This is a genomic window from Variovorax fucosicus (assembly GCF_030316825.1).
GTDB classification, from domain to species: Bacteria; Pseudomonadota; Gammaproteobacteria; order Burkholderiales; family Burkholderiaceae_C; genus Variovorax; species Variovorax fucosicus.
This window is the reverse complement of the sequence record NZ_JASZYU010000001.1, coordinates 674,901-732,571: the sequence shown is the minus strand read 5'-3', so window position 1 is coordinate 732,571 and position 57,671 is coordinate 674,901. Positions and strand designations below refer to the sequence as shown.

Here is a 57,671-nt window from a genome sequence, read left to right as displayed (position 1 = left end):
GACCCATGCCGGTATCGACCGCATCGAGGAGCGCACGGCGAAGAAGGTGGTGACCACCGGCTGCGGCCAGGGCAGCGTGTTCGGTGACCTCATGGCCGGCATCGACGAATTGAAACTGCCCGGAACGCGCTTCAGCCAGGCGCAGCTCTACGCATTGGTCAATGCGATCCGGCTCCAGGAGAGCACCTACAAGTCGGCTGGCTCGGTGCATGGCTGCGCGCTGTTCACGCTCGAGCCCGACGACGGCGTGCGCATGCAGTGCTTCGTCGAGGACGTGGGCCGCCACAACGCGATCGACACCATTGCGGGATGGATCGCGATGCAGCCCGCCGCGTCCTTCGCCGGCGGCCGCGTGTTCTACACCACCGGCCGGCTCACCAGCGAGATGGTCATCAAGTCGGCGCAGATGGGCGTGCCGATCGTGGTCTCGCGCAGCGGCATCACGCAGATGGGGCACGAGGTGGCGCAGCGGGTCGGCCTGTGCGCGATCGGGCGCGCCACCAACCGGCATTTCGTCTGCTACGCCGGGGCCGAACGGATCGTGTTCCAACCGGAACTTGCGGTGCCGGCGCGCGCCTGAAAAGTCCCTGTCCGCCGCCGGCGCGTCCGCGTCGGCTATCTTCGAGCCATGAACGCTTCCCTCCGCCTTGGCTGGCGCACGCTCTGGCGCGATCTGCGTGCGGGCGAGTTGCGCCTCCTGATCGTCGCCGTCCTGCTGGCCGTGGCCGCGCTCACCGCCGTCGGCTTCTTCGCAGACCGGCTCAAGGGCGGGCTGCAGCGCGACGCGCGCCAGCTGCTCGGCGGCGACGCGGTGCTCGCCAGCGACAACCCCACGCCGCCGGCTTTTGTCGAGCGGGCGCGTGCATTGGGGCTCCAGGCCACTACCAACTATGGCTTTCCGACCATGGCGCGGGCCGACGATGCGCAGGGCGGCGCGACCAAGCTGGTGGCGCTGAAGGCCGTCACCACGGGCTATCCGCTGCGCGGCAGCGTGCAGACTGCCACCGCGCCCGACGTGCCCGGCCAGGCCACGCGCGACGTGCCGGCGCCGGGCGATGTCTGGGTCGACGCCTCGCTGCTCGAATCGCTGGCGCTCAAGCTCGGCGACAAGCTGCTGCTCGGCGACACCGGCCTGCGCATCGCGCGCATCATCACGCTCGAACCCGATCGCGGCGCCGGCTTCATGAGCTTTGCGCCGCGCGTGATGCTGAACCAGGCCGACGTGGCGCGCACTGGCCTCGTGCAGCCGGCCAGCCGCGTGAGCTACCGCTTCGCGGTCGCGGGCTCCGCGGGTGCGGTCAAGCAGTTCGGCGATGCGGTCGAGGCCGGCATCAAGAAGGGTGAGCTGCGCGGCGCGCGGCTCGAATCCTTCGAGAGCGGCCGGCCGGAAATGCGCCAGACGCTCGACCGGGCCGAGAAATTCCTGAACCTCGTGGCGCTGCTCGCGGCCCTGCTCAGCGCCGTGGCGGTCGCCCTGGCCGCGCGCGGATTCGCCGCGAGCCACCTCGACGACTGCGCGATGCTGCGCGTGCTGGGCCAGAGCCAGCGCACCATCGCAGGCGCCTATGCCTTCGAGTTTGCGATCGTCGGCCTCGTGGCCAGCGGGCTCGGCGTGGCGGTGGGCTTCGGCGTGCACTACGCGTTCGTCGTGCTGCTGGCCGGGCTGGTCGAGTCGGCGCTGCCTGCGCCCACGCTGTGGCCGGTCGCGTTCGGGCTCGGCATGGGGCTCACGCTGTTGTTCGCATTCGGCCTGCCGCCGGTGCTGCAGCTGGCCAGGGTGCCGCCGCTGCGCGTGATCAGGCGCGATGTCGGTGGCCTCAAGCCGGCCTCGGTGGCGGTGCTCGGCATCGGTGTGCTGGGCTTCGCGGCCTTGCTGGTCGCGGCCAGCAGCGACCTCAAGCTCGGCCTGATCGCGGTCGGCGGCTTCGGCGCGGCGGTGGCGGTGTTCGCGCTGCTGAGCTGGCTGGCCGTGAAGGTGCTGCGCCGCAGCGTCAACGAGAGCACCGCGCCGCGCTGGCTGGTGCTGGCCACACGCCAGATCTCGGCGCGGCCGGCCTATGCGGTGGTACAGGTGAGCGCGTTGGCGGTCGGCCTGCTGGCGCTGATCCTGCTGGTGCTGCTGCGCACCGACCTGGTGGCCAGCTGGCGCCGCGCGACGCCGCCCGACGCGCCGAACCGCTTCGTCATCAACGTGATGCCGGACCAGAGCGAGGCGTTCCAGAAAACGCTGCGCGATGGTGGCGTCAACAAGTTCGACTGGTACCCGATGATCCGCGGCCGGCTGATCTCGGTCAACGACAAGCCGGTGTCGCCCGACGACTACGCCGACGACCGCGCCAAGCGCCTGGTCGACCGCGAGTTCAACCTGAGCAACAGCGCCGCGGCGCCGCCGCACAACATCGTGACGGCCGGCGCCTGGAAGCCCGATGCGCCCGGCGAGATCAGCGTGGAGGAGGGCCTGGCCGAAACGCTGGGCCTGAAGCTCGGCGATAGCCTCCGCTTCGACATCGGCGGCATCCCGAGCGACGCGCGCATCACCTCGCTGCGCAAGGTCGACTGGGGCTCGATGCACGCCAACTTCTTCGTGATGTACACGGTCGCCAACCTGGTCGATGTGCCGGCCACCTACATGGGCGCGTTCCGCGCGCCCGAGACCAAAGGCTTCGACAACGCCCTCGTGCGCGCCTTTCCGAACGTCACCAATGTCGACATGAGCGCCACCATCGGGCAGGTGCAGCGCGTGCTGGACCAGGTGGTCCGCGCGGTCGAGTTCCTGTTCGGCTTCACGCTGGCGGCGGGGTTGCTGGTGCTGTTTGCCACCGTCACCGCCACGCGCGAGGAACGCGCGCGTGAATTCGCCGTAATGCGCGCGGTCGGCGCGCGTGCCAGCCTGCTGCGGCAGGTGCAGCGCGCCGAACTGGTCGGGGTCGGCCTGCTGGCCGGTTTTCTCGCGAGCATCGTGGCCTCGGTGATCGGCTGGGGCCTGGCGCGCTACGTGTTCGACTTCACCTGGACGGCGTCGCCGCTGGTGCCGGTCGGCGGCGCGCTGGCCGGTGCGGTGCTGGCGCTGGCCGCCGGCTGGTGGGGCTTGCGCGAGGTGTTGCGCCGGCCGGTGGTCGAGACACTGCGCCGCGCCGCGGAATAGGGGCGGCCGTGGCCGCGATCGAATTCCAGACTGCGCGGCTGCGCTTGCGCCAGTGGTGCGATGCCGACCGCGCACCTTTTGCCGCGATGAACGCGGATCCGCGCGTGCGTGAATTTTTCTACCCGACGATCCTTCCGCGTGCCGACAGCGACCGCATGGTCGACGTCTGCCAGGCGCACATCGAACAGCGCGGCTGGAGCTTCTGGGCGGTCGAGACGCTCGCCACGCGCCAATTTATCGGCTTTGTCGGGCTCGGCGTGCCGAGCCATGCGTTGCCGTTCCTGCCGTGCGTCGAGATCGGCTGGCGTCTGGCGCAGGCGCACTGGGGGCGGGGCTATGCGACCGAGGCGGCGCGCGCCGCGCTCCAGGTCGGCTTCGAACAACTCGCGCTCGACGAGATCGTCGCGTTCACTGCGGCGCCCAACCTGCGCTCCAGCGCCGTGATGGCGAAGCTCGGCATGCAGCCCGACGGGCGCTTCGAGCACCCGGCCATGCCGGTGGGGCACGCGCTGCGCGAGCACCTGCTGTACCGGCTGTCGCGGGAGCGCTGGCAGGCACTGTCGGCGCAGCAGGGACAATGACGCCATGCAGATCCAGGAAAAACCCGAGTTCGCCACGCCCTTCGAATGGATCGGCGGCGAAGACAAAGTCCATGCGCTGGTCGAGCGCTTCTACGACCTGATGGAGCTCGATCCGGCCTACGCGCACCTGCGCGCCGTGCACGGCAACACGCTCGACAACGCGCGTCAGCGCCTGTTCTGGTTCCTGTGCGGCTGGCTTGGCGGGCCGCAGCATTACACCGACCGCTTCGGCCATCCGATGCTGCGTGCGCGCCATCTGCCACAGAGCATCGGCGGCCACAGCATCGGCATCAAGGAGCGCGACCAGTGGCTGGCCTGCATGGACCAGGCGATGGGCGAAACCGGCGTGCCCGAGGCGCTGCGTGCGCGCCTGCGCGACTCCTTCTTCCAGACTGCCGACTGGATGCGCAATCGCGGCGAATGAGCCGCAGCAACCCGAACACTCCTCACCATGAATTCGATCGTCATCATCGGCGGCGGCCACGCCGCTGCCCAACTCTGTGCCGGCCTGGCGGAAGCGGGGCAGGGCACCCGCGTGCACCTGGTCTGCGAAGAGGCTTGCGAGCCCTATCACCGGCCACCGCTGTCCAAGGCCTTTCTCAAGAATGCCGAAGAAGTGACGCAGCCGCACAAGGCGCTCGACTGGTACCGCGAGGCCGGCATCACGCTCCACCTCGGTGACGCGGCGGTATCGATCGACCGCGCTGCACACACCGTCACGCTGCGCTCGGGCGCGCTGCTGCCCTACCAGCGGCTGGTGCTGGCCACCGGCACGCGCGCACGCCGGCTGCCGGGCCTGCCCGACGGGCTCGACAACGTCGCGATGCTGCGCGCTGCCGACGAGGCGCATCGCCTGCGCGCGCGGCTCGCGGCGGCGCAGCAGGTGACGGTGCTGGGCGGCGGCTTCATCGGCCTCGAAGTCGCGGCCACCGCGCAGGCACTGGGCAAGACCGTGCGTGTGATCGAAGCCGCGCCGCGCCTGCTGGGCCGGGCCGTGTCGCCCGAGCTGTCGGCGCACGTGCTGGCCACGCACCGCGCGGCGGGCATCGAGGTCGTGCTGGGCGCGCAGGTCGGCGGCTTAGAAGTGGCGGACGACCGGCTGGTGTCGATCGAGGTCGATGGTGTGCGCCAGCCGGTCGACCTGCTGCTGCTCGGCATCGGCGCCGTGCCCGAGACCGCGCTCGCACAGGCCACGGGGCTCGAATGCGCCGACGGCATCGTGGTCGACGCCCACATGCAGACCAGCGACCCGGGCGTGCTCGCGGTTGGTGACTGCACGCGCTTTCCGGATCGGCGCGCCGGCCGGCCGCTGCGGCTCGAGTCGGTGCAGAACGCCAATGACCAGGCGCGCACCGCGGTCGCCACGCTCACCGGCGCGCCGATGCCGCACGACGTGCTGCCCTGGTTCTGGTCGGAGCAGGGTGGCATGCGGCTGCAGATGGCCGGGCTGATGCCGGCCGAAGGCACGCCAGGCCTGAACACGGTGCGCCGCCCGGGCCCGGGCGCCAACCCGAACGCGTTCTCGCTGTTCCATTACGTCGATGGCCAGCTCGTGTGCGTGGAGTCGGTCAGCGCGCCGGTCGATCACATGATGAGCCGCAAGCTGCTGGAGGCCGGACGCAGCCCCGAGCCTTCGGCTGTGGCCGATCCGGCGGTGCCGTTGAAGAGCCTTTTGCTTTAGTACGGTCTTGCGTCCCCAGAGTCCGGCGTTGATCTGAGCGCTGAGGTTCTGGGGCGGGCTCAGGGCGGCGGGGCACGCTGCTCCGCGAATGTCCCCCGGCCTGCGGCCTCCTCCTTTATTTCGCTGCGCAGCGTGCCCCACCGCCCTGATCCTGGACGCGGCCTGCCCCGAAATGTGATCCGGTCTAAACCTCAGCGCCCGACGGGCGCCAGCAGCACCACGAGCGCCCCCGCGCCACCCTCGGCCGGCTTGGCCTGCACGAAGGCCAGCACCTCGTTCTTCTGGATCAGCCAGCGCTGCGCCTTCGTCTTCAGCACCGGCTGCTTGCCGGGGGAGCCAAGGCCCTTGCCATGCACCACCCGCACACAGCGCACGCCCTGACGGTGCGCCGTGCGGATGAAGGCGCCCAACGCCTCGCGTGCCGCGTCGCTGCGCAGGCCGTGCAGATCGACCTGGCGCTGGATCGCCCACTCGCCGGCGCGCAGCTTGCGCGTCACGTCGGTGCCGATGCCGGGACGGCGAAAGCTCATCGCGTCGTCGACATCGAGCAGCGTCGTCACGTCGAACTCGTCGCTGATCGATTCGCGCAGCACGCGCTGCTCGTCGAGCTGGTGCTGAAAAGGAATCGGCGCGGGCGGTTCGGGCGCGAGCGGCACCGCCGCCTGGCGGCGCAGCGGCTGCGTGGCGCCGATCGCGCGCGAAAACAGATCCTGCTCGGCCAGCCGCTTCTTCTCGGCGGCCGCACGCGCCGCGGCTTGCGCCGCTTCGCGCTCGCGCGTTTCGGCCAGCGTGCGCTGCACCGATTTCAGATCGGCAAGGCTCTTGAGACCAGGAGGCTTGGAAGGCATGCCCACATCCTCTCACGGCGCTCGGCCGCCCGGTTCAGACCAGGCCGCGTTCTGCCATCGACAGTGTGCGGCCGGCGGCCACGATGACGTGGTCGAGCACCCGCACATCGACCAGCGCCAGCGCGGCCTTGAGCGCCTGCGTGAGCGCCTCGTCGGCCCGCGAGGGCTCGACGCCGCCGCTCGGATGGTTGTGCGCCAGCACCACGGCGGCGGCATGGTGGTGCAGCGCGCGAACCACCACCTCCCGCGGGTAGACGCTGGTCTGCGTGAGCGTGCCGCGGAACAGTTCCTCCATGGCGATGAGGCGGTGCTGCGCGTCGAGGAACAGCGCCGCAAACACCTCGTACGGCCGCGAGGCGATGTGCAACTGGAGGTATTGGCCGACCGCGTCCGGGGAGTCGAACACCGCGCGCTCCTTCAGCCGCTCGGCCAGTGCGCGGCGCGCCAGTTCCAGCACCGCGATCAGTTCGGCGCGCTTGGCGGTACCGCCGAGGCCCTTGATCTTCTTCAGCTCATCCAGGCCGGTGTGCAGCAGGCCGGCGATGCCGCCGAAGGTGTCGAGCAGCTCCTGCGACATCTGCAGCACGTTCTTGCCCGCCATGCCGGTGCGCAGCAGCAGGGCGAGCAATTCGGCATCGCCGAGCGCGGCGGGGCCCCGCGCGATGAGCTTTTCGCGCGGGCGCATGTCGGCCGGCAGATCCTTGAATGCCATTGCAGCCGCGGGCGCATGCCCGCCTCCCTAAAATGGGGCGAGTTTATCGGGACGCCCACTTTGTCTTTGCCTACTTCCGCCGCCGTCGTTTCGGCCGGCTCCTTTCTCACGCTGCACTACCGGCTGGCCGGCCCTGCGGGCGACATCATCAACACCTTTGCCGACAAGCCGGCCACGCTGTCGCTCGGCACCGGCGAGCTTTCGCCTGCGATGGAGCAGCGCCTGATCGGCCTGGCCGAGGGCACGCACGCCACCTTCGAGCTGCCGGCCGGCGAGGCCTTTGGGGAGCGCAATGCCGAAATGCAGCAGTGGGTTGCGAAGACGCTCCTCGCGCGGATGGGCGACCCCGACGAAAAATACGCGGTCGGCGACGTGGTGCAGTTCCCAACGCCCGACGGCACCGGCAGCTACGCCGGGGCGGTGATCGAATCGAACGACACCGCGGTGCGCTTCGACTTCAACCATCCGCTCGCAGGCCAGCCCGTGACCTTCGAAGTGCAACTGATCGGCGTGCTGTGAGTGCGCCTGACGTCATCCCCAGCCCGCAGGAAATCCTGCTGGCCGAGCCGCGCGGTTTTTGCGCCGGCGTGGATCGCGCGATCGAGATCGTCGAGCGCGCCATCGCCAAGTTCGGCGCGCCGATCTATGTGCGCCACGAGATCGTGCACAACACCTACGTGGTGAACGAGCTCAAGTCCAAGGGCGCGGTCTTCATCGAAGACCTGGCCGACGTGCCGCCCGGCTCCACGCTGGTGTTCAGCGCGCACGGCGTCAGCAAGGCGGTGCAGCTCGAGGCGCAGCAGCGCGGCTTCGACGTTTTCGACGCCACCTGCCCGCTGGTGAGCAAGGTGCACGTCGAGGTGGCCAAGCTTGCCAAGGAAGGCTACGAGTTCATCATGATCGGCCACAAGGGGCACCCCGAAGTCGAGGGCACCATGGGCCAGCTCACCAGTGGCATCCACCTGGTCGAAGACGTGGAAGACGTGGCCCGTGTGCAGCCCGGCCAGACCGACCGGCTGGCCGTCGTCACGCAGACCACGCTGAGCGTGGACGACGCGGCCGAAATCGCGGCTGCCGTGCGCGCCCGTTTTCCGAAGGTGCGCGAGCCCAAGCAGCAGGACATCTGCTATGCCACGCAGAACCGGCAGGATGCGATCAAGATCATGAGCCCGCAGGTCGACCTGGTGATCGTGGTCGGCAGCCCTACCAGCTCCAACAGCAACCGGTTGCGCGAGCTTGCGCAGCGGCTCGGCACCGAAAGCTACATGGTCGACTCGGCCGACGAGCTCAAGCCGGAGTGGTTCGAAGGCAAAAGCCGCATCGGCCTCACGGCCGGTGCCTCGGCGCCCGAGGTGCTGGTGCACGAGGTGATCGACCGTGTCAAGGCGCTCGGCGCGGTGTCGGTGCGCAAGATGGACGGCATCGAGGAAACCATCAAGTTCCCGCTGCCCAAGGGCCTCAAGCTCGACGACATTCCGCCGCCAGGGCACATATCGTGAGCGCGCCCAGCAGGGCAGCCGTGGTGCCGGATACCGACTGGCGCCGCGAAATCGATGCTGCGTCGCACAGGCTGCATGGGCGCGCAAGCCACTTTGTGCGTGAAACCCCGCTGTGGAAGTTGCCTGCTTCCGCGCTGGGGCTCAAGCTGGCCGACGGCGTCGAGTGCTGGCTCAAGCTCGAGCACCTGCAGACCGGCGGCAGCTTCAAGGCGCGCGGCATGATGAACCGCCTGCTGGCCAACGAGATCCCCGCCAGCGGCGTGATCGTGGCCTCCGGCGGCAACGCCGGCATCGCGACCGCGGCTGCGGCACGCGCCCTCGGCGTTCGCTGTGAGGTGTTCCTGCCCGGCGTGTCGCCTGAAGCCAAGCGCGCAAGGTTGCGCGCGTTGGGCGCCACGGTGATCGTCGTCGGCGAGCTTTATTCCGATGCGCTCGCCGCCTGCCTGGCGCGCCAGCGCGAGACGGGTGCGCTGCTCACGCACGCCTACGACCAGCCCGAAGTGGTGGCCGGCGCCGGCACGCTGGGTCATGAAATCGAGCGGCAGGGAGGCTTGCCCGATTCGGTGCTGGTGAGCGTCGGCGGCGGCGGACTGATCGGTGGGCTGGCCGCGTGGTTCGGCCAGCGCAGCCGCGTGGTGGCGCTGGAGCCCGAGCGTGCGCCAACGCTGTTTCGCGCGCGCGAGGCCGGCGAGCCGGTCGATGTCGAGGTCGGTGGCGTGGCAGCGGATTCGCTTGGGGCACGGCGCATCGGCGCCATCTCGTGGGAGATCACGCAGCGCCAGGTGCGCGATGCACGGCTGCTGCCCGACGAGGCGATCCGCGCCGCGCAGTTGTGGCTCTGGAAGGAGCTCAAGCTCGCGGTGGAGCCGGCGGCGGCCCTGCCGCTGGCCGCACTGCAGACCGGCGCCTACGTGCCGCGCGCGGGCGAGCGGGTGTGCCTGATCGTCTGCGGGGCGAACGTCGACCCTGCGACGCTGGCCTGAGGCGCGTTCAGCCGGCTGCGGGCGGCTGCTCGCAATTCACCATCCACGGCACGCCGAACTTGTCTTCGAGCATGCCGAACCCGGTCGACCAGAACTGCGGGCCGTAGGGCATCGTGACCTTGCCGCCGGCCGCGAGCGCGTCGAACAGCTTTTGGCCCTCGTCCGCGGTCTTGGACTGCACCGACAGCGAGAAGCCCTTGTAGCCCTCGAAGGCCATGCCCGGCGGCATGTCAGAGCCCATGATCTTCTGGCCGCGCGCCTCGAAAGTCGCGTGCATGATTTTTCCTTTGAGCGCGTCCGGCGTCTGGGCACCCATCGGGCTCTCCCCGAAGGTCATGCTGAACAGCGTCTTGCCGCCAAGGCACTGCCCGTAGAACGCAAAGGCCTCGGCGCAATTGCCGTCGAAGGACAGATAGGCTTCCATGGTGTCTCCTGGAGAGTGACGGGTGAAGCGCCATGGTAGCCCCGCCTAAAATCGCCGCATGCTCGATATCACTCTGTTACGCAAGGACCTGGCTTCGGCCGTGGCGCGCCTTGAAACACGCAAGAAAAATCAACCCTACCTCGATGTCCAGGCCTTCACGGCGCTCGAAGCCGAGCGCAAGGTGCTGCAGACCCGCAGCGAGGAACTGCAGGCGCGTCGCAACACGCTGAACAAGCAGATCGGCCCGCTGAAGGCCAAGGGGGAGCCGGTCGATGCGCTGATGGCCGAGGTCAATGCCCTCAAGGATGAGCAGGCGTCGCAGGTCAGCCGGCTCGATGCGATCCAGCCCGAGTTGCAGGCGCTGCTGCTCGCCGTGCCCAACCTGCCGCACGCCAGCGTGCCGGTCGGTGAAGATGAGCATGCCAACGTCGAAGTCCGGCGCTGGAGCCCGCAGGGCGGCGCGGGCGCGGCAGCCAGGCCGCTCGCGTTTGCGGCCAGGGATCACGTCGATCTCGGCGCGCCGCTGGGCCTCGATTTCGAGATGGGCGCCAAGCTCGCGGGCTCGCGCTTCAGCGTGATGAAGGGGCCGATTGCGCGGCTGCACCGTGCCCTTGCGCAGTTCATGCTCGACCTGCAGACGCAGCAGCATGGCTACACCGAGTGCTATGTGCCCTACATCGTCAACGCCGAAACGCTGCGCGGTACCGGCCAGCTGCCCAAGTTCGAAGGCGACCTGTTCGCCGCGAAAAAGGGCGGGCAGGAGGGCGAGGCGGCGCCCGACAACGCGGCGCTCTACCTGATCCCCACGAGCGAAGTGCCACTCACCAACTTCATGCGCGACGAAGTCGTGGCCGAGTCGGCGCTGCCGATCCGGCTCACCGCCCACACGCCGTGTTTCCGGTCCGAGGCCGGCAGCGCCGGGCGCGACACGCGCGGCATGATCCGCCAGCACCAGTTCGACAAGGTCGAGATGGTGCAGATCACGCACCCCGAAAAGAGCTACGAGGCGCTGGAAGCCATGACCGGCCATGCCGAGGCCGTGCTGCAGGCGCTCGAGCTGCCGTACCGCGTGGTGCTGCTGTGCACGGGCGACATGGGCTTCGGCGCGACCAAGACCTACGACCTCGAAGTCTGGCTGCCGGCGCAGGACACCTACCGCGAGATCAGCTCGGTATCGAACTGCGAGGCCTTCCAGGCACGCCGGCTGCAAGCACGCTTTAAGAACGCGCAGGGCAAGAACGAACTGGTGCACACGCTCAACGGCTCTGGCCTCGCGGTCGGCCGCACGCTGGTTGCAGTGCTCGAAAACCACCAGAACGAAGACGGCTCGATCCAGCTGCCGGCGGCGCTGCGGCCCTATCTGGGCGGGCTCGAAGTCCTGCGCCCCTGAGCGGCTGAAAAGGCGCCCAAAAATGCCTGCTAGAATCGCAGGCTCGACAGACACCGGAGAGGTGGCAGAGTGGTCGAATGTACCTGACTCGAAATCAGGCGTACTAGCGATAGTACCGAGGGTTCGAATCCCTCCCTCTCCTCCAGGAATGGCTTCCAGATCACTTCACGGTGAATCGAAAACGCCCCGAAAGCCCCGCCAGCCGGGGCTTTTTTGCGTTTGGGCGCTTCACATCGCGTTTTGATATTTCGCAGCCACAAGCAAGCAAGCGCGGATCTGTTGCGAATCCGAATGGTACTAGGCCAGAACGGGGCGAGTACCAGCGGAGGGGGTGGCCCCGGCCACCCTTCGGGTTGGAAAGAGAAACTTGGCAAAGCGAATTGCTGGCGTGTCGATGACCTTCTCGAACGCCCATGCAACCACGATGATGACTGCCGACGTGGCCACGAAAGCTGCGCTTGCGGCGGCGCTGCGCGAGGCCAGACGTTCTTGCAGTAGCCAGTTGAATGTGCCGCATCCGACAGTGAAGAGGATCGGAAGGTGGACGAGGTAGAACGGGAAGGAAATTCGGCCCAGGAACTGGGCGAAGGGGCTCCCCAGCAACAAGGAGAACGCACCTCCGCGCACGCCGTACACCACCAAGGCGCCGCCAAGGACGCAGTAGAGCTGGAATCGAGTCTCGAGCTCAAGCGGCAGCGCGTTCATCCAGGAAAACATCGGGGATGCATCGACGCTGGCGAGCGCGAGGCCCGCGATTGCGGTGAACCACGCCACAACCTTGCGCTGAGGCCGGGGCCACTCTCCGATATGGCTCCCCAACAAGAAGGCCAGGTAGAAAGGCCAAAACTGCGGAACCAAGAAGAAGATCAAGGCCACGTAGATGGTGGCGGCCAAGATGGATCGCCTGCCCGGCCAAGCAATGAGCCGGTAGGCGAAGATCAGCATCGAGCCGATGAACTCCATGCGCATCGTCCAGAGTGCGGGGTTGTAATAGTGCTGATCGGTGACCATGGATCCATACAAGCCTTCGCGCAAGGCGGCCCAAACGTCCGGGCCACTGGGGAGTTTCTGACTCAACAGCCACGCCGAACTGGTGAGAGCAAGAGTGCCATCGATCTTGTACCCCACCGTGGTCATCAGGACGAATGCAAGGGCGACGCTGAAGAAAACCGGGATGCCGAGCCTGAGGTAGCGCTGAGCGGCCATCGCCCGCAGGATCTCGGGGTCGCCGCGCTCCACGAAGGCCTTCGTGAGCACGTAGCCACTGAGCACGAAGAACACGCTAACCGAGAAGCGGCCGTTCCACAAAAGGGAAAGGAAGGGGGTATTGATCACCTGCTCGACTTTCCCGACGAGTGCGCCTTCTCCGGCTACGCCGGGAAAGAGCAGAACCAAGCCAGCCGGAAAGAACGCCAAGAGAAAGTGCGAAATGAAAACGGTAAAGGCTGCTATGCCTCTTAGGCCGTCTGCGTGCTTGTCCTTGTCCAAAAAGTTTCCCCACCCATACAGTGGGTGCGCAAGGATACCGCGCTCGGCCTGGCACAAGGTCTGCGGGTGTGTTGTCGAAGGGGGATGAGGACGATCGAGACGGTGCAGGAAAAGGGGCGGAAGTGATCATGCTCACCGGCAAGTGCCGAAGCTCGGTATCCCCTTCCGGGGCATTTTTTGTTTGGGTTGCCCGGCGGCTCGTCCGGTGTTCACGTGGGAGTCGACTCCGGAAACGTTGCCATCTGGCAATTGTTGCGACCCACCCCCTTGGCCTGGTAGAGCATCTCGTCCGCCTTCTGCGTGAGTTGTTTCGGGGTTGACCCTTCGCCTTCGTAGTACGCAACCCCGATGCTTGCGCTGATGTTCAGCGTGCGGTCGTCGAGCACGAAGGGATCGCTCATCTCCTTCAGGATCTTCTCCGCGACGGCGCGCGCGTCGTCCGGCGTGCGCAGGGCCTGCAGGATCACGGTGAACTCGTCACCGCCCAGGCGCGCAACGAAATCCGCAGCGCGGGTCGCGCGCAAGAGGCGCACGGCCACGGCGCGCAGCAGCGCGTCGCCGCAGAGGTGCCCCCAGCGGTCGTTGATCTGCTTGAAATGGTCGATGTCGATGTACATGAGTGCCATGGGCGCAGCTTTCGCCGGGCCCGCGGTCATCGACTCGGCAAGGCGTTTCTCGAAGGCGCTCCGGTTGCCCAGCCCGGTGAGCGGGTCCTGGTTCGCCAGTTGAACCAGCCGCCGTTCTTCGCGCTTCTGGCGGGTGATGTCGGTGGTGACCGCATGAAAGCCGATGATCGTGTTCCCGTCGGCGCCTCTCTGGGGAATGTAGTTGGCTTCGTAGAAGACATGGTCTGTCGCCGTGACGACCTCGTTCTGGAAGGTCACGGGTTCGCCCGCCAAGACCGTCTTCAGGTGCGGCTCGATCCCGCGATAGGCCGTTTCACCGAGGAGTTCCTCGACGGTGCGCCCCGGTATGGCATCGCGGCTGAAGCCGAACGTCCCGTCGTAGGCTTGGTTGACGAACTGGTAGCGCTGCGATGCATCGACGTAGGCCACTCGCATCGGCAATGCGTCTGCCATCGTGCGCAGGCGCGCTTCGCTTTCCGAGAGCGCCCGCTCCGTGGCCTTGGCCGCCGAGATGTCCCGCATGATGCCGGAGAAGCGCTCGAGCTTCCCGTTCTTGTCACGGTGGGCAATGACCAGGTGGCTCACCGGGAACACCTGGTGGTCGGCATTCCAGATGTTCGACTCGCCGATCCACAGGCCCGTCTTCACGGCCGTGGGAACCACTTCGTTGTAGAGGCGCGCCAGCGTTTCGGGCGGATTGAAATCGGCCATCTGGAGATGCGTGATCGACGCATCGAGCGGTATGCCCGTGCACCGGCGTGCCGCGGGGTTCATGTAGGTCAGCTTCCCGGCGGTGTCCAGCTGGACGACGTAGTCCGGCGTCGCTTCGAAGATGGCAGTGAGCGTGCGCAACGCCTGTTCCGCGTGGGTTCTCTCCGTGATGTCCGATAACGTGCCTACCTGTCCGACGACACGGCCGTCAGCGACGACCGGGCGCATCTGCAGGGATATCAGCACCGCGGCGCCGTCGCTGCGCTGCAGTCGCTGTGTGAGCCGATATGGCTGGTTCTTCGTGACGAGTTCCTGCCAGTCTCTCCATACCTGCGGCCGGATGTCTTCCGGGATCAGGCTCAACCAGCCTTTGGATGCCTCGCTCCGATCCAGCCCGTGGATCTGCAGGTAGGCGTCGTTGACGTACACCATCGTGCCTTCAGCGTCGGCACGGAAAAGCCCCAGGGGGGACGCATCCATCACGGCCGCCATCTCGGAGCGCTTGTCGCGCAGATCCCGCATCAGTGCGTCGAATTCGCGCGCGAGGTCTCCTCGCTCATCGCCCGCCCGGATATCGAGCGCGACATCGCCGTCCGGCGACTGACGCAACTTCTTGATGGCCTTGTGCAGCTTGCCCATCGGGTGCATCAGCCAGACCGTGCCCGCCCACACCAGCACGCTGCAGACCAGCGCCAGTAGAAGCATCTGACTCAGCAATGTGCTGCGGGCCGCAACCAGCGGCGCGTACGCTGCCTGGGCGGGCAGCACCAGGCGCAATGTCCAGCCGGTGGTCGGCAGGGAGGCGCTGGTGACCAGGCCACCGAAACCATCCGCCGCCTCGACCGAGGCGGGCTGCAGTACCTGCGTCGGGTCCGGATGAACGATGTAGACCGGATCGGGCCCGGCCGTTTCGATGACATAGTGGCCACCGCCCCCGACCTGAGCCCGTGCGAGGTCGCCCAGCACGTTCGGCCGCGTGAGCTCGAGGCCCGCGCCGAGAAAGCCTACGACGTGCGCGTGGCCGTCTTTCACGGGCACGACGATCACGATCGCGGGTTGGTCGGTGGTACGCGCGCGCAAGGGTGGAGAGATGGCGGTGATCCCGCCATTGCGAGCCCGCTGAAAATAAGCCCGATCCGCGATGCTCACCGCCTTCGCGTTCGGCGGATCGCTGGCGACCATGTTGCCGTCGAGCGCGATCAGGGCAACGCCGTCGAATGTCGTTCGCAACCTGCTCTCCTGAAGAAAGCGTTGCTGCGCTTGCGCCGTACTGAAGGTTTCTGCATTGGCGCCGCGGGCTTCGCGCGCCAGCAGATTGAGGTGCGTCCCGATCTTGTAGTCAATGCCATCGGCAGCCAGTTGTGTCATGGCTTGCTGCTGCTCCTGCATCAAGCTCACATACTTGTTGGAGAGGCTTCGGTACTGCCATGCCGCCGCTGCGCCCACGAGCGCAAGCACGAGCGAGGTCGTCAGCATTGCCGTCTTGATCGGCAAGGTCAGCCGCATTGGCACCTTTCGGGGCGACCCTTGCGCAGAGGCCGGAGGGCCGCTGGCGTGATCGAACACTTTCGACCTAAGTCTTTGATCCACGCGAGTGAACAGTGCATTCACGCAAATCTATCCGCAATCGGAATGTCGTGCGAGATCCTGTCCAATCGGCAAGGGCGGATCGTGCACAAGTAGCGGCGATGCGATGCGCGCTTCAGTGGATGAGCCTGTGCTTTAGCGCATAGCGGGTCAGATCGCTGTTGGACGCGAGGCCCAGCTTCAGCATCAGGCGCCTTCGGTAGGTGCTCACGGTCTTTTGCGAAAGCGAAAGCCGGTCGGCGATCCGTTCGGATCTGTCACCGGTCGCCAGCGCTAGAAACACCTCGGCCTCACGTTTGGACAACTCCTCATGCGGGGCGTGGGTTTCCTCGGAATCGAGTGCGCGCGCGAGCAGCTTGGAGACACTCGCAGGCAAGGGTCGCTGCCCCATTGAAACGAGCCGGACGGCTCTGACGATCTCCAGCGGTTCACATCGCATGTCGAGATAGCCGCGCGCGCCTTCGCGAACCAGGGTTGCCGCACCTTCGTCGTCGTAGCTGGCGCTCAGCACCAGCACGCGCGTGCGGGGGCTCCGGGCGTGTATGGCCTTTATCGCGTCTGCGCCGTTCGGGCCGGGCCCGCGCAAGTCGAGTATGAGGACGTCGATCTCGACGGTGCCCACGAGCTGGACAGCCGCCTCCAGGCCGGCAGCCTCGCCGACCACCCACAGATCGATGAATCGTGCGAACAGGTCGCGCAGGCCGGAACGGACGATGCCGAATTCGTCAGCGACGCCGATCCTGATCATGGTTCAAAGTGGTAAGCGCATCGCATTGGGTCATTGGTCCAGGTCAATCTATGCGGGTTCGGTCAGTGGCGCCGCAAGGGCTTGCGTATCCCCGGATCGCGAGAGGGATGCTCGAGGCCGTCTCGATCTCACCTTCCTCGAAGACGGTTGCCGAATCTTCGTGCTCAATGGCCGGTCTGATATTGAGCTGGATCAACTGCGATCGAACTCTGCAGGCCGTTCGGCGACGCCGCCCGGCGCCTGTTGAGAGGCAGAATCGAGCACGTCAACGTTTGGAGCCACCGAACATGCCAGCGCGTTTCCAGCGGCCAACCATCATTTTTCGAACGATTGCTTTCGTGGCCATCGTCTGCGTCAGTCTCGTCGCGATCGATGCCTGGAACAGCTGGAGTGCGCGCTCGGTCCAACTCCGACAAATGGGTGTCGCCACTTCGAACCTTGCGCGCGCAATGGCGCAGCAGGCCGACGACACGATCAAGGCGGCCGACACGGCGCTGATCGGCATCGTGGAGCGCGTCGAATACGACGGAACCGGCCCGGTCGCCATCGCGCGCTTGCGCAGGCTCATGGCGATGCGCTTGGCTGAGCTTTCGCAACTCGATGGCTTGCACGTCTACGACGCGAACGGCGACTGGGTTGCGAACACGCGGCCGGCCACGGTGCCGAACCTGAACAATGCGGATCGGGAGTATTTCGTTTTCCATCGCACCCACGAGGACCGAGGTCCTCACATCGGTGTTCCGGTCAAGAGTCGAACCACCGGCAAGTTGCTCATTCCGGTTTCTCGACGCATCAATCATGGTGATGGCAGTTTTGCCGGGGTCGCGCTCGCCACGATCGACATCGATTTCCTGATGAATTTCTACAACAGCCTCGAGATCGGCCAGGCCGGCGCGGTGGTGCTGGTGACGGAGAGCGGGGTCATGATGACGCGCCGACCGTACACCACCGCCATGGTTGGGAAAAGCATGCTGGACACCGAGCTTTTCCGTCAGTATTCGTCGCGTGGGCCGGTTGGAGAGGCCTACATCACATCAGCGCAGGATGGCGTGACGCGGTTGAACAGTTTTCGCCGCCTTGCGCACTACCCCCTGTTCGTCGCCGCGGCGTTGTCCAAGGACGAAATCCTCGCCACCTGGTGGCGCGATACGCTCTGGCATTCGGGCGGGGTGATCTTTCTCGTGATGGTGGTGGCGTTCGTCGGCTGGCGGCTGATCAAGCAGATCGAACTGCGAACCCGGACCGAGGCCGAACTCGTGCGCGCCCGGGACGCATTGGAGAGCCTCAACAAGACACTGAACAAGCTCGCCATGCAGGATGGTCTCACGGGGCTGGCGAACCGTCGGCAATTCGACCTGACACTCGACAGCGAATTCAGCCGGGCGATGCGCAATGCGAGCACGCTGGCCCTGATCCTGATCGATGTCGATCGCTTCAAGCAATACAACGATGTCTACGGCCATGCTGCCGGCGACGAGTGTTTGCAGACGATCTGTCGCACGATCAGGGAACTCACTCCGAGCCGTCCCGGGGATCTTGCTGCGCGCTACGGCGGTGAAGAAATCGCGGTGCTGCTGCCGAACACCGATGTCGCGGGCGCCGTCGCCGTTGCGGAAAAGATCCGCAACGCCATTCGCGAACTGGAGATCGTGCACAGCGGCAATGCGGGTGGCTTTGTCACCTTGAGCGCCGGGGTGGATGCGCTCATTCCCGTTTCCGGATTCGATCAGCCCACGGAGTTGATTCAGGCGGCGGACAAGGCGCTGTACACCGCCAAGGCGGGGGGGCGCAACCGCGTATGCGCCAGCAGGGAGACGGCGCCTTTGTGAGCGGGGCCGGTGCAGGTTCTGCGGTGAGTTCCAAAGTATTAGTTGGATCGACGGATCATCGATGGCTTCTGTCCCGGCAGAGGCTGGATCAGTTGCAGATGCAGCACAGGTTGGACCCATAACCATGCCCGACGTGAAAAAAACACGCTGTCTACCCCCAATCGTTGAGCCACGCACCCCATGGTGCGCCCATGATCGGGACAATGAAATTCTCTAGTCCATTCCGTCTGGCCTGGGTTGCCTTGCTTCTCGCATGGTTCACCACGGTTTGCGCAGCGCAGCCCGCACCGGAACGCAGGCTTCGAATTGTTGGTGGGCTCGCGACAGTCAGCCAATACACCCTGCACGAAGAGCCATTCTGGTCTCGGGAACTGGCGCGGTTGAGTGAAGGAAAGTACGCCGCGAGCATCGTGCCCTTCAACCGGGCTGGCGTGCCCGGACCCGAGATGCTCCATCTCATGAAACTGGGTGTCGTTCCATTCGGCACTGCGCTGCTGAGCCAGGTGGCCAGCAACGAACCCGAGTTGGGCGCCGCTGACCTCGCTGGCCTCAATCCGGACATGGCGACGATGCGGCGCGTGATTGCCGCCTTCCGTCCCACGCTCGAAAAACGGCTGGGCGACCAGTTCAACGTCGAGTTGCTCGCGGTCTACGTCTACCCGGCCCAAGTGGTCTTTTGCAAGCAGGCCGTCACCCAGTTGTCCGATCTTGCAGGCCGACGGATCCGTGTTTCCGGAGTGAGCCAGGCCGATTTCGTGAGCGCACTGAAGGCGACACCCGTGCTCACCGAGTTCTCCGAGTTGATGTCCAACATGAACTCCGACAACACGGAATGTGCAATCACCGGCGCCATGTCCGGCAATACGCTCGGACTCCACAAGATCACGCGCGGGCTCTACTCGATGCCTCTCGGTTGGGGGCTCGCGGTGTTCGGGGCCAACCGGAACACCTGGAACACGCTTCCCGCCGACCTGAAGACGCTGCTGAAAACCGAGCTGCCCAAACTCGAAGCCGCGATCTGGGAAGAGTCGGAACGCGAAACCGGCAACGGCGTTGCCTGCAACACGGGCGCCGACACATGCACCCGGGGAACCAAGGGCGCGATGGTCGAGGCACGCCCCTCCGCTGCAGATGAGCGTCGACGTCGGGACATCTTCGCCAAGGACGTGCTCGCGCCATGGGCCAAGCGGTGCGGAGCAGGATGCGTCAAGCTCTGGGAGCAGACGATCGGCCCGGCAGTGGGTATCAAGGCACCGGGTCCCTGATGAACAAGCTGCTGCCACGACGGATCACCGCCACCATCTATGGCGTGGCGGCGGTGTTTCTCGTGGCGGTTCTGGGCAGCGCAGTCGTTCTGACCTCGGCGACGCGCGACAAGGCCATCGCCGACAGCCAGGACCAGGCCACACGGTTCGTGAGTGGCTCGGAAGCGGCGCTCAATCGCAGCCTCCTGGGCGTGGACCTGTTGCTGGCCGACCTGAGCGAGGGGCTGCAGGCTTCTTCGGAGGCCACGATCGTGGCCGATGCGACGCGCAACCAGCTGGCGCAGCAGATGCAAGGGGTGGTTCGGCAGAACCTGCTGGTGCGGTACGTTGCGGTTCTGGACGCACGCGATGAAGTGGTTGTGTCATCTGACCGGCAAGGTGCCAAGGCGGCGATTCGACTGCCTGCCGGTTTTTTGCGGCAGGTGCTGGAACAGCCCGCGTCGACGCTCGCGATCAGCGCGCCATTCGTCAGTGCGCTGACGTCGCAGCGCGTCGTGTACTTCGCGCGGGATCTGCGACTGAAGGACGGCAGCCACATCGTGGCAATTGCAGAAGTGCAGCTCTCCTTGCTGACCACCATCCTGATGCAGGGCGCCGACATCGAGGGACTGGAAGTCACCCTGGAGCACGAAGCAGGGCCGGTCCTGGTGAGCATGCCCCGCCGTGACGATCTTTCGGGGCAGGCCATCACGCCTGCGCTGAGCGAACAAGTCCTCGATGGGAGCCCGCGATATTTGCCTGCACGCCTGAGCGGTGCGCCGGCGATCGTCGTGGCGCGGCCGACGCTTCACAGAAACCTGCTGATCGTGGCCAGTATTCCCTTGCAATCTGCCCTGCGGGATTGGCGCACGCAACAAGCTTTCATCTGGAGCGCGGCCGGCACTTTCATGCTGATGATCCTCGGCGTGGTCTATCTCACGCGCATGCATTTGCGCCGGCAATGGCAATCCAAGGCCACCTTGAACCAGGCTCTCGAATCGATGGTGGATGGCTTCGTGCTGCTGGATTCGAAGGATCGCGTGCTCACATGGAACCGCCGTTTCGGGGAAATATTTCCCTGGTCACGGGACATGATCCGCCCGCTCCAGCCATTCCAGGAAATTGTCGAGCGAGGCGAGGACCACGTTGTTGCAGCAGTGGTCGATGGCGAGCAGACAGCGTCATTCGATCCACATCAGAAGCAGCAAGTGCAGGGCGAGCGGGAACTCACCCTTGCAGGGGGGGGCGTCATTCTCGCGGTCACAAGACGCACGCCGGACGGTGGCTCGATGTGCGTGTACCGGGACATCACGGAAAAGCGACGACACATCGCGGACATCCTCGAGGGCAAGGTGCAATTGCAGGCCACGCTCGACGCGCTGCCGGACGTCTTGCTCGAACTGGGGCTGGACGGTCAATGCCATCGTTTCCACTCGCCGCGCACGCCTGGGGCCGCCATCGATGATGTCCGGAATCCGGTGGGCCGGACGATCGGTGACCTGCTGCCGCCGGACGCCGTGGCCGAGGTCATGGCGGCGCTGCAGGAGTCCTATGTGTCCGGCTTTTCCGCGGGCCGCCAGTTCGAACGCCGCGCTGCACAGGGAACCACCTGGTTCGAAATATCCGTGTCCCGCATGCCGGTCGGCGAAGGGGTCGATGCGCGATTCATCGTCATCCTGCGCAATATCACCGACCGCAAGTCCGCTGCGCGCCAGATCGAGCATCTGGCGTTCTACGACGGCCTCACGGGCCTGCCCAACCGCCGGATGCTTCTGCACCGGTTGACCGCGGCAATCGTCAGCAACAGCCGGGGTTCACGACACGGCGGGCTGTTGTTTCTCGACCTGGACAAGTTCAAGACGCTCAATGATGCGCACGGCCATGCGATGGGTGATCTGCTGCTCAAGCAGGTGGCAGCGCGAATCTCGCGCATCATGCGCGACGGCGATACGGTTGCCCGGTTGGGAGGCGACGAATTTGTCGTGCTGCTGGAGAACCTGAGCGAGGACAGCGCGGTTGCAACCACGCAAACCAGGGCACTCGGAGAGGCCATCCTGGCCGAGATGCACCAGCCGTTCGATATTGCCACCCATCCTTACTTCAGCACCTGCAGCATCGGTGCCACGCTTTTTCGCGACAACCAACTTTCGCTCGATGGCCTGCTCAAGCAGGCCGACATCGCGATGTACTACGCCAAGATCGCCGGCGGAAGGGCGATGCAGTTCTTCGAGCCGGCGATGCAGACCGTCATCACCGCTCGCGCCACCCTGGAGACCGAGCTGCATACCGCGATGGCGGCCAACCAGTTCGTCCTGCATTACCAGCCCCAGGTGACTGACGGCGGCGGGCTCGTCGGCGCCGAGGTGCTGGTTCGCTGGCAACATCCTCATCGCGGCATGGTGCCTCCCGCCGGCTTCATCGAAGTGGCAGAAGAGACCGGGCTGATCGTTCCCATCGGCCTGTGGGTGCTCGAGCAAGCCTGCATCCAGCTGGAACGCTGGAGCCACCATCCCAGAAGATCGAACTTGCAGATCGCGGTGAATGTGAGTGCGCGGCAGTTCCGCAGCGACGACTTCGCGGACCAGGTGCGAGACGTGCTGATTCGAACCGGGGCCGATCCCTCGAAGCTCAAGCTCGAACTCACGGAAAGCCTGCTGCAGGACAAGGTGACCGAGACCATCCGGAAGATGAAATCGCTCGCCGCCATCGGCATCCAGTTCTCCATGGACGACTTCGGCACGGGCTTCTCGTCGCTCTCCTACATGACCCAGCTTCCGCTGCACCAGGTCAAGATCGACAAGTCTTTCGTGCAGGGCATCGGCATCGATCGGAAAGTCGAATTGATCATCCAGACCATCATCGGCATGGCGCGCAGCCTCGATCTGGCGATCGTTGCGGAGGGCGTCGAAACAGAGCAGCAACTTGCCTTTCTGGAAAAGCATGGCTGTACGCTGTACCAGGGATACCTGTTCGGCAAACCCGTGGCTCTTGCCGAATTCGATTCGGAATTGAACGCGGAAACGACTGGCTGAACGCCGCCCCATGCAATCAGCATCGACGCCGATCGAAGAAGCCCGCAGGGCGCAGGCCTTGCTCGTTCTGCGTCCGATGGTCGACGGGCTCGACGCGCTCGGTGTGGCGGTGTGCGCTTTCGACGAGGCCGATGGAGCGCTGCTCTGGAATCGGAGTTTTCTCAGGTTCTTCCCCGAGCATGCGGTGCACATTCATGCCGGGGAGCCCTATGCAGACAATCTGCGGCGGTTCTACCTCGAGCGCCTCGGGCCCGAGGAACTGCCGTTGCTCGAGCAATACGTGCGGGAAGCCATGGCGCGCCATCGCACGCTGCAGCGTCCGTATTCCTTCGAGCATCGGGGCGTGCGTCTGCATGTGAACGCAATCCAGGTGCCCGGCGCCGGCCGCGTCCGGATCTGGCGCTCCGACGAGCATGCGGCGTCGGCTGGCGAAGAAGGGGCCGAGGCCGCCGCCACAAGGCAGTCCAGCATGCCGGCCGTCGTCGAGTCGACACTGCTCGACCATGTTGCCGATGGCGTCATGGTCACGGATTCCGCCGACAGGATTCTTTGGGTCAACGAGCCATTTGTGACGATGCTGGGGCTGAGCGGGCGGGCATCGGCCATTGGCATGGGTTTCGTCGAGACCTACCGCCTGGCCTGGCGCGACCACGCGCCCGGCGAACGTGCTCTGTTCGAGCACGCGCTGCTCAATCTGGCCGAGAACATGCGGTTCGCCGGCGCCCCGTTCGAACTGCCTTTGCCCGGTGATCGCTGGAGTCGCGTCGCCGCACAGCTCAGTCCGGACGACAGGCGGTTCTATGTGCACGTGGACATCACGTTGCTCAAGCGCCAGCAGCATCAACTGCAGGCGGCGGAGGCGCGTGCGCGCGAGAGCGAGGCGCTCTTGAAAAGCAAGTCGATGCTGCTCGAGGCCACGCTCGACCGGATGGAGCAGGGCATCATGATGGTGAATCCGGATCGCGTGGTCGAGGTCTGCAACAGACGCGCCCGGGAACTGCTTGAACTGCCGCATTCGCTGATGGCGCGGCGACCAGGCTTTGGCGAGGTGCTTGCCTACCAGTGGGCGACCGACGAGTTCAGGCACACCTCGCAGGACGTGCTGGAATTCATTCGCGCCGGCGGCATACTCGACAAGCCACACAGCTACAGCCGCAAGCGCCCCGACGGGCGGGTGATCGAGGTCCAGAGCGTGCCGATCGAAGGCGGCGGCGTCGTGAGAACCTACACAGACATCACGGAACGCAGGCAGAACGAGGAGCGCATCGAATATCTGGCGCGCCACGATGGCCTCACGTCGCTTGCCAGCCGCGACGTATTCCTGGAGGCGTTGCAGAGCGCAACCGCCGAGTCCAGGGGCACCGGCGAGGTGTTTGCGGTCTACTTCATCGATCTGGACAAGTTCAAGCTGATCAACGATCGCTTCGGTCACGCCGTCGGCGATCTGGTGCTGGTTCAGGCGGCCGATCGACTGCGGCTGCAGGCCGCTGAATTCGAAGTGGCGGCACGGCTCGGCGGTGACGAGTTCGCGATTCTCAAGCGCCGTGTGGACGGTGCTCCTGCTGCGATGGCGTTCGCCGAGCGGCTGCTAGATTCTTTTCGTCCGCTGATGGCGATCGAGCACCACACGCTCCGGCTCGGCGCATCCATCGGGGTGGCGCTGTACCCTGGCAGCGGTGACGATCCCGACCTGTTGTTGCGCACGGCGGACTCCGCCATGTACCTTGCCAAGGCCAGCGGCGCCGGTCACGCGCGCCTGCTCAATCGCGGAGTCGAACCCGTCGGTGAGACATCGCCGGGCTGATGCAAAAAGCCACCGGACACGTTCCTGTGTGTGGGCTGGCGAACCGACGTAATGCACGAGAACCGCTAGAAAGCGGTTGGAGGTTCCCGATTCCTGTGCCCGAAATGCTGGCGAGGCAGCTTGCTGCCGCCGTCTTTCTCTCCGCCTGTTGCTGGTCGTCCTTGGCGAGCGCAGACACCGTGGACCAGGTGTCTGTCACGCAGGCGCTCCGGGTCGTTTCCGAGGCGGCCAAGCACGGCGCGTCCTGGACAGGCCCGCAATCGGGCCCGGCTGCGCCCGCCGGCAAGACCATCGTGTTCGTCGCCGAAGATCTGCGCAACGGCGGTATCGTCGGCGTCGCGCAGGGCGCACGCGAGGCGGCGCGCATCCTCGGCTGGACAGTCAAGATCGTCGACGCGGGTGGAACTGCGGCCGGTCGGTCGAAGGCGCTGGCTGCTGCGCTGGCCGCGTCGCCGCATGGCGTCGTGCTGGGTGGACTCGATGCGGTCGAGAACAGCCCGGCGCTCGCCCGGCTTTCCCGAAGCGGCGTGCCGATCGTGGGCTGGCATGCCGGTTCGCTGCCGGGCCCGATCGGGGGGACGCCGGTGGCCATGAACGTGACGACGGATCCGCTGGAAGTGGCGCGCGTGACCGCGATGGCGGCGGTGGCGCAATCCGGTGGACGCGCCGGTGTCGTGATCTTCACCGACTCCCGATACCGCATCGCAATGGCCAAGGCCGATGCAATGGCTGCAGTCGTGCGCACCTGCAAGGGCTGCACGGTGCTGGAAGTGCGCGACGTTCCCTTGTCCGAGAGCGACGCGCGGATGCCGGCGATCACGCTGGAACTCCTGCAGCGCTACGGCAGACGATGGACCCATGCGCTGGCGATCAACGACATCGTGTTCGATTACGCGATTCCCACCCTCACGAAGGCCGGCCTGTCCGGCGATGGATTGAGCCTGCTTTCGGCCGGCGACGGCAGCGCGCCCGCGTTCCTGCGCATTCAGGCCAGGACATTCCAGACAGGCACTGTTGCCGAGCCGCTGAACCAGCAAGGCTGGCAGGCACTCGATGAACTGAATCGCCTGATGGCGCGCGAGCCCGTGAGTGGCTTTGTCGCGCCAGTGCACCTGGTCACTGCAGAGAACATCGCGTTCGACGGCGGCCCGACTCTGCGGTATGACCCCGACAACGGCTACCGGGCGATCTACAAACGCATCTGGCGGCGTTGATGCCCGCCGCGACGTCGGCCATATCGCACAGCCGGGCACCGCCGGCCTGGCGCCATGTCGCCTGGCTGCCGCGCTCGCTTCGTGCCCAGTTCGCGCTGGCGCTGTCCGTTCTTTCGCTGTTGATGCTGGCGGGTGGACTCGCTGCTGCCCATGCCTTGCGAACCGCCAGCCACGCCACTCAGCAGCTCACGCAGGAGCGGTTCGTGCGCATGCAGGACGCGCAGGACATGGTGGAGCGCACCTTGCTGATCGAACGGGAAGCCGAACGATTGCTGTCGACCGATTCGTTGCCGGCAGTGCACCTGAGCTACGCCGCCCTCGTCGACCAGACGGCGGTACTGGATCGCGTGGTCGCCGAACTCGCGGTCGCCAAGGAAGACGTCGGCGTGCTCGAGCTGTACCAGGCAAGCCAGCTGTTCCGCAATACCGCCAATGTCGTTGCGCAGCTGCGGGAAAACCTGCTGCAGACGGAGCAGGCCTTCGCCCGCCTGCCGGCCGACCTGGGCGGCGATCCGGCCACCGCCCCGACGGTGGACTCGCAGTTGAAGTCGTTGCTGCTCTATCGGCTTCAGAACGCCGCCAGCACGGCCGCCGTTGAGATGATTCGCACCGAGTTCGCGCGCGCCTGGCCCATTCGAGCCGGCACAGACCCGCGCGACCCGTTCGCCCTTCGCATTGCGCTCATCAACCAGCGCGTGGCGCTCGGTCGCTTCCATGGGCAGCTGTCGACCCAGGCCGAGGAGATGGTGGCGGCCGCGCGCACCCGGGCGGAATTTTTCGATGGCGACTATCGCGCGGCCGTACAGCAGCTGGCCGAGGCATCCCGCCGCGAAGCGCGCTGGGTGCTGGTCCTGCTGGCGATCAGCCTGGTGTTCGCATGGCTGGTGGCTGGCGTGTTCCTGGGGCAGCACGTGCTGGGGCGCCTGCGGCTGGTGAGCCGGCATCTGCAGCAGCGCGGCACGGCCGGCACGCCGCTCGGCATGCGGGTCGGAGGGCGCGACGAGATCGCGGACATGGCGCGTGCCGTCGATCGCTTCCTGGCCGACCGGGCGCAACTTGAACTGCGAACCGCCGAGTTGTTTCTCACCAAGGAGCATCTGGTCGAACAGGGCCGCGTCCTTGAAATGATTGCAGTGGGCGCGCCGCTGCCGGATATTCTCGACCGGCTGACCCGTTCGATCGAGTCCCAGCTGGACGGCATCAAGGGTTCCATTCTGTTGCTCGACCCGGATGGGCTGCACCTGCACAACGGCGCCGGGCCCAACCTGCCTGCGGCCTACATGGACGCCATCGAAGGCGTCCGCATCGGCCCGAACGTCGGATCGTGCGGCACTGCCGCCTATCGCGCAGAGGCGGTCATCACAACGGACGTCCAGACCGATCCGCTGTGGGCGGACTACCGCGAGCTGGCCGAGTTGCACGGGCTGCGATCCTGCTGGTCGGCGCCGATCCTGTCTCAAGAAGGCGCGGTACTCGGAACCTTCGCGATGTATTCAGGCACGGTGCGAGCCCCGAGTGCTGGCGAGCAGAAGCTGGTCGAGCTCGCGACCCGGATCGCCGGCATTGCGATCGAGCGCCGTCGCTCGGAAGAGCGCATTCGCCACATGGCGCATCACGACGAGCTGACGGGACTACCCAACCGCCTGCTGCTGAACGATCGGATGGCGCTGGCCCTGGCACAAGCGGATCGGACCGGACGTCCGATGGCGCTGCTGTTCCTGGACCTGGACGGCTTCAAGTTCATCAACGACAGCTTCGGCCACCTGGCGGGCGACGCGGTGCTGGTCGCGGTCGCCGGCCGCATCTCGCATGCGATCGGGGCCGGCGACATCGTGGCCCGCCTGGGCGGCGACGAGTTCGTGATGGTGCTGACGGGGCTGGAGCGTGCGGCCGATGCTGCGCGCGTGGCGCAGCGGATACTGGCCGCCCTGGCGCCGCCGGTGCAGTTCGAATCCCGCAGCCTGCACATCGGCGCGAGCATCGGCATCAGCGTGTACCCGGAAAACGGAACCGACAGCGAGCTGCTGCTCAAGCACGCAGATCTCGCGCTCTACTGCGCAAAGCAGCAGGGGCGCAACGGCTACCGCTACTACGCCGACGACATGGGCCGGCAAGCCCGGCAGCACACCGAACTGCGCTCGGCGCTCGAGGGCGCGCTGCCGGGTCGCCAGTTCGAACTCCACTACCAGCCCCAGGTGGATCTGCGCACCGGCCGCATCAACTCGATGGAGGCGCTGATCCGCTGGCGGCATCCGGATCTCGGGATGGTCTCTCCGGCCCGCTTCATTCCGTTGGCGGAGGAAACCGGCTTGATCGTGCCCATTGGGGAATGGGTATTGCGCACCGCATGTGCACAGTTGAAGGCGTGGCACAAAGAAGGGCACGCGGGCCTGCCGGTGGCGGTGAACCTGTCGGCCCACCAGTTCCGGGGGCATGACGTTGCGCAACTGGTCGCGCGCGTCCTCCGGGAGTGCGACCTGCCCGCACGATTCCTGGAGCTGGAACTGACGGAGAGCGCGCTGATGCTCGACACGGGGGCGGTTCTGAAGTCGCTCCTCGCGCTCAAGGGCATGGGGACGCGGCTGGCCCTGGACGACTTTGGAACGGGCTATTCGAGCCTCAGCCATCTGAATGGCTTCCCGATCGACGTGATCAAGATCGACAAGTCTTTCACCCTCGAGGTGACCCGCAGCAAGAGCACGGCGGCGATCACGCGCGCGATCATCGTCATGGCCAAGGCGCTTGGCATGAAGACCGTCGCGGAAGGCGTGGAAACCGAGGATCAGTTGCGCTTCATGGCGGCTCATCAGTGCGACAGCATGCAAGGCTACTACTACAGTCGCCCGCTGTCGGTTGCGGACATGGGCGCCCTCCTTGCGGAAAACCGGCGGATCCCCCTGGACCTGATCGGGCCGGGCGCTGCAGTCGACGAGGAAAGCGCGCAGGCAATCTGAGCGCAGGCAGCGGGCGCGCTGCGTTCAAGCGTTGCTCGTCGCGCGCACTTCTTCGATCGTCGTCAGGCCGGCGAGCACCTTGTCGATGCCGTCCTGGCGCAAGGTGCGCATTCCCTGTTCGAGTGCCGTCCCCTGCAACGCCTCGGCCCGCGCGCCGGTCTGGATCAGGCGACGCAGATCCTTCGAGATGACCATGAGTTCATGCAAGCCGACGCGACCCTTGAAGCCGGTCTGCTCGCAATGCGCGCAGCCGGTGCAGCTGTAGACCTGCAGCGCGCCATTTCGCCCGTGTCGCTGCACCCAGTCGGCCGTGACCGACTCGCGCGCACCGGGCTTCTCGTCGGAACCGTAGACACCCATGTAGTCGGAGAGCAGCTCGAGTGTTTCGTCCGCGGTGGCGGGACGGCTCGTCAGGCACTTCGGGCACAGGCGGCGCACCAGGCGCTGCGCAAGCACGGCAAGCAGCGAGTCGGCAAAGTTGAACGGATCCATGCCCATGTCCAGCAGCCGCGTGACCGTCTCCGGCGCGCTGTTGGTGTGCAGGGTGGACAGCACAAGGTGGCCAGTGAGAGAGGCCTCGACCGCCATCTCCGCGGTGGCCTCGTCCCGGATCTCGCCCACCATGATGACGTCCGGATCGGCACGCAGAAAGGCGCGCAGCGCCTTCGCGAAGGTCCAGTCGATGCGCGGATTGACCTGCACCTGGCGCAGCCCGCTTTGCGTGATCTCGATCGGATCCTCGGCTGTCCAGATTTTTCGCTCCGGCACGTTGATATGGCTCAGCGCCGAATGAAGGGTGGTGGTCTTGCCGGAGCCCGTGGGCCCCACGCAAAGCACCATGCCGTAGGGGCGCTCGATCGCGTGCTTGAGCCAGGCGAGATTGTTCGGCGAGAGGCCAAGGGCGTCGAGCGGAATCGGCTTGGCCGAGGTCAGGATGCGCATCACCACATCCTCGAGCCCGTTGTTGGTCGGGATCGTGGCCACGCGCAGCTCGATGCGGTGCTCTGGCGAGAACTTGGCGAAATTGATCTTGCCGTCCTGCGGCCTGCGCTTTTCGCTGATGTCGAGGTCGCACATGATCTTGATGCGCGCGATCATCGCGTTGCGGTAATTCGGCGGCAGATCCAGGTACGTGCGCAGCCGGCCATCCTTGCGGAACCGGATCCTGATCTTTTCTCGGCCTGGATAGCTCTCGATGTGGATGTCCGACACGCCCTCCTTGTGTGCTTCCAGGATCATCCGGTTGATCATGCGAACGAGCGAGTTGTCCGACTGCTCGATCGGCGCCTCTTCATCTTCAGGCTGCCGGCCTTCCTTTTCGAGCGTTTCGATCAGGTCGCTGGTGTCGACCGGCTGGTAGTCGATCGGCCGCATCGGATCGTCCGCGGCGGGACGCCGATCCGACGTCGCGCCGATCTTGTCATAGGCCGCATGAAGCACGGCATCCTGGTCGCGGGCATGCGACTGCACCGCGAACACTTTCATCTGCGCGTTGAATTCCAGTTCGGCAAGCGCCGCGCGCCGGCTGGCCGGATCGTCCATCGCCACGATGAGCCGGCCATCGCGGATGATCAGCGGCATCACCCCCAGCCGCTGTGCAACGCTGTAGCTGATCTTTCGCAGCGCATCGGCCTCCACCGGAAAGACGGCCAGATCGACGACCGGAAGGCCCATCTTGCGGGCGAGCGCGGCGTGCAGATCCGCGCGTGTCACCACACCCATGCGCACCAGAACTTCCCCAAGCGGAACGCTGCGATCTCCCCCTTGCTGCGCGAGCGCATCGCGCAGCTGCGCTTCATTGACCATGCCGAGCGAGGTCAGCACCTCGCCGATGCGCATCATCGGCATCCGGGCCTGGCGCTCGATGGCTGCGAGCAGTTCTTCCGGCGAAGTTGCCCGTACTGCGTCGCGTCCGATCTGCGGTTGAGGCGGCTTGACTCCCTCGGGCTTCCCGGAAGAGCCGGCCCCGGCGAGTTCGAACGCGTCGAACACCGCGCGCGGTACGAACTTTCGCATGACACGCCCGCTGGTCGTATCGACCGGCACGAACAGGAAGAGCCCGAAGGTGTCCTCGATGTACCCCACGGTCTCGCCCTTGAGTTCTCCGCCGTTGCTCAGCTGGACGGTGAACTCCTGGGCCCGCAGTTCCCCGGGCGCCGGCGGCAACAGGGGCTCCAGCGGCGTGGTCAGCGTCAGGAGGCGGAACTGATCAAAGCGCAGCCGCAAGGCGTTGCTGCCCAGGGACAGCTGCACGTGCAGCGACGCTTCTTCCGGGACGAAACGGATCAGCTGACCGGTCGCGCGCTTGTCGTTCAACCCCACGATCTCCAGAGGCTGCAAGCTCTTCTGCACCGAGGCAGGCGGATAGCTGGGGTGCGGCGGATTCGGCCAGAGAAAGAGCGGCCGATCGCTTCTGCTTTCCTTGGCTGTTGCCGGCGTGGGCTCGAGAGAAAGGGGACGCTCAAGTTTGTTCAGGGTCATTGCGATTCCTTACTTCCAACAGCATACAGGCAGCCTTGGCAGGAGGCTTGGCCACGGCCACCGAAGGATACGTGGAGGCACGTCTTTCGAAGAGGGACAATTGCGCGTGGGCGATCTGTTGCCGTCTTAGAAAGGATCTCATGCAGTCAATCGATGATCTCGACGCGATGTTCGATCTTGCGCCCGTCTCGCTCTGGCTCGAGGACTACAGCGGCGTGAAGCGTCTGTTCGATACATGGCGCTCGGAGGGTGTGGTGGATCTTGTCGAGCACCTGTCCAGCCGGCCGGAGCGGGTGCGCCAATGCATGGCGCAGTTGCGGGTTCTGCGCGTGAACCAGGCCACCCTCGCGCTGTTTTGCGCGCAGAGCCAGGCGGAACTCCTGGCCAGGCTCGACGAAGTGTTCCGGGATGACATGGGCGCGCCCGTGATCCACGAGCTGGATCAGCTGTGGTCGGGCCATCACACTTTCGACAACCAGTCCTTCAACTACGCCCTGGACGGGCGCAGGCTCGACATCCGTCTTCGCGGCCGTGTCCTGCCGGGCCACGAGCAGTCGTGGGATCGCGTCCTCGTGTCGCTCGACGACATCACGGCGCGGGTGCAGGCCGAACGCAAGCGCGCGGAGAGCGAGGCGTACGCGCAAGGTCTGTTCGAGCATTCGCCGGTGTCGCTGTGGGTGGAGGACTTCAGTGCCATCAGGAGGCTGCTCGACGACATCCGCTCGAAGGGCATCCGCGACTTCGCCACCTTCGTCAAGGTGCATCCCGAGTTCGTGACGCGCTGCATGCAGGAGATCCGGGTCGTCGACGTCAACCGCGAAACCCTGCGGATGTTCGATGCGCCGGACAAGGCCACGCTCCTGCGCAACCTGTCCCATGTGTTCCGCGACGAGATGCATGAGTCGTTCACGGACCAGCTGCAGGATCTCTGGAACGGCAAGACCCTGCAGCACCGGGAGGTTCTGAACTACTCCCTCAACGGGGATCCGGTGAACATCCACATGCAGTTCGACGTGCTGCAGGATCGTCTGGAGACCTGGGATCTCGTGCTCGTTTCGCTGGTCGACATCACCGCGCGGAAGAAGGCCGAGGCCTACCTCGAGTACCTGGGCAAGCACGATGTCCTGACACAGCTGCGCAACCGCACCTTCTACACGGAGGAGCTCAACCGGCTGTCGCGCAAAGGGCCGTGGCCGGTGTCCGTGCTGGTCGTCGACCTGAACGGCCTCAAGGAGATCAACGACGGCGAAGGCCACGCTGCCGGGGACGCCCTGTTGAGGCGGGCCGGCGAAGTGCTGGGCAAGGCGGTCGACGCGCCGGCCACGGCAGCGCGGATCGGCGGCGACGAGTTCGCCGTGCTTCTTCCTTCCACCGACGAGCGCGGCGTTCAGGCATTTCGTGCGCGCGTGGAATCGATGATCGAACTCAACAACCAGTTCTATGCGGGGCAGAGCGGCCACACCCTCGCACTGGCCATGGGAGAAGCCACCTGCGAGGAGGGCGAGCTGCTCGATGTGGCGCTTCTGCGCGCCGACAAGGCGATGTACGCCGACAAGGCGCGCCACTATCTGGCTGCGGGCGGGGTGCGAGGGCGCGGGGCCTAGATGTCGAATTTCGCAGTTCCGGGGCGGGTTCGCGACCACAATAGCGGTACGGGCCGTGCGTGCAGTGCCCTTGTCCACGAGCATCGACGCGCACAGCGTCCCACCCTGATGTCCAGCGCATGCCCCATCCGTTACTCCTTGATCCGCTGACCGGGCTTGCCGGCGAGATTCCTTCGGACGACACGCTTCGCGGTGCACTCGAAACCTGGGCGCGCGCCGGATTCCCGCTGGTCGCGATGTGCTGTGTCGATCTCGATGAGTTTCGCGAGATCGGGGAGCAGTTGGGCCACGACGGTGGCGACGCCATGCTCCAGGAGGCGGCCCGCCGTCTCAGGGCGGCGGCGCCAGCGGACGCATTCGTCGTTCGCACCGGCGGCGACGAATTCTCCATCGTTATGGGCACTGCGGACGAGCGCCATTGCCGCGATCTGCTGGACCATCTGGTGGCGCAGCTCACGCAGCCGTGTTCCTTCGAGGGTCAAACCATCCGGCTCGAGGCCACTGTCGGCGTGTCGCTGGCAGGCGGTGCAGAGCAGCCGCTCGAGCTGATGTTGCGCCAGGCACGGCATGCGGTGTTTTTCGGCAAGCGCGAAGGCGGCGGGCGTGTGCGCTTCTTCGATGCGCAGGCCGCGCGCGTCGATCAGCAGGTGCTGTGGGAAAGGCGGCGTATTGAAGGCGGCCTGCTGCACAGCGAGTTCTTCCTGCTCTACCAGCCCAAGGTCGACATGCGAAGCGGCACGGTCGTGGGCGTCGAGGCGCTGGTTCGGTGGCAGCACCCGCACCGGGGCGTTCTTCAGCCGTGGGAGTTCGTCCCGTTGATCGAGGACCACGAACTGGTGGAGCACCTGGGCGACTGGGCCATCGGTGCTGCGCTGCACCAGGCCAACGATTGGGCCGAGGCCGGCAGGGACATCTCCATCAGCGTCAATATCGGCCCCCGCCACATGGCCCGCCTGGACTTTCTCGAGCGGCTTGCGTTCCATCTGTCGCAGTGGCCCTTGTTGCACGCAGGCTCGCTGGAACTCGAAATCCTGGAGAGCACGGCGATCAACGAGCTGGCCAAGATCGCCGACTTGGTCGCCGGCTGCCAACTGCTCGGCGTGCCCGTCACGATGGACGACTTCGGCACCGGGTACGCATCGCTTGCCTACATGCGCCAGCTGCCGGTTCATGCGCTCAAGCTGGATCAATCGTTCGTGCGCGGCATCCTCGACAACGACGAGGATCGGGCCATCGTGGCTGCCGTGCTGATGCTCGCCCAATCGCTCGGGCGCACCACCATCGCCGAAGGGGTGGAGACCGTCGAGCACGGCCGGGCGCTGCTGGCGTTGGGATGCACGCTCGGCCAGGGCTACGGCATCGCGAAGCCGATGCCTGCCGAGGCGCTGCTGCCCTGGATTGCCGAGTTCGAACGCTCGCCGCCCTGGGGACGGGCAGGTGATGCGGCGGCAGCCGCGACGGGCGGCCAGATCTACAGAAGCGGCATGTAGGGGCGCGCGAGCGACGTTTGCGCGAGGATGGCGCGCGGATCGGCTTTGCCATAATCCACGCGACCGCTACAAATTGCCTTGAAAACACCTCTCCAACCCACCGTTGTGTTTGCGGATCTGACCGGGATGTCCCGCGTGTTCGAGGCCGTGGGCAATGCGCGCGCAACCGAGACGGTGAGCCGCCTCGTCCAGTGGATCGGCGGCGTTTGCGAGTCGCATCGCGGGCGCGTCGTCAAGACGCGAGGCGAGGGTGTGTTCGCGATGTTTCCCGATGGCGCATCCGCTGTTGGCGCGGTGCTCGAATTGCAGCGCAACCATCAGAAGCGCCTCACAGTGTGGCCGGCGCCGCTGCGCATGGATCTCCAGATCGGCGTGGCGAGCAGCAAGGCGCTCGAAGTCGATGGCGACGCGGTCACGCTGGCATCGCGACTGAGCGGGCTGGCAGGTCCGGGGCAGATCTGGGCGACCCAATCGGTGATCGACCAACTCGGCGAAACCGGGGTGCGGCATCGCAGCCTGGGCCCGATCAACGTCCGCGGCAGAAGCGAGCCACCGGTCGTGCACCGCATCGACTGGCATGCGGAGGTCGCGGCGGCTCCGACCGTGCCGGCATCGCTGGCCTTGCTGGCGCAACAGAGCCGCCCCCCGGACTCGAACTTCGGCCAGATCGAGCGGTCATGGCTCGATGTGCGCTCGATGTTTCGTGCGGATGAACTGCCGATTCACGTGGGGCGTGTCAACGAAGCCGACTTTGTGGTCAACGACCCGCGGGTGTCGCGGCTGCATGCACGCATCGAGGCCCGGCAGGGCGGTTGTGTGCTGGTGGACATCAGCACCTTTGGCACCTGGGTGCGCTTGCATGGTACCGCGGGCGCCGGTGGCGAAATCGCGCTGCGGCGCGGCGAGTGCGCGCTGCGCGGCAGCGGAGAAATCGGCCTGGGCGCGCCGCTGAGCGACTTCAGCGCGCCCACCATCTCGTTCAACGCCACCGGCGGCAGCGTGCTGCTGGAACGCAAGGATGCGCGCTAGGCGCAATCCAAAGGCAAGCTCAGGCGCGCCTCCAGCCCGCCGCCCGTCCGGTTGGTCAGGCTGAGCCTGCCGTTCAGCGCCAGTGCGAGTTCCTGCGCGATCGCAAGGCCCAAACCCGTGCCGCCGGTCTCGCGGTTCCTGGAAGACTCGACGCGGTAGAACGGCTGCAGCACAGGCGCCAGCTCGGCTTCCGGAATGCCGGGGCCGCGGTCGCACACCGAGATATGCACCTCGTGCGCGGTGGCTTCGACCACCACCTGCGCGGCCCCGCCGAACTTCAGTGCGTTGTCGAGCAGATTGGTCAGCGCGCGCCGCAGTGCCTGTACCCGCGTGGTCAGGGGCGCCTCGTGCCGGCCCACCAACTCGGCCTGGTGGCCGGCGTCCAGCGCATCGCACACCAGGCCGTCGAGCAAGGCGTTGAGATCGACCGCGCGAAGCGGCTCGCGCACGGCCTGCGACGTGCGCGCATAGGCCAGCCCTTCCTCCACGAGCAGTTGCATTCCATCGAGGTCGGACAACAGCTTGCCGCGCTGATCTGCATCCAGCACCTGCTCGACCCGCAACTTCATGCGCGTGATGGGTGTCTGCAGATCGTGCGAGATGGCGGCGAGCAGCCGCTGCCGTTCGGCCAGGTGCGCGTCGATGCGCTGCTGCATGGCGTTGAATGCGCGCGCCGCCTGCGCGACTTCGCGGGGGCCCGCTTCCGCCAGCGCGGCGCCATTGCCGCCGGGCTTGAGTGCATCGGCCGCATCTGCAAGACGCTGCAGCGGCCGTACCGCAAGCCGTACGCCCCACCAGGTCGCCACGGCGAGGAACAGCAATTGCACCAGCAGCAGCACCACCGCTTCGGTCGAGATCATCGCCGCGGGCGGCCTCAGCCGCAGGATCAGCGGCGTGCCATCTTCGAGCTGCAGCGGCAGCAACAGATCCGACCCGGTACCGCGCACGATCGCGCCGACACGCGCCGCGCCGAGCTCGGCTGCGACGATGCGCGCCAGGCCCTGCGCGGACGGCTCGGCGGCCGGCGCTGCCGGCGGCGCCGCATCCAGCGCGTAGCTGTAGTTCTGGCGTGCCAGCCGCGGCAACCAGGCCGCGCGCTCGGCCGGCGGCACGCGGTCGAGGATCGCCACCGCGCTCGACACGTCGCGGCCCAGGTAGGCCAGCATCATCGATTGCGACAACTCGCTGCGCTCGCGCAGCAGCGCCAGGAAGGTCAGTGCGTGCGCCAGTGCGAGGCCGGCGAACACCACCAGCGCGACGCGGCCGAACAGCGAGCGCGGCAGCAGGTTCACGCGCGGCCCGCCGCGTGCACCTCGGCACAGAACACATAGCCCTCGGCCCGCACGGTCTTGATGTAGCGCGGCTCGCGCGAGTCGTCGCGCAAACGCCGGCGCAGGCGGCTCACCAGCAGATCGATAGAGCGGTCGAAGGCATCCGCATCGCGTCCTTGCGTGAGGCTGAGCAACTGGTCGCGGTGCAGCACGCACTGCGGCCGTTCGAGCAGCACCAGCAACAGGCGGTATTCCGCCCCCGTGAGCGGCACCAGCGTGCCCTGGCCGTCGACAAGGTGCCGCGCAGTGGTGTCAAGCCGCCAGTCGCCGAACAGCAGTTCGCGCGCGGGTTGTGCCGGCCGTAGATTCGGCGGCAGCATGCGCGTGCGGCGCAGCACCGCACGGATGCGCGCCAGCAGCTCGCGCGTGGCGAAGGGCTTGGCCAGGTAATCGTCGGCACCCATCTCGAGACCGAGGATGCGGTCGGCCTCTTCGCTGCGAGCCGTGAGCATGAGGATCGGAATCGGCGTCTCGCCGCGCGCGCGCAGGTCGCGGCACAGCGACAGGCCGTCCTCGCCGGGAAGCATGAGGTCGAGCACGATCAGATCGACCGGCCCGTTGGCCAGCGCCGCGCGCATCTGGGTGGCGTTGCCCGCCGTGCTCACGCGAAAGCCTCCTTCCTCCAGGTACTGGCGCAGCAGCCCGAGGATCTGGCGGTCGTCGTCGACGATAAGGACGTGGTCGGGGGTCTCCATAGGGTGACCATAGTCGCAATCCGGGCACTTCGGGCGGTGCGCCGCGGCGCTGTTTTGTATCGCTCTTTGTCCGTCCCGGCGGCCGACACAAAGCGCGGCCACAGGCGAGCGTGTTCGACACATCCGGATCGAGTGGCCGCGTTGCAATGGGCGCTTCATTCACTCGCCGTGGAGCACACCATGTCATTGCCCCTGTCAACGCCAACCCGCCACCGCCGCGCTGTCGCCTCCGTGCTGGGGACTTGCCTCTGGCTCGCCGCCTGCGGTGCGCAGGCCCAGGCGGCCGCAGACCCGCGCGGCCGCTGGATCACCGAGAGCGGCAATCTGGAAGTCGAGATCGCGCCCTGCGGCGCCGCGCTGTGCGGCATTGCGACGCGGGTGCTCGGCAACCGTTCGATGAGCCCGGGCGCGCAGCCGATGCAAGCGGTCGATACGCGGCCGGCGCTGGGCATGAAGATCCTGCAGGACTTCGTGCCGGTCGCCGCGGGCGACGCCGGCGCGTCCCCGACCGAATGGACCGGGCAGATCTACAACCGCGAGAACGGCAAGACCTATCGCTGCAACATGCGCGTGAGCACGGACGGCAACGGGGCGGGAGAGTTGCTGCTGCATGCCTACGTCGGGCTGCCGCTGTTCGGCAAGACGCAGCGCTGGCTGCGCGCGTCGGCCGACGCACCGGACGCACCGGACACGACAGTCCGCCATTGAGCAGGAGACCTTGCCCATGCTGCAACTCCTGCTTGCCCTCGGCGCCGGTATCGCGACCGTCACCAGTCCCTGCATCCTGCCGCTGCTGCCACTGCTGCTCGGCGCTACGCTCGCGCCCGCGTCCGGCGAGGGCCAACTGCGCACGATGCGGCTGCGGCCGCTGTTCATCGTGCTCGGTTTCGTTCTTTCGTTCGCATCGGCCGCGCTGTTGTTCGGCGCCTCCACACGCGTGCTCGGCCTGTCACCCGAGGTTCTGCGCAATGCCAGCATCGTGGTGCTGATGGTGTTCGGGCTGCTGCTGTCCTGGCCTGCGCTGCTCGAGCGCGCCATGCAGCCGCTCGGGCGGCTGGCCCAGGTGGGCCAGCGGCTTGGCGACCGCGCCGGCGCCAGCCACGGTGGAGCGCTGCTGCTCGGCATGAGCCTGGGCCTGTTGTGGACGCCCTGCGCCGGCCCGGTGCTCGCGTCGATGCTGGCGCTGGTGGCAAGCGAGCAGCAACCGGCGCATGCGGCCGGCCTGCTGCTCGTCTACGCCGCAGGCGCCGGGCTGCCGATGCTGGCCATCGCCTACGGCGGCCAGGCCGTCACCCAGCGCGTGCGCGGGCTGGCGCGTCACTCGGCACAGATCCGCCGCGTGTTCGGCGTGCTCGTGATGGCGACGGCCGCCGCGATGTTCTGGCAGGTCGATACGCAAGTGGCGGCATGGCTGTCGCGCACGCTGCCGATGCCTTCGGCCGTCGCCGCGCCGTCGACGCCCGAGGCTACGGCGCAGGCGCCCGCTTTCACCGGCATCGACCAGTGGTTCAACACGCCGCCGCTCAGCATGGCCGGCCTGCGCGGCAAGGTCGTGCTGGTGGACTTCTGGACCTACGCCTGCGTCAACTGCGTCAACACGCTGCCGCACCTGCAGCGCTGGCACGACCGGTACCGCGACCAGGGGCTGGCGGTGGTGGGCGTTCACACGCCGGAGTTCGCCTTCGAGCGCGACGCCGGCAACGTGCAGGCGGCTATCCGGCGCCACGGTATCGGCTACCCGGTCGCGCAGGACAACCGCTACCAGACCTGGACCGCCTGGGGCGTGCGCTACTGGCCGAGCCTCTACCTGGTCGATCGTGAGGGTCGCATCGTGTTCAGGCACGTCGGGGAGGGCGACTATGCGCACATCGAACGGGAGATCCAGAAAGCGTTGGCTGCGAGCCCGTGACGCAAATTCTTTGCGGTACGATGTGTTCAAGCAATAGCAGTTTTTTCGTTTCTTCATCACTTCGTTGCGCAACAGGCAACAACCGGGTTCGAACCTTGTGCGCGTAATCAACCACCCCAAACCCCCGGTGAGCGCGCGCCATGTCGCCATGAAGGGCGTCACGCCATGAGGGGGGGGTCTACCTTCGCCGGGCTGGGCAACTCTTCCTTTGCCAGCCTCACGCCGGCGCCAGCCACCGCGGACGAGGCCGAGCCATGGGTGCGCGGCGAATTGATCCGCAGCCTGATGCGATCTGCGCGCGGCTCGCATCTGTTCGGCGCGGCGTTGATGCCGGTGCTGGTCTCCCTGTGCTGGGATCGCGTGCCGGTCTGGCAACTGATGGCGTGGCTGGCGATCGGCGTCAGCGCGACCGCTGCCCGCATCTGGGGCGAGCGCCTGTACCACACGCGCTATTCCGAAAAGGACGCCGCCGCGCAGGAGAGCTTCGTCTACCGCTACCGCTACCTCTGGAGTGCCAGCGCGTTCTCGTGGGGTCTGTCGATCCTGATCTTCTTCGAGCGGGTGCCGGTGGTCAGCCAGTTCGTCTGCTGGCTCATGGTGGCGGGCGTGGCCACTTTCCCCCTCAACGGCCTGGCCCTGCATCCGCCGCTGCTGCGCCGCTATGTCAACACGCTGTTCATCACGATGATGGCGGCGCTGCTGCTGCGCATGGTGCAGCTGCGCTTTGTCGAGCTGCATTTCAGCTATGGCTTCCTGCTGCTGCCGTTGATGCACTGGGGGCTGTTGCTGCGCGCCGGGCGCCGCATCCACGAGACCGCGCGCAACAGCTTCGAGCTGCTGTTTCACAACCACATCCTGATCAACTCCCTCACCCAGCAGCGCCAGGCGGCGGTGTCCGCGGTGGCCATGAAGAACCGCTTTCTGGCCAGTGCCGCGCACGACATGCGCCAGCCGGTGCTGGCGCTCTCGCTCTATGCCGACTGGCTGCGCAACGAGCCCGACCTGGTGGAGGAGATCGCACCGAAGATCGTGCGCGCGACCCATGCGGTCAATGCGCTGTTCGACTCGCTGTTCGACCTGGCGCGCATCGATTCGGGCCAGGTGCGGCTGCACATCGAGCGGGTCGACGTGCCGCAGTTGCTGCACGACCTCGAACTGCAATACCGGCCGGTGGCCGAATCGAAGGGGCTGCGTTTCCGGGTGCATTCCACGCCCGGCTCGGTGCTGACCGACCCGATCCGCGTGCGCCGCATGATCGGCAACCTGCTGGCCAATGCGATCAAGTACACGACCGAGGGCGGCGTCTTGCTGGCGGCGCGCGAAACGCCGGACGGGCTGCGGGTCGAGGTCTGGGACACCGGCATCGGCATCGCGCGCGAACACCTTCGCGACGTGTTCCTGGAGTTCTACAAGGTCGCAGACCATGCCGGCACCTCGGACGGCTTCGGCCTCGGGTTGGCGATCGTGGCGCGCCTGTCGCATGCGCTCGGCCACCCGGTCAGCGTGCGCTCGCGGCTCGGGCGCGGCAGCGTGTTTCGCGTGGCGCTGCACGATGCCGACGAGACGCAGGCCCAGACCCGGATTTCAGGCTCGGTGGGCTGAAAAAAAGCCGCAGCGCGGCAAACAAGAAAGGGCCGCTCGCGCGGCCCTTTTTGCTACATGGCGCCCGAGGAGAGCAGGCCGTGGCTGCGTGCGTGGTGCAGCGCCTGGGTGCGGCTCTTGACGCCAAGACGGCGGAACAGGCGCCACAGATGCACCTTGACCGTGTGCTCGCTGATCTCGAGTTCGGTGGCGATGTCCCGGTTGCTCATGCCCTTGTCAAGCATCGCGATCAGTTGGGTCTGGCGCTTCGACAGCTTGCTGTTGTTGGCGGCGACCGGCTCTTCGCCTTCGGCGTCTGCCATCAACAGTCCGCGCAGTGCGGCGGCCAACTCGCTCGAACCGGCCGATTTTTCGATGTAGATGTCGGCACCGGCTTCGATGCAGGCTTCTTCCATGTCGGAGGCAGGCGAGGCCGAATACACCGCGATCGGCACGTCCGGATAGATCTGTTTGACCGACACGACGCCTGACACGCCGGTGATGTCGGGCAGCTTCAGGTCGAGACAGAAGAGGTCGGGCTTGCCGTGCTGCTTGACCGCAGCGGCCAGCTTGTCGAGGCGCTCGAGTTCGATGATGTTTTCGGCGGGACGCAGGCGCCGCAGCACCATGACGATGGCGTCGCGCATCAGGGGATGGTCGTCTATGACGTAAATGCTCATGCGATCAAGTGTAAGTGCGTGCGGCACTTGTTGCCTGCTGCAACCCCCGTTTTTGCATACCTCTGCGTAATAGCTCTTTTGGTCTACTTTTCGGCACCTTCGGCCAGGGCGTCGAGCACTTCGGCCGCGGCTTGCGACTGTTCGGCGCTCAGCATTTCGAGTTGGCCGGCCAGCACGGCCAAAGCCGCACCACCCTGTTGCTGCAGCAGCGCAATGGCGCGTCCGGCTTCCTGCGGCGAGGCAAACGCGAGACTCTGCAGCAGCGTTTCACCCCGCGCGTCGAGCAGCTTGAAGTGGAACTGGCCATCGCGCTCGCGGTACTGCTTGAAGCTCGGCCTGGCCACCTTCGCCGCCTTGCGGGCACCGGTTTGCTGCTGCGCGCCGAGGTCGCGCAGGCCGACCGCATGGCGCAGCCGGCCCATGAAAGGCTGCGACAGGCGACGTGCCTTGGCCGCACCGGCCAGCAGCGTCTGCTCGATGCGGGTCGGGTCTTTCATCAGCGCCTCGTAGCGCTCGCGCATCGGCGCGATCTCGCGGTCGATGCGCTCGAACAGCACCTGCTTGGCGTCGCCCCAGCCGATGCCTTCGGCAAACGCGCGGCGCAATGCCTCGGTTTCTTCGGCGTCGGCAAAGGCCTGGTAGATCTGGAACAGCGCCGAGCCTTCGGTGTCCTTCGGCTCGCCGGGGGCGCGCGAGTCGGTGACGATGCTGGCGATCTGCTTTTGCAACTGCGCGCGCGGGGCGAACAGCGGGATCGTGTTGCCGTAGCTCTTGCTCATCTTGCGGCCATCGAGGCCGGGCAGCGTGGCCACGGCATCGTCGATCAGCGCCTCGGGCAGCGTGAAGTGTTCGCCGTACAGGTGGTTGAAATGCTGGCCCATGTCGCGCGCCATCTCGATGTGCTGGATCTGGTCGCGGCCCACCGGCACCTGGTGCGCGTTGAACATCAGGATGTCGGCACCCATGAGCACCGGGTACATGAACAGGCCCGCGCTCACGTCGGCGTCCGGGTCTTCGCCCTTCGCCACGTTCTTGTCGACCGATGCCTTGTAGGCGTGGGCGCGGTTCAGCAGGCCCTTGCCGGTGACGCAGGTCAGGAACCAGGTCAGCTCGGGGATCTCGGGGATGTCCGATTGCCGGTAGAAGGTGACGCGCTCCGGGTCTAGTCCGCAGGCCAGCCAGCTGGCGGCGATCTCGAGCGTGGAGCGCTGCACCAGCGCGGGATCGTTCACCTTGATCAGCGCGTGGTAGTCGGCCAGAAAGAAGAAGGTCTCGACGCCCGGCGCCACGCTCTGGCGCACCGAGTGGCGGATCGAGCCGACATAGTTGCCGAGGTGCGGTGTGCCCGACGTGGTGATGCCGGTTAGAACGCGCAGCGGGGAGGGGGTAGGGGTAGCCATGGAAAGACCTAGCGAAACAACGCGGCCAGCGGGCCGATCACGGTGCGGATGACGCTGTAGCCGACTGCCATCAGCGGGCTCAGCCAGTAGGTGCTGACGATGCCGGCCAGCACCAGCGCCATCACGATGAAGAAGCCGAAGGGCTCGACGCGTGCCAGCAGGTTCTGCGCATTGCCATGCGGCAGCAGCCCGGCGAGCACGCGGCCGCCATCGAGCGGCGGCAGCGGGAACAGGTTGAAGGCCCACATCACCAGGTTGACCAGCACGCCGCCTTGCGCCATGCGCACGAAGAAGTTCTCCCGCTCGACACCGCTGCCGGCCAGCACGACCAGCAGCACCGCCCACAGGATCGCCTGCACGAAGTTCGAGGCCGGCCCGGCGAGTGCGACCCAGATCATGTCGCGCTTCGGATTGCGCAGGTTGCCGAAGTGGACGGGTACCGGCTTGGCATAGCCGAACAGGAACGCGCCGGAGGTTGCGAAGTACAGCATCAGCGGCATCAGGATCGTCCCGACGGGGTCGATGTGCTTGAGCGGATTGAGCGTTACGCGGCCGAGCATCCAGGCCGTGTCGTCGCCGAAATAACGCGCCACGTAGCCGTGCGCGGCCTCGTGAATCGTGATCGCGAACAGCACCGGCAATGCATAGATCGAGACGGTTTGAATCAGGTTGGAGATATCCACCGGCCTGATTGTCTCAGACCGGTCAGAGGCCCAATACGGCGAGCGGACCGCGCCCGCGCCGCACCAGCACCGGCTCGTCGCCGGCGCCCATCGGCGTGAGGTCGACCACGGTGGTCGGCTCGGACGGGCAGGCACCGGCGTCGATCACGGCGCCGATCTGCTTTTCGAAGCGGTCTCGGATCGCCTGCGCGTCGTTCATCGGCTCGGTTTCGCCGGGCGGGATCAGCGTGGTGGCCAGCAACGGTTCGCCGTGCAGCGCCAGCAGGTCGCACAGAACCCTGCAGTCGGGCACGCGCAGGCCGATGGTCTTGCGCTGCGGATGGCTCACGCGGCGCGGCACTTCCTTGGTGGCTTCGAGCAGAAAGGTGTAGGGGCCGGGCGTGGCGGCCTTGAGCAGCCGGTACTGCTTGTTGTCGACGCGCGCGTAGTTGGCCAGCTCGCTCAGGTCGCGGCACAGCAGCGTGAGGTGGTGCTTGTCGTCGACCTGGCGGATGCGGCGCAGCTTGTCGACCGCGTCCTTGTCGTCGAGGTGGCAGACCAGCGCGTAGCTGGAGTCGGTCGGCACCGCGACGATCTCGCCGCGCGCGAGCAGGGCGGCCGCCTGCTTCAGCAGGCGCTGCTGCGGGTTGTCGGGATGGACTTCGAAAAATTGAGCCATGGGATTTCCGGATTTTCCAGGACGGGGGGAGAGCTCATGTCTCCGCGGGTTCAATCGGAACGCGGCGCTCGCGCACCGTGAGCCATGCGCCGGCCGCACCGCACACGGCGATCATGCCCATGCCGATCAGCGACACCTGATCCGGTATGTGCGAGAACATGAACCAGCCGCCGAGCATGGCAAACGCGATCTGCGAGTAGAGATAGGGCGTGAGCGTCGAGGCCGGCGCACGCTGGTAGGCCAGGATCAGCATGAAGTGGCCGACGGTGCCCATCAGGCCCATCAGGCACAGCAGCGCCCACCACTGCCATCCCGGCAGCGCCGACCACACGAACGGCAGCGCGCACGAGGCGATCAGCGTGCCGACCCAGCCGGTGTAGAAGTGCATGGTCAGCGGGTTTTCGGTCTGGGCGAGCTTGCTGGTGAGCACCTGGAACCAAGCATTGGTGATCACCAGCCCGATCGGCAGCAGGATGGCCCAGCTGTAGCTGCTGCCGCCGGGCCGCAGGATCACCAGCGTGCCGACAAAGCCGCCGCTGACCAGCGTCCAGCGCAGCACCGACACGTGCTCCTTGAGCGTGGTGGCGGCCAGCAGCGTCACCACCAGCGGCGCGATCAGCACGATGGCGGTGAACTCGGCCAGGGGCATGTACTGCAGGCTGAGGAATGCCAGCACGCTGGTCACCAGCAGCAGCGCGCCGCGCAGCACGTGGTAGCGCGGGTGTGCGGTGCGCAGCAGCGAGGTGCCGTACAGCGGCAGCAGCACCGCGGTGGTGGCGACGGCCTGGAATGCATACCGGAACCACACGCCCATGAGGATCGGCACGGCAGTGACCGAAATCTTGGTGGCGGTGTCCAGTGTCGCGAAGCAGGCCACGGCCAACAGCACGAGGCCGATGCCCGCGAGGATGCGTTCCGACGCGATGTCCCGCGTGCTCTTCACTGCGCCGGGTACGGCACTCACCGGATTCTGTCTTCGAGCAGTTCCCAAACCGGCGTGAGCTTGCCGGGCAGCAAGGGGAGCTTGCCGAGATCCATGTGACTTTCGTCGGGGCTGTGGAAGTCGCTGCCGCGCGAGGCCGCAAAGTCGAACTCGAGGGCCTTGTCGGCGTACTCGATGTACTCGGCCGGTGCGTGGCTGCCGGTGACGACCTCGATGGCGCGGCCACCGTGCGCCTTGAACTCGAGGAACAGCGCGTACTCCTCGTTGGCCGTGAACTTGTAGCGGCCTGGGTGCGCGATCACCGCGATGCCCTTGGCGTCGGTGATCCAGTGCACCGCGTCCTTCAGCGAGGCCCAGCGGTGCGGCACATAGCCGGGCTTGCCCTCGGTGAGGTACTTGCGGAAGACCTCGTGCGTGTCCTTGCAGGCGCCGCTCTCGACCAGGAAGCGCGCGAAATGCGTGCGCGAGATCAGCTCGGGGTTGCCGACGAACCTGAGCGCGCCTTCGTAAGCGCCGTGGATACCGACCTTGGCCAGCCCTTCGGACATTTCCTGCGCGCGCGCGCCGCGGCCGCCGCGCGTCTTGAGCAGGCCCTGCTTCATGCCCGCGTCGTCGGGGTCGAAACCGAGGCCGACGATGTGCACGGTTTCGTTGGCGAAGGTGACCGAGATTTCAGTGCCCGTGAGGTACTTCATGCCGTTGGCATGGGCCGCCGCAGCGGCGCGGTGCTGGCCGCCGATTTCGTCGTGGTCGGTCAGCGCCCAGAGCTCTACGCCGTTGCCGGCCGCGCGCTCGGCCAGCGCCTCGGGCGTCAGCGTACCGTCGGACACCACGGAGTGGCAGTGAAGATCGGCGTTGAGAATGGATGGCACCCAACCATTCTATTTCGGATCGATTCGGCTTGCAGGGCGCATGGAGACTGCGCAAGACGCTATCAAAAGCGTAGCAGCAAAGCGCCGGCCTGCGGCGCGCTCAGCGCTTCTTGCGGAACGCCACCCAGGCGGCGACGGCGGTGAAGCTCGCGATGATGGCCACCACGATCCAGAACCCGTGCCGGTGCTCGGCCAGCGGAATGCCACCCACGTTCATGCCGAAAAGGCCGGCCAGGATGTTGATCGGCAGCGCCAGCACCGTCACCACGGTCAGCACGAACAGGCTGCGGTTGTTGTCCTCGTTGACGTTGGCCGCGATCTCTTCCTGCAGCAGCTTGATGCGCTCCTGCAGCGCCTGCATGTCGCGCAGCACCAGCGAGAACTCTTCGGTCGAGCCGCGCAGTTCGTCCGCGTCGGCCCCAGCCATCCAGCCCGGCGGCTGCTGCAGCAGGCGGAACAGCGCTGCCGGCTCCGGCGCGAGCAGGCGCTGCAGCCGCACCAGCAGCCGCCGCAGCGCGCCGAGCCGGGCGCGCTTGTGGTCGAGCCGGCCGGCCAGCAGTTCGTCTTCGATGCGGTCGATGCGTGCCGTCACGTCGCGCACGATCGCCACCAGCACGTCGGCTTGGGCGCGCAGCAGGTGTTCGAGCAGTTCGGTGCTGGAGCGCGGCGCGTCGCCGGCCTTCACGGCGGTGCGCAGCGCGTCGACCGAGCGCAGCGGCTTGGTGCGCGCGGTGACCACCAGGCGCGGGCCGACGCTGATCCACAGGGTCGAGATGTCCGACGGCTCGAAACCGAATTCGAAGTGCAGGTCGTTGATCACTGCGATCAGCGAATCGTCGGCGCGCTCGATGCGGGTCGAGTGCAGGCCGTCGCGCAGCGTTTCGTAGAAGGTGTCGGAAAGCTGTGCATGCCGCACCAGCCAGCGCTCGGCCTGTGCGTGGCTGAGGTTGAAGTGCAGCCACAGGTAGGCGCCGGCCGGTGCTTCCCCGGCAGTCGCCAGCCAGGCCGCGGCCTGTGCCGATTCGACCGCGCGCGCCGGCTCGGCGGCACCTGCATCGAACAGATAGCCGCAGATCAGGCCGGCTTCGTCGCCGCCATAGGAGCCGGCGGCCATTTCGGGGGAGAGCGGCAAGATGAGCGAATCAGAACAACCGGGTGAACAGCCAGTAGAGCGAGCCCGACAGCAGCATCGCCACCGGCAGCGTCAGCACCCAGGCCATCGCCAGGCTGCGCAGCGTGTTCCATTGCAGGCCCGAGCGGTTCGCGGCCATGGTGCCGGCCACCCCGGACGAGAGCACGTGCGTGGTGGACACCGGGAGCCCGTAGATGTCGGCCGCGCCGATGGTCAGCATGGCGACCAGCTCGGCCGAGGCGCCCTGCGCGTAGGTGAGGTGGGTCTTGCCGATTTTCTCGCCCACGGTGACCACGATGCGCTTCCAGCCGATCATGGTGCCGAGGCCCAGCGCGATCGCCACGGCGACCTTCACCCAGAGCGGGATGAAGCGCGTGGCGTCATCGAGTTCCTTGCGGAACGCTCCGACCTTGGCCTTGGCATCGTCGTCGAAGCGCACGGCCGCACTCTTGTCGAGCAGGCGAATGGCTTCCGAGCTCAGGTACATGTCATTGCGCACGTTGGCCACGGCATCGGCCGGCAGCGCCGCCAGCGAACCGTGCTGGCGCACCTGGGCGCCGATGCTGCCGGCGAGCGCGGCAACCGCCGGCACCACGGCAGGGGCGTATTCGCGGGTGCGCAGGTAGGTCGACAGTGTCTCGCGCGCGGCAGGCGCAGTGGCCGCCGGCAGGGAGGTGGGCACGCTGCGGTTCAACGCGCCCTGCGCCAGCTCGGCCACCGCCACGAACTGGATCGTCTTGTCGGCCGGCATGGCGCGGTTCAGCGCGTATGCCATCGGCACCGTACCGACCAGGATCAGCATGATCAGGCCCATGCCCTTTTGCCCGTCGTTGGAGCCGTGCGCGAACGAGACGCCGGTGCAGGTCAGCACCAGCAGGCCGCGGATCCACCAGGGCGGCGGCGCGTTGCCGCGCGGCTCTTCGTACAGCGCACGGTTCTTGACAAGCGCCCGCAGTGCCAGCAGCAGCAGCGCCGCGCAGCCGAAGCCAACCATCGGCGACAGCAGCAGCGACCAGCCGACCTTGGTGGCCTGGGCCCAGTCGACTCCGCTGGTGCCGTCGCGCCCGTGCATCAGCGCGTTGGCGATGCCGACGCCGATGATCGAGCCGATCAGCGTATGCGACGACGACGCCGGAAGACCGAGCCACCAGGTGCCGAGGTTCCAGAGGATGGCTGCGATCAGCAGGGCGAACACCATCGCGAAACCCGCGCCCGAGCCGACCTGAAGGATGAGTTCCACCGGCAGCAGTGAAATGATGCCGAAAGCCACCGCGCCGCTCGACACCAGCACGCCGAGGAAGTTGAAGACGCCCGACCACACCACCGCAACGTTGGGCGGCAGGGAGTGCGTGTAGATCACGGTGGCCACGGCGTTGGCCGTGTCGTGAAATCCGTTCACGAACTCGAAGCCCAGCGCGATCAGCAGCGCCACGCCCAGCAGGATGTAGGGCACGTAGGTGGTCATCGGCGCGCCCGAGGCGCTCACGTCGTCGACCAGACTCCACGCGGTGTAGAGCAGGCCTGCGGCGAGCAGCCCGACGAACACGACCAGCGTGACCGGGCTGGGCCTGGCGTCGAGAGCCGGGCGACTCGGAGCGGGCAGGTTGGCGGGCAGGGGGGTGTTGTCGGCGAGCGTGGACATGGTGCGACAGCGTAGTGAGAACACCATCTTCCCCGTGCCATGTGTCAGTGCCATGACGGCGGGTCGGGCTTGTCACGCAACAGTCACGCGGGGGCGGCAGCATGCCGGGCTTGTTCCTCTTCCTTCAAAGCCTCCCATGATGTTGCCCAGCGCCGTGCACGACCACGAAGACCTCATGCAGCGCATCGCGCGCGACCTGATCGACAGCTACGACGAGGAGCTGGAGCTTGAGATCGAAGACCGCAACGTCGACGAAGCCGGCGCGCCGGTCGGCGTCGACAAGGCCGCACGGCAGGCCTACTTCAAGGAACTGTTCCGCCTGCAGGGCGAACTGGTCAAGCTGCAGGACTGGGTGCAGCACAGCAAGCAGAAGGTGGTGATCCTGTTCGAAGGCCGCGACGCGGCCGGCAAGGGCGGCGTCATCAAGCGCATCACGCAGCGGCTCAACCCGCGGGTGGCCCGCGTGGCCGCGCTGCCGGCGCCGAACGACCGCGAGCGCACGCAGTGGTACTTCCAGCGCTACGTGGCGCACCTGCCGGCCGCCGGCGAGATGGTGCTGTTCGACCGCAGCTGGTACAACCGCGCCGGTGTCGAGCGCGTCATGGGTTTCTGCAGCGATGCCGAGTACGAGGAGTTCTTCCGCTCGGCGCCCGAATTCGAGCGCATGCTGGTGCGCTCGGGCATCACGCTCATCAAGTACTGGTTCTCCATCACCGACGAAGAGCAGCACATGCGCTTTCTCGGGCGCATCCACGACCCGTTGAAGCAGTGGAAGCTGAGCCCGATGGATCTGGAAAGCCGCCGCCGCTGGGAGGAGTACACCAAGGCCAAGGAAATCATGCTCGAGCGCACCCACATCGCGGAAGCGCCCTGGTGGGTGGTGCAGGCGGTCGACAAGAAGAAGGCGCGGCTCAACTGCATCACGCACCTGCTGGGACAACTGCCCTACCAGGAGGTGCCGCACGCGCCGGTGGTACTGCCGCCGCGCGTGCGCAACGCCGACTACCTGCGCCAGCCGGTGCCCACCACGATGTACGTGCCCGAGCTGTACTGAACGCCGGCAAGCGCCCTTGCGGCGCGGAAGCTGCTACCGTGTGGGTCGCCTACCCACACCGACCGCACCATGGCCCGCCGCTCGCCCACCTCCGCGCTCACGCGCGCCTACCAGCGCAGCCTGAAGGCGCTCACCAAAGCCGCACTCGGCAACAGCCGGCGCGTGGCGAAGCAGGTGACGCAAAAGGTGAGACGCGCTGCAGCGCAACAGCGCAAGCCGCCGCCCGGCGCCGGCGACTGGATCAGCGGCATGGCGCTCGGCCCCGGCGGTGCGCGCGGCTATCACCTCTACCGCCCTCCGGGCCTTGAACTTAAACGCGGCGAAAAGTTGCCGATGTTGGTGATGCTGCACGGCTGCGGCCAGACCGGCCGCGACTTCGCCGCCAGCACGCGCATGAACCGCATCGCCGCACGCGAACGCTTCCTGGTGCTGTATCCGGAGCAGGACCGGGTGCACCACCCCCAAGGCTGCTGGAACTGGTACCAGACACGCTCCGGCAAGGCCGACCGCGAGGCCGCCACGCTGATCGCGGCGGTCGACCAGGTCAACCTGTTGTATCCGGTCGACCGTGAACGCATCGCCGTGGCGGGCCTCTCGGCCGGCGCCGGCATGGCCGCCCTGCTGGCCTCGCGCTACCCCAACCGCTTCAGGGCGGTGGCCGTGCATTCGGGCGTGGCGCCGGGCGCGGCGCAATCGACCGCGAGCGCGCTCGGTGCCATGCACGGGCACCGCGTGCCGGTGATGCCGGCCACCGCGGTGGGCAAGGCGCTCGGCGCGGCGGCGGTCGGCACCACGCTGCCGCCAATGCTGGTGCTGCACGGCGACGCCGATACCGTCGTGGCCGCCAGCAACGCCGCCAACACTGCCGTGGTGTGGGCCGCCGCCACCGGTGCACGGCCGGGCCCGGAACGCGTGCTGCAGCGCGGCAAACGCCATCCGATGCGCGTGACGGACTTCAAGCGCGCCGGCCGCATCTACGTCACCCTGTGCCAGGTGGCCAGACTCGGCCATGCCTGGAGCGGCGGCGCGGCGAGCCTGCCCTTCAGCGATGCGGCCGGGCCGGACGCGTCGAAGCTGGTCTGGGCGTTCGTGGCGCGGCAGTTCAGGCAGCCCGCCGCGGCCTAGCGCCCGTACGCCACCCGGCGTATTCCTTGCGGCCGGTGTCATCCGCAAACTCCGTGCATCGTCAGCGAAGGCGCTGTCGAACGAAATCAACTACCACCGGAGAAGGATGCACATGCAACGTCGTTTCACACTCAAGGCGCTCACCGCCAGCGTCGCGCTCGCCGCCCTCGGTAGCGCACCCGCGTTCGCCGCCGACACCATCAAGGTCGGCGTGCTGCACTCGCTGTCGGGCACGATGGCGATCTCCGAAACCGTGTTGAAAGACACGGTGCTGATGGCCATCGAGGACATCAACAAGAAGGGCGGCGTGATGGGCAAGCAGCTTGAGCCCGTGATCGTCGACCCGGCCTCCAACTGGCCGCTGTTCGCCGAGAAGACCAAGCAGCTGCTGGGCCAGGACAAGGTTTCGGTGATCTTCGGCTGCTGGACCTCGGTGTCGCGCAAGTCGGTGCTGCCGGTGGTCGAGGAAATGAACGGCCTGCTGTTCTACCCGGTGCAGTACGAGGGTGAAGAACTCTCCAAGAACGTGTTCTACACGGGTGCGGCGCCGAACCAGCAAGCCATTCCCGCGGTCGACTACCTGATGAGCAAGGAAGGCGGCGGCGCCAAGCGCTGGGTGCTGCTCGGCACCGACTACGTCTACCCCCGCACCACCAACAAGATCCTGCGCGCCTACCTGAAGAGCAAGGGCGTGAAGGAATCCGACATCGACGAAAAGTACACGCCGTTCGGCCACAGCGACTATCAAACCATCGTTGCCGACGTCAAGAAGTTCTCGGCCGGCGGCAAGACGGCGGTGGTGTCGACCATCAACGGCGACTCCAACGTGCCCTTCTACAAGGAACTCGGCAATGCCGGCCTGAAGGCCAAGGACGTGCCGGTCGTCGCCTTCTCGGTGGGCGAAGAAGAGCTGCGCGGCGTGGACACCAAGCCGCTGGTGGGCCACCTGGCCGCATGGAACTACTTCATGTCGATCAAGAACCCGACCAACACCGCCTTCATCAAGCAATGGAGCGAGTACGCCAAGGCCAAGAAGATCGCCGGCCACATGGACAAGCCGCTGACCAACGACCCGATGGAAGCCACCTGGATCGGCATCCACATGTGGAAGCAGGCCGTCGAGAAGGCCAAGAGCACCGACACCGACAAGGTGATCGCCGCCATGGCCGGCCAGACCTTCACCGCGCCGTCGGGCATCGTCTCGAAGATGGACGAGAAGAACCATCACCTGCACAAGAGCGTGTTCATCGGCGAAATCAAGGCCGACGGCCAGTTCAACGTGGTCTGGAAGACGCCGGGCCCGGTCAAGGCCAAGCCGTGGAGCCCGTACATCGAAGGCAACGACAAAAAGCCGGACCAACCCGCGGGCAAGTCGATGTAAGAAGCTCCGTCCGACGCGCCATCGGGCGCATCCGCGGAGCCACTGGCCCGTTCCTTGCTGCACTCCTGCTGCAAGGGCGGGCCACTTTTTTGGACAGAACCATGCAAACCAGAGTCATGTTTCGGCGCTTTTTTCATGCCGCGGCGGCCTCGATGCTGCTCGTGGCGGCTTCGGCCCATGCACTGACGGCCGAGGAGGCCAAGGCCATCGCGTCGGGCGACACCGAGGCGCGCGTCGCCGCCCTCAACAAGGCGGTTGCCACCGCCGACGACAAGACCTCCGCGTTCATTCAGGCCATGGCCGACGACGCGGTCAAGTTCACCGAAGACAAGGTCTTCGTGATGAAGGACGACAAGGGCTACGACCCGGTCACCGGCGCCCAACTGAAGGTGCCCGACACCGCCGAAGACGTGGTCAACAACAACATGATGCGCGGCGCCTTCGATGCCGCGCAGTCGGTGCTCAAGCTGGTCAACAGCAAGGACGAGGCGGTGCGCCTCGCGGCCGCGAACGCGCTGCTGAAGGATCCGGACGAGTCCCGCATTCCGATGGTCGAGAAAGCCCTGTCGGTCGAGACCAACGCCAACATCAAGGCCAAGCTCGAACTGGTGCGCGCCGCGTCGCTGCTCAACAGCACCGACAAGGCCAAGCGCATCATGGCCGCCGGCGTGCTGGCCGAGAGCAAGAGCCCCGACACCAAGCTGCTGCTGAACGAGCGCCTGACCGAAGAGACCGAACCCGACGTCAAGGCCGCACTGCAGAAAGCCATCGCGGGCATCGACGGCGCGCTGGTCTGGGGCGACCGCATCAACGCCGTGTTCAGCGGCATCAGCCTCGGCTCGGTGCTGCTGCTCGCCGCGCTGGGGCTGGCCATCACCTACGGGCTGATGGGCGTGATCAACATGGCGCACGGCGAACTCATGATGATCGGCGCCTACGCCACCTACGTGATGCAGGGCCTGTTCCAGAAGTACCTGCCGGAGTCGGCGTTCGGCCTCTACCTGGTCGCCGCGATTCCGGTCGCGTTCCTCGCGTCGGCGCTGGTCGGCGCGGTTCTGGAACGCGGTGTGATCCGTTTCCTCTATGGACGGCCGCTCGAGACGCTGCTGGCCACCTGGGGTATCAGCCTGATGCTGCAGCAGCTGGTGCGCTCGCTGTTCGGCGCGCAGAACGTCGGCGTCGAGAACCCGGGCTGGATGAGCGGCGGCTTCACCATGCTGAGCAACGTCACGCTGCCCTGGAACCGCATCTGCATCATCATCTTCGCGGTGCTGGTGCTGCTGGCGATGGGCTGGCTGATCGGCCGCACGCGGCTCGGGCTGTTCGTGCGCGGCGTCACGCAGAACCGGCCGATCGCATCCTGCATGGGCGTGAACACGGCGCGCGTCGACACCTACGCCTTCGCGCTCGGTTCGGGCATCGCCGGCCTCGCGGGCTGCGCGCTGAGCCAGATCGGGAACGTCGGCCCCGACCTCGGCCAGAGCTACATCGTCGACTCGTTCATGGTGGTGGTGATGGGCGGCGTCGGCCAGCTCGCCGGCACCGTCTACGCGGCCATGGGCCTGGGCATTCTCAACAAGTTCATCGAAGGCTGGGCCGGCGCGGTGCTCGCGAAGATCGCCGTGCTCATCTTCATCATCATCTTCATCCAGAAGCGGCCGCAAGGCATCTTCGCGATGAAGGGCCGGAGCGCAGAGGCATGAGCAAGGTTGTTCTTCCCTCCAAGGGCCCGCTGCTGAGCGGCAAGGGCTGGACGGCGTTTTTCGTGGCGCTGATCGTGGTGTGCGCGCTGGCGCCGATGCTCAACCTCATGGTGCCGCACGACAGTGCGTTCTACATGAGCGACTACGCGGTGGCGCTGGTCGGCAAGATCATGTGCTACGCCATCTGCGCGCTGGCGATGGACCTGATCTGGGGCTACACCGGCATCCTGTCGCTCGGCCACGGCATGTTCTTCGCGCTCGGCGGCTACATGATGGGGATGTACCTCATGCGCCAGATCGGCCGCGACGGCAACTACAAGAGCGACCTGCCGGACTTCATGGTGTTCCTCGACTGGAAGACCTTGCCATGGCACTGGACCTTTTCCGGCAGCTTCGTGATGACGCTGATCCTGATCGTCGCGGTGCCCGGCATCATCGCCTTCGTGTTCGGCTTCTTCGCTTTCCGCTCGCGCATCAAGGGCGTGTACTTCTCGATCATCACGCAGGCCATGACCTTCGCGGCGATGCTGCTGTTCTTTCGCAACGAAACCGGCTTCGGCGGCAACAACGGCTTTACCGATTTCAAGCGCATCCTCGGCATCCCGATCGCGACGCAGAGCATGCGCATGACGCTGTTCGTGATGACCGGCCTGACGCTGCTCGGTTTCTTCCTGTTCGCCAAGTGGCTGATCGGCAGCAAGTTCGGGCGCGTGCTGCAGGCCATCCGCGATGCCGAAACGCGCGTCATGTTCTCCGGCTACAACCCGCTGCCCTACAAGCTCACGATCTGGGTCATCTCGGCCATCATGTGCGGCGTGGCCGGTGCCTTGTACGTGCCGCAGGTCGGCATCATCAACCCCGGCGAGATGAGCGCGGCGAATTCGATCGAGATCGCGATCTGGGCGGCCGTCGGCGGCCGCGCCACGCTGATCGGGCCGATCATCGGCGCCTTCATCGTCAACGGCGCGAAGAGCTGGCTCACCGTGGCCTACCCCGAGTACTGGCTGTACTTCCTCGGCGCATTGTTCATCGCCGTCACGCTGTTCCTGCCCGACGGCATCGTCGGCCTGGTGCGCAAGTGGCTGGGCCGCGCCAAGGGTGGCGGCAAGGAATTGAGCGAAGGGCGGCGCGAGGCACAGCGTTCGCTGGCCGCGTCCGAAGGCGTCGAGCCAAGCGCGCTCGCGCCGCTGGCGGCAGAACCGAAGGGAGCGCGCGCATGACACCCGACCTGATGGAAGAAGGCGCGCAACGCGTCGCCCGCCACAGCGGCATCGATCCGGGTGGCAACACCGAGTCGGGTGGCCGCGCCGCCGGCTTCGGCCGCCACGCCACGCCGGGCGAGGTCGATGTCACGCACGGCCGCATCCTGTACCTCGAAGACGTGAGCGTGAGCTTCGACGGCTTCAAGGCGATCAACAAGCTGAGCCTGGACATCGCACCCGGCGAGCTGCGCTGCATCATCGGCCCCAACGGCGCCGGCAAGACCACGATGATGGACATCATCACCGGCAAGACGAGGCCCGATTCGGGCACCGTTTATTTCGGCAGCACCATCGACCTGCTGCGCCACAAGGAGGCCGACATCGCGCAGCTCGGCATAGGCCGCAAGTTCCAGAAGCCGACCGTGTTCGAGCAACTGACCGTGTTCGAGAACCTCGAACTCGCGCTGAAGACCAACAAGGGCGTGAAGCACTCGATGCTGTTCAGGCTCGACTCGGCGCAGAGCGACCGTCTGGCCGAGATCATCGAAACCATCCACCTGGCCGACAGCGTGACGCGCATGGCCGGCAACCTGAGCCATGGCCAGAAGCAATGGCTCGAGATCGGCATGCTGCTGATGCAGGACCCGAAGCTGCTGCTGCTCGACGAGCCCGTGGCCGGCATGACCGACGAGGAAACTGCGCGCACCGCCGAGCTGTTTCTCACGCTCAAGGGCAAGCATTCGCTGATGGTGGTGGAGCACGACATGAGCTTCATCAAGACCATCTCGGAGATCGTCACCGTGCTGTGCGACGGCTCGGTGCTGGCGCAGGGCACGCTCGACGAGGTGCAGGCGGACGAACGCGTGATCGAGGTGTACCTTGGTCGTTGATCAATTTTTCGCGAAACACCGCGGAACCGGCTTTGCCGGGCCGCTGGTGTTGCCCCCGGTAGGGGGGAGGCGTAGCGAAGCGCAGCCTGGGGGCGAGTCATGCTGACAGTCAAGAACATCCACCAGTACTACGGCGGCTCGCACATCCTGCGCGACGTGAGCTTCACCGCCACGCTCGGCACGGTCACGGTGCTGCTCGGGCGCAATGGCGTCGGCAAGACAACCTTGCTCAAGTCGTTGATGGGCCTGGTGCCGATCAAGAGCGGCAGCATCGAGTTCGACGGCAAGCCGATCCAGAAGAACACGCCCTACGAGCGCGCCCGCGCCGGCATGGGCTTCGTGCCGCAGGGCCGCGAGATCTTCGCGCGGCTCACGGTCGAAGAGAACCTGCGCATGGGCCTGGCCTACAAGAGCGGCAGCACGCCGATTCCGGCCGAGCTGTTCGAGCTGTTTCCGGTGCTCAAGCAAATGATCAACCGCCGCGGCGGCGATCTTTCGGGCGGCCAGCAGCAGCAGCTCGCGATTGCACGCGCGCTCGCGCCCAAGCCCAAGCTGTTGATCCTCGACGAGCCGACCGAAGGCATCCAGCCGTCGATCATCAAGGACATCGGCCGCGTGATCCGCATGCTGGCCGACCGCGGCGACATGGCGATCGTGCTGTGCGAGCAGTACTACGACTTTGCCGAGGAACTGGCCGACGACTACCTGGTGATGGAACGCGGCGAGGTCATCGCACGCGGCCTCGGCAAGGACATGGAGGCGCAGGGTGTGCGCCAGCTTGTGGCGATCTGAGCGCTTCGGTTCCGGGGCAGGATCAGGGCGGCCTACCCCAGACGCCTTCTCGCATCAGTGCGCCAAACCCAGCTGTTCAAGGATGGCCGGGTTCTCCAGCGTCGACGTGTCCTGCGTCACCGCCTCGCCCTTGGCCACCGAGCGCAACAGGCGCCGCATGATCTTGCCGCTGCGCGTCTTGGGCAGGTTGTCGCCGAAGCGGATGTCCTTCGGCTTGGCGATCGGGCCGATCTCCTTGGCCACCCAGGCGCGCAGTTCGTTCGCGATCCTGATGGCCTCCTCGCCGGTCGGGCGGCCGCGCTTCAGCACCACGAAAGCGCAGATCGCCTCGCCGGTGGTGTCGTCCGGCCGGCCGACCACGGCCGCCTCGGCCACCAATTCGGTATGCGACACCAGCGCCGACTCGATCTCCATCGTGCCCATGCGGTGCCCGCTCACGTTCAGCACATCGTCGATGCGGCCGGTGATGGTGAAGTTGCCGGTCTTCGCATCGCGGATGGCGCCGTCGCCGGCCAAGTAGTAGCGGCCTTTGAATTCTTCGGGGTAGTAGCTCGCCTTGAAGCGTTCCGGGTCGCCCCAGATGGTGCGGATCATCGCGGGCCACGGCTTCTTCACCACCAGGAGGCCGCCCTGGCCCCAGGGCATCGGGTTGCCGGCCTCGTCGACCACGTCCGCACTGATGCCCGGGAAGGGCAGGCTGCAGGAGCCCGGCACCAGGTTGGAGACACCCGGCAGCGGCGTGATCATGTGGCCACCCGTCTCGGTCTGCCAGAAGGTGTCGACGATCGGGCAGCGGCCGCCGCCGATATGGCGGTGGTACCACTCCCAGGCGGCCGGGTTGATCGGCTCGCCGACCGAGCCGAGGATGCGCAGGCTCGACAGGTCGTAGTTGCG

At 66.4% G+C, this 57,671-nt stretch carries 46 protein-coding genes and 1 tRNA gene (2 of these 47 cut by a window edge); 29 read left to right on the top strand and 18 right to left on the bottom strand.

Annotated features, from left to right (window positions below; translation table 11 throughout):
* The 5 genes in view from QTI05_RS03405 to QTI05_RS03385 are tightly spaced (at most 48 nt apart) and all read left to right on the top strand, a layout consistent with a single transcriptional unit that may run on beyond the window.
* On the top strand, positions 1 to 580 hold the 3' portion of the coding sequence (locus QTI05_RS03405) for a formate dehydrogenase accessory sulfurtransferase FdhD (RefSeq protein WP_286542020.1). 272 nt of this gene lie to the left of the window's left edge; only the last 580 of its 852 coding nucleotides appear in the window; the start codon falls outside the window, past its left edge; it ends in the stop codon at positions 578 to 580.
* A 48-nt stretch (positions 581 to 628) separates the two neighbouring features.
* The gene (locus QTI05_RS03400; RefSeq protein WP_286622910.1) at positions 629 to 3,145 is read left to right on the top strand and encodes an ABC transporter permease; all 2,517 of its coding nucleotides are present in this window, start codon (positions 629 to 631) and stop codon (positions 3,143 to 3,145) included.
* Between the two features lie 8 nt (positions 3,146 to 3,153).
* On the top strand, positions 3,154 to 3,726 hold the full coding sequence (locus QTI05_RS03395; RefSeq protein ID WP_286622909.1) for a GNAT family N-acetyltransferase: 573 nt from the start codon (positions 3,154 to 3,156) through the stop codon (positions 3,724 to 3,726).
* A gap of 4 nt (positions 3,727 to 3,730) precedes the next feature.
* Positions 3,731 to 4,150, top strand: coding sequence for a group II truncated hemoglobin (locus QTI05_RS03390; protein ID WP_286542023.1), 420 nt, complete (start codon positions 3,731 to 3,733; stop codon positions 4,148 to 4,150).
* Between the two features lie 27 nt (positions 4,151 to 4,177).
* Positions 4,178 to 5,407, top strand: a complete 1,230-nt coding sequence (locus QTI05_RS03385; RefSeq protein ID WP_286622908.1) for an NAD(P)/FAD-dependent oxidoreductase — start codon at positions 4,178 to 4,180, stop codon at positions 5,405 to 5,407.
* Positions 5,408 to 5,598: 191 nt separating this feature from the next.
* Here the strand turns inward: QTI05_RS03385 and QTI05_RS03380 are convergent, their stop codons facing one another.
* Both QTI05_RS03380 and radC read right to left on the bottom strand, forming a co-directional pair.
* On the bottom strand, positions 5,599 to 6,255 hold the full coding sequence (locus QTI05_RS03380) for a Smr/MutS family protein (RefSeq protein WP_286622907.1): 657 nt from the start codon (positions 6,253 to 6,255) through the stop codon (positions 5,599 to 5,601).
* Positions 6,256 to 6,289: 34 nt separating this feature from the next.
* Positions 6,290 to 6,967 (bottom strand): RadC family protein, encoded by a 678-nt coding sequence (radC, locus tag QTI05_RS03375; RefSeq protein WP_286542026.1) that lies wholly within the window; start codon positions 6,965 to 6,967, stop codon positions 6,290 to 6,292.
* 15 nt (positions 6,968 to 6,982) lie between these two features.
* Between radC and QTI05_RS03370 the strand changes: the two genes are divergently transcribed.
* From QTI05_RS03370 to QTI05_RS03360, 3 genes are read left to right on the top strand one after another with little or no spacing between them, the layout of a single operon-like run.
* Positions 6,983 to 7,486: an FKBP-type peptidyl-prolyl cis-trans isomerase gene (locus tag QTI05_RS03370; RefSeq protein ID WP_444812862.1), complete on the top strand. Its 504-nt coding sequence runs from the start codon at positions 6,983 to 6,985 to the stop codon at positions 7,484 to 7,486.
* A gap of 14 nt (positions 7,487 to 7,500) precedes the next feature.
* Entirely contained in the window at positions 7,501 to 8,466 is a 966-nt protein-coding gene (gene ispH, locus QTI05_RS03365; protein ID WP_286623351.1) for a 4-hydroxy-3-methylbut-2-enyl diphosphate reductase, read from the top strand.
* Entirely contained in the window at positions 8,463 to 9,449 is a 987-nt protein-coding gene (locus tag QTI05_RS03360) for a threonine/serine dehydratase (RefSeq protein WP_444812861.1), read from the top strand. The genes ispH and QTI05_RS03360 overlap by 4 nt, the downstream gene beginning before the upstream one ends.
* Positions 9,450 to 9,456: 7 nt before the next feature.
* On the opposite strand, the gene QTI05_RS03355 is transcribed toward QTI05_RS03360, so the two are convergent.
* Positions 9,457 to 9,873 carry a VOC family protein gene (locus QTI05_RS03355; RefSeq protein ID WP_286542028.1) on the bottom strand — a complete coding sequence of 139 codons (417 nt, stop codon included), beginning with the start codon at positions 9,871 to 9,873 and terminating at the stop codon, positions 9,457 to 9,459.
* Positions 9,874 to 9,931: 58 nt separating this feature from the next.
* Between QTI05_RS03355 and serS the strand changes: the two genes are divergently transcribed.
* Positions 9,932 to 11,263, top strand: a complete 1,332-nt coding sequence (serS, locus tag QTI05_RS03350) for a serine--tRNA ligase (protein ID WP_286622905.1) — start codon at positions 9,932 to 9,934, stop codon at positions 11,261 to 11,263.
* Positions 11,264 to 11,318: 55 nt separating this feature from the next.
* A tRNA-Ser gene (locus tag QTI05_RS03345) sits at positions 11,319 to 11,408 on the top strand.
* A gap of 152 nt (positions 11,409 to 11,560) precedes the next feature.
* On the opposite strand, the gene QTI05_RS03340 is transcribed toward QTI05_RS03345, so the two are convergent.
* The 3 genes from QTI05_RS03340 to QTI05_RS03330 form a co-directional block, all read right to left on the bottom strand.
* Positions 11,561 to 12,751: an acyltransferase family protein gene (locus QTI05_RS03340; protein ID WP_286622904.1), complete on the bottom strand. Its 1,191-nt coding sequence runs from the start codon at positions 12,749 to 12,751 to the stop codon at positions 11,561 to 11,563.
* A gap of 209 nt (positions 12,752 to 12,960) precedes the next feature.
* A complete protein-coding gene (locus QTI05_RS03335; protein ID WP_286622903.1) occupies positions 12,961 to 15,594 on the bottom strand; it encodes a diguanylate cyclase domain-containing protein in 2,634 nt (877 codons plus the stop codon).
* 196 nt (positions 15,595 to 15,790) lie between these two features.
* The gene (locus QTI05_RS03330; RefSeq protein ID WP_286542034.1) at positions 15,791 to 16,423 is read right to left on the bottom strand and encodes a LuxR C-terminal-related transcriptional regulator; all 633 of its coding nucleotides are present in this window, start codon (positions 16,421 to 16,423) and stop codon (positions 15,791 to 15,793) included.
* Between the two features lie 287 nt (positions 16,424 to 16,710).
* Between QTI05_RS03330 and QTI05_RS03325 the strand changes: the two genes are divergently transcribed.
* The 6 genes from QTI05_RS03325 to QTI05_RS03300 all read left to right on the top strand — a co-directional run bounded on the left by QTI05_RS03325 (position 16,711) and on the right by QTI05_RS03300 (position 28,500).
* Positions 16,711 to 18,252: a sensor domain-containing diguanylate cyclase gene (locus QTI05_RS03325; protein ID WP_286622902.1), complete on the top strand. Its 1,542-nt coding sequence runs from the start codon at positions 16,711 to 16,713 to the stop codon at positions 18,250 to 18,252.
* 164 nt (positions 18,253 to 18,416) lie between these two features.
* On the top strand, positions 18,417 to 19,517 hold the full coding sequence (locus QTI05_RS03320) for a TRAP transporter substrate-binding protein (RefSeq protein ID WP_286622901.1): 1,101 nt from the start codon (positions 18,417 to 18,419) through the stop codon (positions 19,515 to 19,517).
* Entirely contained in the window at positions 19,517 to 22,528 is a 3,012-nt protein-coding gene (locus tag QTI05_RS03315; RefSeq protein WP_286622900.1) for a bifunctional diguanylate cyclase/phosphodiesterase, read from the top strand. Before QTI05_RS03320 ends, QTI05_RS03315 begins: the two co-directional genes overlap by 1 nt.
* A 10-nt stretch (positions 22,529 to 22,538) precedes the next feature.
* Positions 22,539 to 24,332, top strand: a complete 1,794-nt coding sequence (locus QTI05_RS03310) for a PAS-domain containing protein (protein WP_286622899.1) — start codon at positions 22,539 to 22,541, stop codon at positions 24,330 to 24,332.
* A 104-nt stretch (positions 24,333 to 24,436) separates the two neighbouring features.
* Positions 24,437 to 25,546: a substrate-binding domain-containing protein gene (locus tag QTI05_RS03305; RefSeq protein ID WP_286622898.1), complete on the top strand. Its 1,110-nt coding sequence runs from the start codon at positions 24,437 to 24,439 to the stop codon at positions 25,544 to 25,546.
* A 209-nt stretch (positions 25,547 to 25,755) separates the two neighbouring features.
* On the top strand, positions 25,756 to 28,500 hold the full coding sequence (locus QTI05_RS03300; protein ID WP_286623348.1) for a putative bifunctional diguanylate cyclase/phosphodiesterase: 2,745 nt from the start codon (positions 25,756 to 25,758) through the stop codon (positions 28,498 to 28,500).
* Between the two features lie 24 nt (positions 28,501 to 28,524).
* On the opposite strand, the gene QTI05_RS03295 is transcribed toward QTI05_RS03300, so the two are convergent.
* Entirely contained in the window at positions 28,525 to 30,981 is a 2,457-nt protein-coding gene (locus tag QTI05_RS03295) for a GspE/PulE family protein (RefSeq protein WP_286622897.1), read from the bottom strand.
* Positions 30,982 to 31,121: 140 nt separating this feature from the next.
* Here QTI05_RS03295 and QTI05_RS03290 point away from each other — a divergent pair, with 140 nt between their 5' ends.
* The 3 genes from QTI05_RS03290 to QTI05_RS03280 all read left to right on the top strand — a co-directional run bounded on the left by QTI05_RS03290 (position 31,122) and on the right by QTI05_RS03280 (position 35,104).
* Positions 31,122 to 32,585, top strand: a complete 1,464-nt coding sequence (locus QTI05_RS03290; RefSeq protein ID WP_286622895.1) for a sensor domain-containing diguanylate cyclase — start codon at positions 31,122 to 31,124, stop codon at positions 32,583 to 32,585.
* Positions 32,586 to 32,704: 119 nt separating this feature from the next.
* Positions 32,705 to 34,075 (top strand): putative bifunctional diguanylate cyclase/phosphodiesterase, encoded by a 1,371-nt coding sequence (locus tag QTI05_RS03285; RefSeq protein ID WP_286622893.1) that lies wholly within the window; start codon positions 32,705 to 32,707, stop codon positions 34,073 to 34,075.
* A 78-nt stretch (positions 34,076 to 34,153) separates the two neighbouring features.
* Positions 34,154 to 35,104, top strand: a complete 951-nt coding sequence (locus tag QTI05_RS03280; protein ID WP_353505939.1) for an FHA domain-containing protein — start codon at positions 34,154 to 34,156, stop codon at positions 35,102 to 35,104.
* Here QTI05_RS03280 and QTI05_RS03275 read toward each other — a convergent pair.
* On the bottom strand, positions 35,101 to 36,396 hold the full coding sequence (locus tag QTI05_RS03275) for an ATP-binding protein (RefSeq protein ID WP_286622892.1): 1,296 nt from the start codon (positions 36,394 to 36,396) through the stop codon (positions 35,101 to 35,103). The two genes, QTI05_RS03280 and QTI05_RS03275, sit on opposite strands and share 4 nt — an antisense overlap.
* Positions 36,393 to 37,130 carry a response regulator gene (locus QTI05_RS03270; RefSeq protein ID WP_286622891.1) on the bottom strand — a complete coding sequence of 246 codons (738 nt, stop codon included), beginning with the start codon at positions 37,128 to 37,130 and terminating at the stop codon, positions 36,393 to 36,395. The genes QTI05_RS03275 and QTI05_RS03270 overlap by 4 nt, the downstream gene beginning before the upstream one ends.
* Positions 37,131 to 37,310: 180 nt before the next feature.
* Between QTI05_RS03270 and QTI05_RS03265 the strand changes: the two genes are divergently transcribed.
* The 3 genes from QTI05_RS03265 (at position 37,311) to shkS (ending at position 40,641) form a co-directional block, all read left to right on the top strand.
* The gene (locus QTI05_RS03265; RefSeq protein ID WP_286622889.1) at positions 37,311 to 37,838 is read left to right on the top strand and encodes a DUF2147 domain-containing protein; all 528 of its coding nucleotides are present in this window, start codon (positions 37,311 to 37,313) and stop codon (positions 37,836 to 37,838) included.
* A 16-nt stretch (positions 37,839 to 37,854) separates the two neighbouring features.
* Complete coding sequence (locus tag QTI05_RS03260) at positions 37,855 to 39,039, top strand: cytochrome c biogenesis protein DipZ (protein WP_286622888.1); 1,185 nt, start codon at positions 37,855 to 37,857, stop codon at positions 39,037 to 39,039.
* A 165-nt stretch (positions 39,040 to 39,204) separates the two neighbouring features.
* Positions 39,205 to 40,641 (top strand): surface-behavior sensor histidine kinase ShkS, encoded by a 1,437-nt coding sequence (gene shkS, locus QTI05_RS03255; RefSeq protein ID WP_286622887.1) that lies wholly within the window; start codon positions 39,205 to 39,207, stop codon positions 40,639 to 40,641.
* A 53-nt stretch (positions 40,642 to 40,694) separates the two neighbouring features.
* Here shkS and QTI05_RS03250 read toward each other — a convergent pair whose 3' ends face one another.
* The 8 genes from QTI05_RS03250 to QTI05_RS03215 form a co-directional block, all read right to left on the bottom strand.
* On the bottom strand, positions 40,695 to 41,300 hold the full coding sequence (locus QTI05_RS03250) for a response regulator transcription factor (RefSeq protein WP_286542048.1): 606 nt from the start codon (positions 41,298 to 41,300) through the stop codon (positions 40,695 to 40,697).
* A gap of 83 nt (positions 41,301 to 41,383) precedes the next feature.
* Complete coding sequence (locus QTI05_RS03245) at positions 41,384 to 42,700, bottom strand: tryptophan--tRNA ligase (RefSeq protein ID WP_286622886.1); 1,317 nt, start codon at positions 42,698 to 42,700, stop codon at positions 41,384 to 41,386.
* 8 nt (positions 42,701 to 42,708) lie between these two features.
* Positions 42,709 to 43,383: a site-2 protease family protein gene (locus QTI05_RS03240; protein ID WP_286622883.1), complete on the bottom strand. Its 675-nt coding sequence runs from the start codon at positions 43,381 to 43,383 to the stop codon at positions 42,709 to 42,711.
* A 22-nt stretch (positions 43,384 to 43,405) separates the two neighbouring features.
* Positions 43,406 to 44,041: an L-threonylcarbamoyladenylate synthase gene (locus QTI05_RS03235; protein ID WP_286622881.1), complete on the bottom strand. Its 636-nt coding sequence runs from the start codon at positions 44,039 to 44,041 to the stop codon at positions 43,406 to 43,408.
* A 34-nt stretch (positions 44,042 to 44,075) separates the two neighbouring features.
* The gene (locus QTI05_RS03230) at positions 44,076 to 45,005 is read right to left on the bottom strand and encodes a DMT family transporter (protein WP_286622880.1); all 930 of its coding nucleotides are present in this window, start codon (positions 45,003 to 45,005) and stop codon (positions 44,076 to 44,078) included.
* Positions 45,002 to 45,856, bottom strand: a complete 855-nt coding sequence (locus QTI05_RS03225; RefSeq protein WP_286542053.1) for a 3',5'-nucleoside bisphosphate phosphatase — start codon at positions 45,854 to 45,856, stop codon at positions 45,002 to 45,004. Before QTI05_RS03225 ends, QTI05_RS03230 begins: the two co-directional genes overlap by 4 nt.
* Before the next feature lie 100 nt (positions 45,857 to 45,956).
* Positions 45,957 to 46,970, bottom strand: coding sequence for a transporter (locus tag QTI05_RS03220; RefSeq protein WP_286543545.1), 1,014 nt, complete (start codon positions 46,968 to 46,970; stop codon positions 45,957 to 45,959).
* 28 nt (positions 46,971 to 46,998) lie between these two features.
* On the bottom strand, positions 46,999 to 48,630 hold the full coding sequence (locus tag QTI05_RS03215) for an inorganic phosphate transporter (protein WP_286542054.1): 1,632 nt from the start codon (positions 48,628 to 48,630) through the stop codon (positions 46,999 to 47,001).
* 139 nt (positions 48,631 to 48,769) lie between these two features.
* Between QTI05_RS03215 and ppk2 the strand changes: the two genes are divergently transcribed.
* The 7 genes from ppk2 (at position 48,770) to urtE (ending at position 56,777) form a co-directional block, all read left to right on the top strand.
* On the top strand, positions 48,770 to 49,684 hold the full coding sequence (gene ppk2 / locus QTI05_RS03210) for a polyphosphate kinase 2 (protein WP_286543547.1): 915 nt from the start codon (positions 48,770 to 48,772) through the stop codon (positions 49,682 to 49,684).
* Positions 49,685 to 49,753: 69 nt separating this feature from the next.
* Positions 49,754 to 50,809 (top strand): extracellular catalytic domain type 1 short-chain-length polyhydroxyalkanoate depolymerase, encoded by a 1,056-nt coding sequence (locus QTI05_RS03205; protein ID WP_286542055.1) that lies wholly within the window; start codon positions 49,754 to 49,756, stop codon positions 50,807 to 50,809.
* Between the two features lie 112 nt (positions 50,810 to 50,921).
* Complete coding sequence (urtA, locus tag QTI05_RS03200; RefSeq protein ID WP_286542056.1) at positions 50,922 to 52,190, top strand: urea ABC transporter substrate-binding protein; 1,269 nt, start codon at positions 50,922 to 50,924, stop codon at positions 52,188 to 52,190.
* 152 nt (positions 52,191 to 52,342) lie between these two features.
* Positions 52,343 to 53,893, top strand: a complete 1,551-nt coding sequence (urtB, locus tag QTI05_RS03195) for an urea ABC transporter permease subunit UrtB (protein WP_286623346.1) — start codon at positions 52,343 to 52,345, stop codon at positions 53,891 to 53,893.
* Positions 53,890 to 55,113: an urea ABC transporter permease subunit UrtC gene (gene urtC, locus QTI05_RS03190; RefSeq protein ID WP_286622879.1), complete on the top strand. Its 1,224-nt coding sequence runs from the start codon at positions 53,890 to 53,892 to the stop codon at positions 55,111 to 55,113. Before urtB ends, urtC begins: the two co-directional genes overlap by 4 nt.
* The gene (urtD, locus tag QTI05_RS03185) at positions 55,110 to 55,985 is read left to right on the top strand and encodes an urea ABC transporter ATP-binding protein UrtD (RefSeq protein WP_286542058.1); all 876 of its coding nucleotides are present in this window, start codon (positions 55,110 to 55,112) and stop codon (positions 55,983 to 55,985) included. The genes urtC and urtD overlap by 4 nt, the downstream gene beginning before the upstream one ends.
* A gap of 99 nt (positions 55,986 to 56,084) precedes the next feature.
* Positions 56,085 to 56,777, top strand: coding sequence for an urea ABC transporter ATP-binding subunit UrtE (gene urtE / locus QTI05_RS03180; RefSeq protein WP_286542059.1), 693 nt, complete (start codon positions 56,085 to 56,087; stop codon positions 56,775 to 56,777).
* A gap of 54 nt (positions 56,778 to 56,831) precedes the next feature.
* Here the strand turns inward: urtE and acs are convergent, their stop codons facing one another.
* Positions 56,832 to 57,671, bottom strand: partial view of an acetate--CoA ligase gene (gene acs / locus QTI05_RS03175; RefSeq protein WP_286622878.1) — the final stretch only. The gene runs 1,143 nt beyond the window's last position; only the last 840 of its 1,983 coding nucleotides appear in the window; the start codon falls outside the window, past its right edge; the stop codon is at positions 56,832 to 56,834.

Coding starts and splice junctions, on each gene's coding strand:
- QTI05_RS03290 (WP_286622895.1), top strand. CDS start 31,122: ATGCAGTCAATCGATGATCTCGACGCGATGTTCGATCTTGCGCCCGTC.
- QTI05_RS03355 (WP_286542028.1), bottom strand. CDS start 9,873: ATGGAAGCCTATCTGTCCTTCGACGGCAATTGCGCCGAGGCCTTTGCG.
- QTI05_RS03310 (WP_286622899.1), top strand. CDS start 22,539: ATGCAATCAGCATCGACGCCGATCGAAGAAGCCCGCAGGGCGCAGGCC.
- QTI05_RS03300 (WP_286623348.1), top strand. CDS start 25,756: ATGCAGGACGCGCAGGACATGGTGGAGCGCACCTTGCTGATCGAACGG.
- QTI05_RS03370 (WP_444812862.1), top strand. CDS start 6,983: ATGCCCGCCTCCCTAAAATGGGGCGAGTTTATCGGGACGCCCACTTTG.
- QTI05_RS03270 (WP_286622891.1), bottom strand. CDS start 37,130: ATGGAGACCCCCGACCACGTCCTTATCGTCGACGACGACCGCCAGATC.
- QTI05_RS03260 (WP_286622888.1), top strand. CDS start 37,855: ATGCTGCAACTCCTGCTTGCCCTCGGCGCCGGTATCGCGACCGTCACC.
- urtA (WP_286542056.1), top strand. CDS start 50,922: ATGCAACGTCGTTTCACACTCAAGGCGCTCACCGCCAGCGTCGCGCTC.
- urtB (WP_286623346.1), top strand. CDS start 52,343: ATGCTGCTCGTGGCGGCTTCGGCCCATGCACTGACGGCCGAGGAGGCC.
- urtD (WP_286542058.1), top strand. CDS start 55,110: ATGACACCCGACCTGATGGAAGAAGGCGCGCAACGCGTCGCCCGCCAC.
- urtE (WP_286542059.1), top strand. CDS start 56,085: ATGCTGACAGTCAAGAACATCCACCAGTACTACGGCGGCTCGCACATC.
- radC (WP_286542026.1), bottom strand. CDS start 6,967: ATGGCATTCAAGGATCTGCCGGCCGACATGCGCCCGCGCGAAAAGCTC.
- QTI05_RS03295 (WP_286622897.1), bottom strand. CDS start 30,981: ATGACCCTGAACAAACTTGAGCGTCCCCTTTCTCTCGAGCCCACGCCG.
- QTI05_RS03330 (WP_286542034.1), bottom strand. CDS start 16,423: ATGATCAGGATCGGCGTCGCTGACGAATTCGGCATCGTCCGTTCCGGC.
- QTI05_RS03250 (WP_286542048.1), bottom strand. CDS start 41,300: ATGAGCATTTACGTCATAGACGACCATCCCCTGATGCGCGACGCCATC.
- shkS (WP_286622887.1), top strand. CDS start 39,205: ATGAGGGGGGGGTCTACCTTCGCCGGGCTGGGCAACTCTTCCTTTGCC.
- QTI05_RS03245 (WP_286622886.1), bottom strand. CDS start 42,700: ATGGCTACCCCTACCCCCTCCCCGCTGCGCGTTCTAACCGGCATCACC.
- QTI05_RS03335 (WP_286622903.1), bottom strand. CDS start 15,594: ATGCGGCTGACCTTGCCGATCAAGACGGCAATGCTGACGACCTCGCTC.
- QTI05_RS03305 (WP_286622898.1), top strand. CDS start 24,437: ATGCTGGCGAGGCAGCTTGCTGCCGCCGTCTTTCTCTCCGCCTGTTGC.
- urtC (WP_286622879.1), top strand. CDS start 53,890: ATGAGCAAGGTTGTTCTTCCCTCCAAGGGCCCGCTGCTGAGCGGCAAG.
- QTI05_RS03220 (WP_286543545.1), bottom strand. CDS start 46,970: ATGGCCGCCGGCTCCTATGGCGGCGACGAAGCCGGCCTGATCTGCGGC.
- QTI05_RS03390 (WP_286542023.1), top strand. CDS start 3,731: ATGCAGATCCAGGAAAAACCCGAGTTCGCCACGCCCTTCGAATGGATC.
- QTI05_RS03315 (WP_286622900.1), top strand. CDS start 19,517: ATGAACAAGCTGCTGCCACGACGGATCACCGCCACCATCTATGGCGTG.
- QTI05_RS03285 (WP_286622893.1), top strand. CDS start 32,705: ATGCCCCATCCGTTACTCCTTGATCCGCTGACCGGGCTTGCCGGCGAG.
- QTI05_RS03215 (WP_286542054.1), bottom strand. CDS start 48,630: ATGTCCACGCTCGCCGACAACACCCCCCTGCCCGCCAACCTGCCCGCT.
- QTI05_RS03325 (WP_286622902.1), top strand. CDS start 16,711: ATGCCAGCGCGTTTCCAGCGGCCAACCATCATTTTTCGAACGATTGCT.
- QTI05_RS03380 (WP_286622907.1), bottom strand. CDS start 6,255: ATGCCTTCCAAGCCTCCTGGTCTCAAGAGCCTTGCCGATCTGAAATCG.
- QTI05_RS03400 (WP_286622910.1), top strand. CDS start 629: ATGAACGCTTCCCTCCGCCTTGGCTGGCGCACGCTCTGGCGCGATCTG.
- ppk2 (WP_286543547.1), top strand. CDS start 48,770: ATGTTGCCCAGCGCCGTGCACGACCACGAAGACCTCATGCAGCGCATC.
- serS (WP_286622905.1), top strand. CDS start 9,932: ATGCTCGATATCACTCTGTTACGCAAGGACCTGGCTTCGGCCGTGGCG.
- QTI05_RS03265 (WP_286622889.1), top strand. CDS start 37,311: ATGTCATTGCCCCTGTCAACGCCAACCCGCCACCGCCGCGCTGTCGCC.
- QTI05_RS03385 (WP_286622908.1), top strand. CDS start 4,178: ATGAATTCGATCGTCATCATCGGCGGCGGCCACGCCGCTGCCCAACTC.
- QTI05_RS03205 (WP_286542055.1), top strand. CDS start 49,754: ATGGCCCGCCGCTCGCCCACCTCCGCGCTCACGCGCGCCTACCAGCGC.
- QTI05_RS03235 (WP_286622881.1), bottom strand. CDS start 44,041: ATGGCTCAATTTTTCGAAGTCCATCCCGACAACCCGCAGCAGCGCCTG.